General features: G+C 28.4%; 58 protein-coding genes and 1 riboswitch (1 of these 59 running past the window's edge). Of the genes, 17 read left to right on the forward strand and 41 right to left on the reverse strand.

Features of this window, described 5'->3' with window-relative positions; genetic code table 11:
• Positions 1-132: 132 nt before the first annotated feature.
• Positions 133-606 (reverse strand): pyridoxamine 5'-phosphate oxidase family protein, encoded by a 474-nt coding sequence (locus J2Z71_RS04335; RefSeq protein ID WP_210060635.1) that lies wholly within the window; start codon positions 604-606, stop codon positions 133-135.
• Positions 607-731: 125 nt separating this feature from the next.
• Complete coding sequence (locus J2Z71_RS04340; protein WP_210060636.1) at positions 732-1,988, reverse strand: S-layer homology domain-containing protein; 1,257 nt, start codon at positions 1,986-1,988, stop codon at positions 732-734.
• A 156-nt stretch (positions 1,989-2,144) separates the two neighbouring features.
• On the opposite strand from J2Z71_RS04340, the gene J2Z71_RS04345 reads away from it, so the two are divergent.
• On the forward strand, positions 2,145-3,146 hold the full coding sequence (locus J2Z71_RS04345; protein ID WP_210060637.1) for an MBL fold metallo-hydrolase: 1,002 nt from the start codon (positions 2,145-2,147) through the stop codon (positions 3,144-3,146).
• Positions 3,147-3,242: 96 nt separating this feature from the next.
• Positions 3,243-4,214: a phosphate acetyltransferase gene (gene pta / locus J2Z71_RS04350; protein WP_210060638.1), complete on the forward strand. Its 972-nt coding sequence runs from the start codon at positions 3,243-3,245 to the stop codon at positions 4,212-4,214.
• Between the two features lie 21 nt (positions 4,215-4,235).
• On the opposite strand, the gene pdxR is transcribed toward pta, so the two are convergent.
• Entirely contained in the window at positions 4,236-5,648 is a 1,413-nt protein-coding gene (gene pdxR, locus J2Z71_RS04355; RefSeq protein WP_210060639.1) for a MocR-like pyridoxine biosynthesis transcription factor PdxR, read from the reverse strand.
• Between the two features lie 133 nt (positions 5,649-5,781).
• Here pdxR and pdxS point away from each other — a divergent pair, with 133 nt between their 5' ends.
• Positions 5,782-6,648, forward strand: coding sequence for a pyridoxal 5'-phosphate synthase lyase subunit PdxS (gene pdxS, locus J2Z71_RS04360; protein ID WP_210060640.1), 867 nt, complete (start codon positions 5,782-5,784; stop codon positions 6,646-6,648).
• A gap of 61 nt (positions 6,649-6,709) precedes the next feature.
• Here the strand turns inward: pdxS and J2Z71_RS04365 are convergent, their stop codons facing one another.
• Together J2Z71_RS04365 and hpf are read right to left on the reverse strand one after the other, a co-directional pair.
• A complete protein-coding gene (locus J2Z71_RS04365) occupies positions 6,710-7,126 on the reverse strand; it encodes a hypothetical protein (protein WP_210060641.1) in 417 nt (138 codons plus the stop codon).
• Positions 7,127-7,237: 111 nt separating this feature from the next.
• Positions 7,238-7,771 carry a ribosome hibernation-promoting factor, HPF/YfiA family gene (gene hpf / locus J2Z71_RS04370; protein WP_210060642.1) on the reverse strand — a complete coding sequence of 178 codons (534 nt, stop codon included), beginning with the start codon at positions 7,769-7,771 and terminating at the stop codon, positions 7,238-7,240.
• 257 nt (positions 7,772-8,028) lie between these two features.
• On the opposite strand from hpf, the gene J2Z71_RS04375 reads away from it, so the two are divergent.
• Together J2Z71_RS04375 and J2Z71_RS04380 are read left to right on the forward strand one after the other, a co-directional pair.
• Positions 8,029-8,973: an FUSC family protein gene (locus tag J2Z71_RS04375; protein ID WP_210060643.1), complete on the forward strand. Its 945-nt coding sequence runs from the start codon at positions 8,029-8,031 to the stop codon at positions 8,971-8,973.
• Positions 8,930-10,639 carry a hypothetical protein gene (locus tag J2Z71_RS04380; RefSeq protein WP_210060644.1) on the forward strand — a complete coding sequence of 570 codons (1,710 nt, stop codon included), beginning with the start codon at positions 8,930-8,932 and terminating at the stop codon, positions 10,637-10,639. The genes J2Z71_RS04375 and J2Z71_RS04380 overlap by 44 nt, the downstream gene beginning before the upstream one ends.
• Positions 10,640-10,652: 13 nt before the next feature.
• On the opposite strand, the gene J2Z71_RS04385 is transcribed toward J2Z71_RS04380, so the two are convergent.
• Both J2Z71_RS04385 and J2Z71_RS04390 read right to left on the reverse strand, forming a co-directional pair.
• On the reverse strand, positions 10,653-11,864 hold the full coding sequence (locus J2Z71_RS04385; protein ID WP_245311179.1) for a sensor histidine kinase: 1,212 nt from the start codon (positions 11,862-11,864) through the stop codon (positions 10,653-10,655).
• Positions 11,864-12,556, reverse strand: coding sequence for a response regulator transcription factor (locus J2Z71_RS04390; RefSeq protein ID WP_210060645.1), 693 nt, complete (start codon positions 12,554-12,556; stop codon positions 11,864-11,866). The genes J2Z71_RS04385 and J2Z71_RS04390 overlap by 1 nt, the downstream gene beginning before the upstream one ends.
• An 85-nt stretch (positions 12,557-12,641) precedes the next feature.
• On the opposite strand from J2Z71_RS04390, the gene J2Z71_RS04395 reads away from it, so the two are divergent.
• Positions 12,642-13,562, forward strand: a complete 921-nt coding sequence (locus J2Z71_RS04395) for a YihY/virulence factor BrkB family protein (RefSeq protein WP_210060646.1) — start codon at positions 12,642-12,644, stop codon at positions 13,560-13,562.
• Here J2Z71_RS04395 and J2Z71_RS04400 read toward each other — a convergent pair.
• The 16 genes from J2Z71_RS04400 to J2Z71_RS04475 form a co-directional block, all read right to left on the reverse strand.
• Positions 13,559-14,182, reverse strand: a complete 624-nt coding sequence (locus J2Z71_RS04400) for a ComF family protein (RefSeq protein ID WP_210060647.1) — start codon at positions 14,180-14,182, stop codon at positions 13,559-13,561. The two genes, J2Z71_RS04395 and J2Z71_RS04400, sit on opposite strands and share 4 nt — an antisense overlap.
• Complete coding sequence (gene recD2 / locus J2Z71_RS04405) at positions 14,175-16,364, reverse strand: SF1B family DNA helicase RecD2 (RefSeq protein WP_210060648.1); 2,190 nt, start codon at positions 16,362-16,364, stop codon at positions 14,175-14,177. Before recD2 ends, J2Z71_RS04400 begins: the two co-directional genes overlap by 8 nt.
• Before the next feature lie 77 nt (positions 16,365-16,441).
• Positions 16,442-17,611 carry a methionine adenosyltransferase gene (metK, locus tag J2Z71_RS04410; protein WP_210060649.1) on the reverse strand — a complete coding sequence of 390 codons (1,170 nt, stop codon included), beginning with the start codon at positions 17,609-17,611 and terminating at the stop codon, positions 16,442-16,444.
• Positions 17,612-17,669: 58 nt separating this feature from the next.
• Positions 17,670-17,763: riboswitch (SAM riboswitch) on the reverse strand.
• 57 nt (positions 17,764-17,820) lie between these two features.
• Positions 17,821-18,756, reverse strand: coding sequence for an AEC family transporter (locus tag J2Z71_RS04415; RefSeq protein WP_210060650.1), 936 nt, complete (start codon positions 18,754-18,756; stop codon positions 17,821-17,823).
• A 101-nt stretch (positions 18,757-18,857) separates the two neighbouring features.
• A complete protein-coding gene (locus tag J2Z71_RS04420) occupies positions 18,858-19,940 on the reverse strand; it encodes an NAD(P)-dependent oxidoreductase (protein ID WP_210060651.1) in 1,083 nt (360 codons plus the stop codon).
• Between the two features lie 81 nt (positions 19,941-20,021).
• Positions 20,022-21,377 (reverse strand): sodium/glutamate symporter, encoded by a 1,356-nt coding sequence (locus J2Z71_RS04425; protein ID WP_210060652.1) that lies wholly within the window; start codon positions 21,375-21,377, stop codon positions 20,022-20,024.
• 363 nt (positions 21,378-21,740) lie between these two features.
• Entirely contained in the window at positions 21,741-22,364 is a 624-nt protein-coding gene (locus J2Z71_RS04430) for a TetR/AcrR family transcriptional regulator (RefSeq protein WP_210060653.1), read from the reverse strand.
• 92 nt (positions 22,365-22,456) lie between these two features.
• A complete protein-coding gene (locus tag J2Z71_RS04435) occupies positions 22,457-23,599 on the reverse strand; it encodes a 2-hydroxyacyl-CoA dehydratase subunit D (protein WP_210060654.1) in 1,143 nt (380 codons plus the stop codon).
• Positions 23,599-24,885, reverse strand: a complete 1,287-nt coding sequence (locus tag J2Z71_RS04440) for a 2-hydroxyacyl-CoA dehydratase subunit D (protein WP_210060655.1) — start codon at positions 24,883-24,885, stop codon at positions 23,599-23,601. The genes J2Z71_RS04435 and J2Z71_RS04440 overlap by 1 nt, the downstream gene beginning before the upstream one ends.
• 27 nt (positions 24,886-24,912) lie before the next feature.
• Positions 24,913-25,710: a (R)-2-hydroxyglutaryl-CoA dehydratase activase HgdC gene (gene hgdC, locus J2Z71_RS04445; RefSeq protein WP_245311180.1), complete on the reverse strand. Its 798-nt coding sequence runs from the start codon at positions 25,708-25,710 to the stop codon at positions 24,913-24,915.
• A gap of 243 nt (positions 25,711-25,953) precedes the next feature.
• The gene (locus tag J2Z71_RS04450; RefSeq protein WP_210060656.1) at positions 25,954-27,714 is read right to left on the reverse strand and encodes an acyl-CoA carboxylase subunit beta; all 1,761 of its coding nucleotides are present in this window, start codon (positions 27,712-27,714) and stop codon (positions 25,954-25,956) included.
• A gap of 30 nt (positions 27,715-27,744) precedes the next feature.
• On the reverse strand, positions 27,745-28,539 hold the full coding sequence (gctB, locus tag J2Z71_RS04455; protein ID WP_210060657.1) for a glutaconate CoA-transferase subunit B: 795 nt from the start codon (positions 28,537-28,539) through the stop codon (positions 27,745-27,747).
• Position 28,540: 1 nt separating this feature from the next.
• Positions 28,541-29,503 (reverse strand): glutaconate CoA-transferase subunit A, encoded by a 963-nt coding sequence (gene gctA, locus J2Z71_RS04460; protein ID WP_210060658.1) that lies wholly within the window; start codon positions 29,501-29,503, stop codon positions 28,541-28,543.
• Positions 29,504-29,637: 134 nt separating this feature from the next.
• Positions 29,638-30,714, reverse strand: coding sequence for a sodium ion-translocating decarboxylase subunit beta (locus tag J2Z71_RS04465; RefSeq protein ID WP_210060735.1), 1,077 nt, complete (start codon positions 30,712-30,714; stop codon positions 29,638-29,640).
• A 100-nt stretch (positions 30,715-30,814) separates the two neighbouring features.
• Positions 30,815-31,195 (reverse strand): biotin/lipoyl-containing protein, encoded by a 381-nt coding sequence (locus tag J2Z71_RS04470; protein WP_210060659.1) that lies wholly within the window; start codon positions 31,193-31,195, stop codon positions 30,815-30,817.
• Positions 31,196-31,229: 34 nt separating this feature from the next.
• Positions 31,230-31,532, reverse strand: coding sequence for an OadG family protein (locus tag J2Z71_RS04475; RefSeq protein WP_210060660.1), 303 nt, complete (start codon positions 31,530-31,532; stop codon positions 31,230-31,232).
• Between the two features lie 426 nt (positions 31,533-31,958).
• Here J2Z71_RS04475 and J2Z71_RS04480 point away from each other — a divergent pair, with 426 nt between their 5' ends.
• From J2Z71_RS04480 to J2Z71_RS04515, 8 genes are all read left to right on the forward strand, one after another.
• Entirely contained in the window at positions 31,959-32,999 is a 1,041-nt protein-coding gene (locus J2Z71_RS04480) for a phosphate/phosphite/phosphonate ABC transporter substrate-binding protein (RefSeq protein ID WP_245311181.1), read from the forward strand.
• Between the two features lie 80 nt (positions 33,000-33,079).
• Entirely contained in the window at positions 33,080-33,847 is a 768-nt protein-coding gene (gene phnC / locus J2Z71_RS04485; RefSeq protein ID WP_210060661.1) for a phosphonate ABC transporter ATP-binding protein, read from the forward strand.
• A gap of 1 nt (position 33,848) precedes the next feature.
• Positions 33,849-34,670 (forward strand): phosphonate ABC transporter, permease protein PhnE, encoded by an 822-nt coding sequence (gene phnE, locus J2Z71_RS04490; RefSeq protein ID WP_210060662.1) that lies wholly within the window; start codon positions 33,849-33,851, stop codon positions 34,668-34,670.
• A gap of 9 nt (positions 34,671-34,679) precedes the next feature.
• A complete protein-coding gene (gene phnE, locus J2Z71_RS04495) occupies positions 34,680-35,492 on the forward strand; it encodes a phosphonate ABC transporter, permease protein PhnE (protein ID WP_210060663.1) in 813 nt (270 codons plus the stop codon).
• Between the two features lie 2 nt (positions 35,493-35,494).
• Positions 35,495-36,943, forward strand: a complete 1,449-nt coding sequence (locus J2Z71_RS04500) for a bifunctional metallophosphatase/5'-nucleotidase (RefSeq protein ID WP_210060664.1) — start codon at positions 35,495-35,497, stop codon at positions 36,941-36,943.
• Positions 36,944-37,001: 58 nt separating this feature from the next.
• Complete coding sequence (locus tag J2Z71_RS04505; protein WP_210060665.1) at positions 37,002-37,937, forward strand: stalk domain-containing protein; 936 nt, start codon at positions 37,002-37,004, stop codon at positions 37,935-37,937.
• Positions 37,938-37,952: 15 nt separating this feature from the next.
• Positions 37,953-38,153, forward strand: a complete 201-nt coding sequence (locus J2Z71_RS04510; protein ID WP_210060666.1) for a DUF1858 domain-containing protein — start codon at positions 37,953-37,955, stop codon at positions 38,151-38,153.
• 165 nt (positions 38,154-38,318) lie between these two features.
• A complete protein-coding gene (locus J2Z71_RS04515; RefSeq protein ID WP_210060667.1) occupies positions 38,319-39,737 on the forward strand; it encodes a carbon starvation CstA family protein in 1,419 nt (472 codons plus the stop codon).
• Positions 39,738-39,785: 48 nt separating this feature from the next.
• Here J2Z71_RS04515 and J2Z71_RS04520 read toward each other — a convergent pair whose 3' ends face one another.
• The 13 genes from J2Z71_RS04520 to J2Z71_RS04580 all read right to left on the reverse strand — a co-directional run bounded on the left by J2Z71_RS04520 (position 39,786) and on the right by J2Z71_RS04580 (position 51,670).
• The gene (locus J2Z71_RS04520) at positions 39,786-40,211 is read right to left on the reverse strand and encodes a hypothetical protein (protein ID WP_210060668.1); all 426 of its coding nucleotides are present in this window, start codon (positions 40,209-40,211) and stop codon (positions 39,786-39,788) included.
• A 95-nt stretch (positions 40,212-40,306) separates the two neighbouring features.
• Positions 40,307-41,458 carry an iron-containing alcohol dehydrogenase gene (locus tag J2Z71_RS04525; RefSeq protein ID WP_210060669.1) on the reverse strand — a complete coding sequence of 384 codons (1,152 nt, stop codon included), beginning with the start codon at positions 41,456-41,458 and terminating at the stop codon, positions 40,307-40,309.
• Positions 41,459-41,527: 69 nt separating this feature from the next.
• Positions 41,528-42,217 carry a V-type ATP synthase subunit D gene (locus J2Z71_RS04530; protein ID WP_210060670.1) on the reverse strand — a complete coding sequence of 230 codons (690 nt, stop codon included), beginning with the start codon at positions 42,215-42,217 and terminating at the stop codon, positions 41,528-41,530.
• The gene (locus tag J2Z71_RS04535) at positions 42,217-43,608 is read right to left on the reverse strand and encodes a V-type ATP synthase subunit B (protein WP_210060671.1); all 1,392 of its coding nucleotides are present in this window, start codon (positions 43,606-43,608) and stop codon (positions 42,217-42,219) included. Before J2Z71_RS04535 ends, J2Z71_RS04530 begins: the two co-directional genes overlap by 1 nt.
• The gene (locus J2Z71_RS04540; RefSeq protein ID WP_210060672.1) at positions 43,601-45,373 is read right to left on the reverse strand and encodes a V-type ATP synthase subunit A; all 1,773 of its coding nucleotides are present in this window, start codon (positions 45,371-45,373) and stop codon (positions 43,601-43,603) included. The genes J2Z71_RS04535 and J2Z71_RS04540 overlap by 8 nt, the downstream gene beginning before the upstream one ends.
• Before the next feature lie 14 nt (positions 45,374-45,387).
• A complete protein-coding gene (locus J2Z71_RS04545; RefSeq protein ID WP_210060673.1) occupies positions 45,388-45,696 on the reverse strand; it encodes a V-type ATP synthase subunit F in 309 nt (102 codons plus the stop codon).
• On the reverse strand, positions 45,689-46,690 hold the full coding sequence (locus tag J2Z71_RS04550; protein ID WP_210060674.1) for a V-type ATP synthase subunit C: 1,002 nt from the start codon (positions 46,688-46,690) through the stop codon (positions 45,689-45,691). Before J2Z71_RS04550 ends, J2Z71_RS04545 begins: the two co-directional genes overlap by 8 nt.
• A gap of 9 nt (positions 46,691-46,699) precedes the next feature.
• The gene (locus tag J2Z71_RS04555; protein WP_210060675.1) at positions 46,700-47,251 is read right to left on the reverse strand and encodes a V-type ATP synthase subunit E; all 552 of its coding nucleotides are present in this window, start codon (positions 47,249-47,251) and stop codon (positions 46,700-46,702) included.
• Positions 47,252-47,263: 12 nt separating this feature from the next.
• Positions 47,264-47,737 carry a V-type ATP synthase subunit K gene (locus J2Z71_RS04560; protein WP_210060676.1) on the reverse strand — a complete coding sequence of 158 codons (474 nt, stop codon included), beginning with the start codon at positions 47,735-47,737 and terminating at the stop codon, positions 47,264-47,266.
• A gap of 3 nt (positions 47,738-47,740) precedes the next feature.
• On the reverse strand, positions 47,741-49,690 hold the full coding sequence (locus J2Z71_RS04565; protein ID WP_210060677.1) for a V-type ATP synthase subunit I: 1,950 nt from the start codon (positions 49,688-49,690) through the stop codon (positions 47,741-47,743).
• Positions 49,677-50,003, reverse strand: a complete 327-nt coding sequence (locus J2Z71_RS04570; protein ID WP_210060678.1) for a F0F1 ATP synthase subunit B family protein — start codon at positions 50,001-50,003, stop codon at positions 49,677-49,679. Before J2Z71_RS04570 ends, J2Z71_RS04565 begins: the two co-directional genes overlap by 14 nt.
• Before the next feature lie 339 nt (positions 50,004-50,342).
• Positions 50,343-51,404: an LCP family protein gene (locus tag J2Z71_RS04575; RefSeq protein ID WP_210060679.1), complete on the reverse strand. Its 1,062-nt coding sequence runs from the start codon at positions 51,402-51,404 to the stop codon at positions 50,343-50,345.
• 20 nt (positions 51,405-51,424) lie between these two features.
• A complete protein-coding gene (locus J2Z71_RS04580; protein WP_210060680.1) occupies positions 51,425-51,670 on the reverse strand; it encodes a pro-sigmaK processing inhibitor BofA family protein in 246 nt (81 codons plus the stop codon).
• An 83-nt stretch (positions 51,671-51,753) separates the two neighbouring features.
• On the opposite strand from J2Z71_RS04580, the gene J2Z71_RS04585 reads away from it, so the two are divergent.
• Both J2Z71_RS04585 and J2Z71_RS04590 read left to right on the forward strand, forming a co-directional pair.
• On the forward strand, positions 51,754-52,191 hold the full coding sequence (locus J2Z71_RS04585; RefSeq protein WP_210060681.1) for a DUF188 domain-containing protein: 438 nt from the start codon (positions 51,754-51,756) through the stop codon (positions 52,189-52,191).
• On the forward strand, positions 52,188-52,463 hold the full coding sequence (locus tag J2Z71_RS04590; protein WP_210060682.1) for a glutaredoxin domain-containing protein: 276 nt from the start codon (positions 52,188-52,190) through the stop codon (positions 52,461-52,463). Before J2Z71_RS04585 ends, J2Z71_RS04590 begins: the two co-directional genes overlap by 4 nt.
• A 26-nt stretch (positions 52,464-52,489) precedes the next feature.
• Here the strand turns inward: J2Z71_RS04590 and J2Z71_RS04595 are convergent, their stop codons facing one another.
• From J2Z71_RS04595 to J2Z71_RS04610, 4 genes are all read right to left on the reverse strand, one after another.
• Positions 52,490-53,128, reverse strand: a complete 639-nt coding sequence (locus J2Z71_RS04595) for a cytidylate kinase-like family protein (RefSeq protein ID WP_210060683.1) — start codon at positions 53,126-53,128, stop codon at positions 52,490-52,492.
• 108 nt (positions 53,129-53,236) lie between these two features.
• Positions 53,237-54,580 carry an aldehyde dehydrogenase family protein gene (locus J2Z71_RS04600; RefSeq protein WP_210060684.1) on the reverse strand — a complete coding sequence of 448 codons (1,344 nt, stop codon included), beginning with the start codon at positions 54,578-54,580 and terminating at the stop codon, positions 53,237-53,239.
• Entirely contained in the window at positions 54,580-55,515 is a 936-nt protein-coding gene (locus J2Z71_RS04605; protein ID WP_210060685.1) for a magnesium transporter CorA family protein, read from the reverse strand. The genes J2Z71_RS04600 and J2Z71_RS04605 overlap by 1 nt, the downstream gene beginning before the upstream one ends.
• A complete protein-coding gene (locus J2Z71_RS04610; RefSeq protein WP_210060686.1) occupies positions 55,512-56,411 on the reverse strand; it encodes a DMT family transporter in 900 nt (299 codons plus the stop codon). The genes J2Z71_RS04605 and J2Z71_RS04610 overlap by 4 nt, the downstream gene beginning before the upstream one ends.
• Before the next feature lie 109 nt (positions 56,412-56,520).
• Here J2Z71_RS04610 and J2Z71_RS04615 point away from each other — a divergent pair, with 109 nt between their 5' ends.
• Entirely contained in the window at positions 56,521-56,817 is a 297-nt protein-coding gene (locus J2Z71_RS04615) for a hypothetical protein (RefSeq protein WP_342590798.1), read from the forward strand.
• A 34-nt stretch (positions 56,818-56,851) separates the two neighbouring features.
• Here J2Z71_RS04615 and J2Z71_RS04620 read toward each other — a convergent pair whose 3' ends face one another.
• On the reverse strand, positions 56,852-57,671 hold the 3' portion of the coding sequence (locus J2Z71_RS04620) for a DMT family transporter (protein WP_210060688.1). Its footprint extends 74 nt past the window's final position; only the last 820 of its 894 coding nucleotides appear in the window; its start codon lies off the right edge, out of view; its stop codon occupies positions 56,852-56,854.

Raw genomic sequence — 57,671 nt, forward strand, 5'->3', positions numbered from 1 at the left:
TTATTTTATCACTAGAGGTTTTTTAATTTTTAGAGAATTAACGCTAAAGCTTTACGGAACCCCCAGTCTAACTGGGGGTTTTCTATTTACAAAAAAAGGGCTTTTAAGCCCTTATTTTTAATATTATGTAATTTAATTATAATATTTTCCAGTTATTTCATCTATTTCAATTTCTATTACACCCGTTCCCTTTATCATATTTTCAGGAATTTCTTTATCTGCTAAATGAGGTGTATATTTTTCTACTATTTTCTTTAATACAGATTTTTTAAGTTCTAAATTCTCAATTATCTTTGCATCTCCATTTAAAACTACACTTTTATATTCCGTATTAGTATCACAAGGTTTTTCATCTTTATCTAATAAAAATCCTTGAACTTCATAGGCAGTAAAACCAACTTTACTATTTCTTTTTATATTGTCAATTTTTTCTCCTTTAGGAAGTCCATGTATATATATTTTATTGTCCATATATACAAAGTGTACTGCAAGCACATAGGGAATATTATTTTCATTTAATGTTGCAATACTTCCTGTTTGTACTTTTAATAGTAATTCTTTTATCTCTTCATCTTTTAAAGGATGCGTCTTCATTCTATTTTGCATATATACCTCCATTAATATAAAAATAATACATCTTCTTAAATTAAAGTATATATTAGCTATACTTATCTTACAACTTTTATCTAATTAAATAATAAAAAACCTTAGAAATTAATCTAAGGTCAATTTTATTTATATATAACTTTTGCATAAGTATCTTCACTTATTAAAAAGATAAACTCATCTCCAATTACTCTTTTTTCACGATTATTTATCATAAATTTATCTATTTCTTTTTCCCTTGGAATATCAAATTTAATAGTTACCCTTTCATTTTTCTTGAAAGTATTTCCATTATCTGTATATAGTCCCTCTGATAAAGTTAATTTAAATAAATCATTATCTTCATCTTCTAATATTATATTAATTTCTTTTTCTTCATCATCTACTATTACATAAGTTTGATAATCTTTTTTTCCTTTTGCAGATATTATGACAAAATATCTTCCTGGTTCTATTTTATCCCCATTTATAAATTCTCTATTATTAATTAAAATATTTGCATCTATCTTTTCATTATCTTCATCTCTTATATTAAATATAAGTTTTGGATTTTCTTCAATATATTTTAATCTTCTTATAGCTTCTTCTATCTCCTCAATACTTCTATTTAATTCAATATAATCGCTATTTTCTCTTAATACTCTTTCTGCATTAAATATTTTAGCATTTAAATTAGAAATACTTTCTTGAGAATATCTTTTTTTGTCAATATTTTTTGCCTCTTCTATTAAATCTTTAAGTTTTTCTTTAGACTCTTTTTCTTCATCTGAGTCTTTGTCTTTTTCAATGTCTTTTTCAGGAAGTTTTAACTCTTGTTGAGATATAGAAATAATCTTAGAAAATTCAGCTCTTGTTAATTTTCCATAAGGTCTAAAATTATTTTTGTATCCCATTACTATTTTATTTTCTACAAGTGATGAAATTGCATTTTTTTCACTTAAACTTAAAGAGTCACAATCATTAAAATAATCTAAATTATTATTCGTACTATTTAAATTATAAATTTTTGAAATTATTTTAGATATTTCAAGTCTTGAAATCGCCTCTATTTTAAAATCACTATTTATATTTACATATCCTGCAGCTTGTGCTTTTTTTAAGTCTTCATAATACCATTTTGCAGTTTTTTCATCTTTTAAGTTTATTTCTTCCTCTTGATTAAAATCTGCAATTTTATTAATTATTGAATAAACTTCTACATTTAGAATTTCATTGTCTGGTTTAAAAGTATTATTTTCATAACCTTTTATTAACTGATTTTCATTTAAATCTTCTATGTATTCTCTTGCCCAATGATCTTTCGTATCTACAAAGTCCACCTTGGCTTCTACACTAGAAAATAAAAACAAAAAAGTTAATAATAACAAAGTTTTCTTTTTCATAATTTTATCCTTTCACTTCCTAAATAAGCTACTTCTATAATTATATAATAACCTTTTCAATAAAATAAATCAATTTATGTTTAAATTCCTTAAATAATGGTATTTAGTATCTTGTAGGCTTAAATTTCGTTAAATTATATAACTAGGAGGTAAAAAATGTTAGATTACATCAGAAAATTACAGGATAATATTTATTTGGCAGAAATCCCACTAAAAGGTAACCCTTTAAAGGCTATTAATATCTACATTATTAAAACAGATGATAAAAATATGATCATAGATACTGGATTTAATACTGAAGAAATATTAGATTATACTAAGGCATTTATTAAAGATCTAGATCTAGATTTAGATAAAACAGAACTTTTTTTAACACATCTACATTCAGATCATACAGGACTTGCAAACTTCTATGATGATTTAGGCGTTAAAATTCGTGTTAGCTCTGTTGATGAACAAATACTTGAAGAAAGTATGGAAAAAGAAGATCCACATTGGGTTTTAACTCAAGAATTAGGACATATGCAAGGTCTTGATATTGATGGATTAGATATTGAAGATCACCCTGGATTTAAATTTAGACCTAGAAAGAAATTTAACTTTACACCAGCAAACCCAGGAGATCATATACAAGTTGGAGATTTCAACTTTGAAGTTGTAGATCTTTCAGGACATACACCAGGAATGGTTGGACTTTATGATAAAGAAAAGTCAACTCTATTTTGTGGAGACCATATTCTTGGAAAAATTACACCTAATATTCAATTTTGGAATTATGAAGTAGGCGATAGTTTAGGTACTTATTTAAAAAATTTAGAAAAAGTACGTGATTTAAATATTAAACACCTATACAGTTCTCATAGATTTTTAATTGATGATGTAGCAGAAAGAGTTGAAGAACTTAAAGCACATCACCAAAAAAGACTTGATGAGGCAGTAAATGCAATGACTAAAAAAGACTGTACAGTAAGAGATATTACTAAATCACTACAATGGGATATTTCAGCTAAAAACTGGGATGAGTTTCCAAAATCTCAAAAATGGTTTGCAGCAGGAGAAGCTCATGCACATGTTGAGCATTTAAGAGCTCTTGGCATTTGCGATTTTTATAAAGATGATGATGGTGTTTTATACTATTATTTAACAGATAAAAAATAGTTATTTTAAAAATCTTGAAATATGTTATATAATAAAGTTTAAGTTAAATTCCAAAAGGGAATTTTAAAATTTGTATACTTAAACGGAGGGAATAAAATGTCTTTAATTGAAGAATTAAAAGCACAAGTAAAAGAAAAAATGCCAGTAATTGTTTTTCCAGAAGGGGAAGACGAAAGAATCTTAGCAGCAGCTGTTAGACTAAATAACGATAAGGTTTTAAAACCTATTGTTCTTGGTAATCTAGCTGAAATTGAAGAAACAGCTAAATCAGAAAATATTAATATTGAAGGACTTGAAATTATTGAACCTGTTAAATACGAAGGTTTTGATGAATTAGTTCAAAAATTTGTTGAAAGAAGAAAAGGAAAAGTAGACGAAGCAGGAGCTAAAGATATTCTTAAAGATCCTAACTACTTTGGAACTATGCTTGTTTATACAGGAAAAGCTCATGGAATGGTTTCAGGTGCAAACCATACAACAGGAGAAACTGTAAGACCAGCTCTACAAATTATTAAAACTAAACCTGGATTTAATAGAACAAGTGGATCTTTCGTTATGTTAAGAGGCGATGAAAAATATTTAATGGCTGATTGTGCTATTAATATTGAACTTGATGAAGATGGCCTTGCTGAAGTAGCTGTTATTTCAGAAGAAACTGCAAGACTTTTCGGTATTGATCCAAAAGTTGCTATGCTTTCATTCTCAACAAGAGGCTCTGCTTCTCATGACTTAGTTACAAAAGTAGCTAATGCAACAGAAAAAGCAAAAAAACTAAACCCTAATATGGCTATAGATGGAGAACTTCAATTTGACGCTGCTTTTGTTCCAGAAGTTGGAAATAAAAAAGCTCCTGGCTCAGAAGTTGCAGGACATGCAAATGTATTTATATTCCCAAGTCTTGAAGCTGGAAATATTGGATACAAAATAGCTCAAAGATTTGGTGGATTTGAAGCAATAGGACCTATCTTACAAGGACTTAATAGCCCAGTAAATGACTTATCACGTGGATGTAACACTGAAGAAGTTTATTCACTTGCTATTATTACTGCAGCTCAAGCTGTATTATAATTGAAATTTAAAAGAGACACATTAATGTGTCTCTTTTTTTATATATTTTTCTAAAGATTTAATTAAAATATTTAATGCATATTCAATATCTTCATTCTTCATATTTCCAAATCCAATTATTATTTTTGGTTTCTCATAATTTTTTATTCCATTTACATAATATTTACTTAATCCCTCAATATAAATATCATTTTCAGATGCAATTCCAACAAGCTCCTCCTCTGATAAATCTGTATTAAGCTCTATTATAAAATGAAGCCCTGCTTTAGAATCTATTATTTTAAATTCTTTATGTTTTTTAAATACATCTATTGCAACTTTTCTCTTTTCTTTATAAATATTTCTCATTCTATTTAAATGTCTTTCAAAATATCCCTCTTCCATAAATTTTGCAAGACTTAATTGCACATGACTTGCAACAGGGCAATTCATAAAGGGAACTCTATCATAATATATTTTTAAAAGTTCATCAGGGAGCACCATATAACTTACCCTTAAAAGCGGAGAGATAGCCTTAGAGAAATTTCCTATGTAAATTACATTATCTTGCCTATCTAAACTTTTAAGCGCTGGTATTGGCTTTCCATAGTATTTAAACTCACTATCATAATCATCTTCTATAATATAATTTCTTTTATTTTTATCAGCCCAGTTTAAAAGCTTAATTCTTCTATTAATTTGCATAATCTCCCCTGTTGGAAATTGATGAGATGGAGTTACTAAAACTATATTTGCAGGACTATTTTTAAGCTCTTTATAATTCATTCCATTTTTATCTATAGAAATAGGAGTATATCCTACATTATTTATCTCAAAAATTGCATTTAATACTCTATATCCTGGATTTTCAACAGCAAATACAGAGTCCTTTGGCAAAATATATAAAAGAATTTGCATTAAATATTCCGTTCCAGAACTTATTATAATATTTTCTGCATTTGTCTTAACTCCTCTAGATTGATTTAAATACTCTTTTATATTATTCCTAAGTATGTATAAACCTTGTGGATCTCTACTTTTAAGCCAAGTATCCTCATAGTCATTTATTATTTCAGAATTTAATTTTCTAAAAGTGTATTTCGGGAAATTATCTGTATCAATATTATTTATTTTAAAATTATATTTATATTTCTTCTTTTTCTTTTTATTTATTTTAGATTTTTTTGTATCAATTTCTAAGCTAAGTAAATTATCTATATTTGAAACAAAATATCCCTTTCTTTCAACTGAATATAAATACCCCTCATCTATTAAAATTTCATAGGCTTTAGTCACTGTATTAATACTTATGTCTAAGTGATTTGAAAGGTTTCGCTTAGATGGCAAAGCTTGATCACTTTTTAAATGAGTAAGTCTTATTTCATCTTTTATATATTCATAAAGCTGTTCATATAATGGTTTTTCAATATTTTCTACTAAATTTGGACTTAACATATTTCACCTCTGGTACCTATTATTTAAAGCGTTTTGATACTTTTCATAATATCAGATAGTGAATATAATGTCATTAAAGAGTTAAAGAAAAAAAGAAATACATAAATAAACTAAAATTTCGGAGGTTAATTAAATGATAAATACAAAATTTGTTGAACTTACTCAGTCCCTTAAAGGTGGCGTTATAATGGATGTTACAAATCCAGAACAAGCTAAAATTGCTGAAGAAGCTGGTGCTTGTGCAGTAATGGCACTTGAAAGAATTCCTGCAGATATTAGAGTTGCTGGTGGAATATCTCGAATGAGTGATCCTAAGATGATTAAAGAAATTATGGACACAGTAAGTATTCCAGTTATGGCAAAAGTTAGAATAGGTCATTTTATGGAAGCAAAAATCCTTGAAGCAATTAATATTGACTATATAGATGAATCAGAAGTACTTAGCCCTGCTGATAATGTATACCATATTAACAAAAAAGAATTTAATGCTCCTTTTGTATGTGGCGCAAGAAATATTGGCGAAGCACTTAGAAGAATTCAAGAAGGTGCTAGTATGATTAGAACTAAAGGCGAACCAGGAACAGGAGATGTTTGCCAAGCTGTTACACATATGAGAGCAATTCACCAAGGAATGAATGAAATAATAAATAAAAGAGAAGATGAACTTTATGTAGTTGCAAAGGAACTTGGTGTTTCTTATGAACTTGTAAAATATGTTTATGACAATAAAAAATTACCAGTAATAAACTTCTCTGCTGGTGGAGTTGCAACACCTGCTGATGCTGCTCTTATGATGGCACTTGGAGCTGAGGGAGTATTTGTAGGATCTGGAATATTCAAATCAAATAATCCAGAAAAAAGAGCTCGTGCAATAGTTGAAGCTGTTAAAAATTATAATAATCCAGAAATAGTAGCTAAAGTTTCAGAAGACCTTGGCGGAGCTATGGTTGGTATAAATGAAGATGAAATTGAAATAATAATGTCTGAAAGAGGAATCTAAAAAAACTAATTAAATCCTAATTAAATTAACTAATAAAAAAACTGCCCATTATGGGCAGTTTTTATGCTGTTCTTAATAATTCATCATATATTTCACAAATTTCTTCAGGAATTCTAAAATTATATAAATCCCCACCATTTTCAGTAAATAAAAATATAAGTCCAAGTCTTGAAAATTTCTTTAGATTTATGTAAATATTCTCATCTGAATAATCTACCATTCCTCTATAAAGTTCATTAAAAGACTTATGTTCTACTTCATTAAAATCCATTATATTCTTTTTAAAATCTAATATAATTTTTTTATTTAATAATTCAATTAATTGATTTCTATTATGATCTTCTACATCCATAGAATAGTTTTTAGCTATAATCTCTAAATAATTATCTTGTATTATTTCTAAAATATCTTTTAAATCATCAACTAAGGGATGTTCTATTGTCTCTTCTTTAAAAAACTCATATACAAAGTTACTCATTTTATCTCTCCTATTTATGATATACTTCTATTTTAATAGAAAAATAAAATAAATCAAAAGTTTTCCACAAAAAAAGAAGAGGTTTCCCTCTTCTTATGTTCCCCTATTGCATTAATCAACTTGAATAATACCGTAGTTTTTATCTTTTCTTCTGTATAATACTTCTACTAATTCTGTTTCAGCATTTAAAAATATAAAGAAATTATGATTTAAAAGCTCCATTTGAAGAATAGCTTCTTCTTCATGCATAGGTCTTAGATCAAATTTTTTACGTCTTACAATTTTTCCAGCTTCTTCTTTTTCTTCAGCTTTTAATTCTTCAATATTTTCAAATCTAATTGTCTTTTCAGAATTTTGATATCTATTTTTAAGTCTTGTTTTATATTTTCTAATTTGTCTTGCAAGTGAATCTACTACTTTATCCATGGAAGCATATAAATCTGTTGTTGATTCTTCTGCTCTTAAGATAGTACCTGGTAAAGAAATTGTAACTTCAACCTTTTGATTTATTTTTTGAGTAGATAAAACAACCCTTGCTTGAACTTCTTCATCAAAATATTTGTCTAATTTAGCAAATTTTCTTTCTGCTTGTTCCTTTATAGCATCTGTTAATTCTATGTTTTTTCCAACTAAATTTAATTTCATAAAAACACTCCTTCCGAAATAACTTTGTTGTTATTTATGTTGTTATATTTAATATACCCTATTTAAACAATTTTAAAATATTTTATTTTTCCCCTTAAAATAAAGTTGTGGATAATGTTGATAACTTTGTTAATATTGTCTATTACTAGTCTTTATATGTGTATTATTTGTTAATAAGCTGTTGATTATAAAGAAATGTCTAATTGTGATAAATATAAACATTTTTTTGGTATAATTAGACTAATGGAGGAATATTTATGAAAATTAAAAATATTCAATTCAAACAAACTATTGGAATGAGAGTTATAAAAACAGCTCTTGCTGTTACAATTGGGCTTTATCTATCTATGTTATTTAATTTAAACTCACCAATATTTACATCAATTGCATCTATTACATCTATGAAACCTTCCTTTGCAGAAAGTTTTAAAGATGTTAAGAAAAGAATGTTTTCATCAATCTTTGGTGTATCTCTTGGTTTTATTTTAAGTAATGTTCCTGTAGATGATTATATTAAGCCCTTTATTGCAGGATTTGGAATAATACTTGTAATATATATACTTCAAGTATTTCACATGAAGGAAATGTCTCTTTTATCATCTATTGTTTTTACAGCATCTTTTCTATCTAAATCTGACAAACTAATATATGGAGTTAATAGAATTATTGGAACTTTTCTTGGAATTATTATTGGAGTTACTATTAATTATTTAATATCTTCTCCAAATATATACGAAGATTTTTTAAATTCCGCAAGAAAAACAACAGACATTTGTCTAAAAACCTGTGAACAACTATTCTTATCCACAAAAGATTTTGATTTTTATGAATTTGAAAGAGCATATACACACACAGAGGAAATCTACGAACTACTACTTTTAGAAATAGACACTCCCTTTCATGGCGAAATAAACTTAAAACTTTCAACAGATATTATAAAACTACTAACAGAAATCTATTTAAGACTTCATCTTATTAACAATATTAGTAAAGAGCCTGATATAAATGAGGATAATAGACAACATATTTCTGATTTATATAAATATACTATTTTATATTCAGGTAATCTTTCTGGAGACTTAAATACTGTTTATAATTATCATATAAATATTATATTTAAAAATATAAATGAATTACAAAAACTTATAGGAGTAAATAATGGAAAAAGACGTAAACAAGTTAATAGCACAAAGAAAATTTAATATAGCAATTAACTTTATTGACAAACTTGATATATTAATGGCCCTTCAAGATAAAAGTGAAGATAATGAAGAATCTAAACTTATTAATTTTACTAGAAATAGCAAAGACTTAAAGGTTCATTTTTTACTAGATAATAATAATTATAGAATTTCTTCTGAAAAAGTTTTTGACAATTTCTTTAATACTTTTACTAATATTAATGACGATTTAAAAATAGAAATAAAGGAATCTCTATATCTTAGTCACTCAAGTCTATATAAGGTTAAAAAAATTGAAGATGACTATATAATCCTCTTTGATCTACTTTTATATAAAGAGGAAAAAGTATCAAAAGACTTACTTGAAAATGTTGAATTAAATGACTATCTATTTGCAAGAATTGCACAATTTAATAATTATAATTATATAATCCATATTTTGAATATATTAAATAAAGAAATTGGAGAAATTTTTTATAGTATGATTTTAGAATTTTTAGCAAGTAGCTTTAATAAAAATATAAAAGAAAATAGAAAAATTTTATTTTTAAAGGAAAACTTAATCGATATATTTATTATCTTTGGTGTTGCAATTAAATCCTATGAAGAAATCAACTCTGAACTTGAAGATATTGCAGAAAAAGAGAGAATAAAAAAGTATTTTTTTAAGGAAAAAGACTCCTATTTATTTGATCTGTATATTTCTTATATTTTAGCAAATACAAATTTTGAAGAAGATGATATATATTATTTATTAGATCTTATGTATCGTGAATATTTAGAAGATTTAGGAGAAAATTATTCTACTTTTGAAAACTTTTCTTTTATAGATATGTATAAATCACTATCTGAAAATGGAATATTTCTAACAAATAGCGAATTTTATAATAGTATTTATATCCTTAAAAAATTATATTATTTTTTAGAAAAACATAAAATTAATACTTCAAAGGCAATTAAAGAACTTAATTATATTTCAAATAATATTTTTATATTCCAAAATATGTTAAAAAATTCAATTAATGGATTTTATTTTGATGAAAATCTATTAGATATTATTCCCTATGATATTGAATGTGAGTTTTTAAAAGATTTTGAAGATTTCTTAAAATATATTGAACTTTTAAATGTTCTAAAAAGTGAAACTAAAGATATGATAATACCAACTCATGTTAAAAAGCTAAGTGATGAACTTAATTTAAAACCAATTAAGTCTGTTAAAAATATAAACCAAAATCACTTTCCACTTATAAATCTATTTTATAATTTTGCAAAAACTAAATCTCTTATTGAGATAGAGCGAATTTATGTACTTCCCTCTTTAGAGATAGAAAAATATTTATATTTAACTAATCAGGAAAAATATTCTTTATTTATTTATTATATTTTAAAAGAAGAATTTTTAAAGACATTTTTAAGTGATCAAAGATATAAAAGTTTAATTAATACATCAAAACTAATTGTTGAAACTATTATAGAAAATAAATTTATAAGTTTAGTTAGTTTAAATCTTAAAAAAGATAAAAGATATATTTTAGATATTCTTAAAAGACTTAATCTAATTAATATTGATATGTCAAATATTATAAATATTACACCTCTTGGTGAAGATATTTATAATTTCTATATTGGAAAAAATAAAAATAATAAAATAATACAATTAAAAGATTACAAAAAAGACCTTTAAAAAAGGTCTTTTTTTAATTATCTCTATCTAGTTCTAAATATACTTTAAATAAGTCTGCTTCTATTTCAATTGAAAATTTACCACCTAAAATCTCAACTAAATTTCTAGTTATATATAGTCCAAGACCTGATCCCTCTGTGGTTCTTGATTTTTCAGTCTTTACCATTTCTTCCATTAGTTCATCTACTGTAAAATCATCAAGATCTAGTTTTTTATCAGATAAATTTGCAATTGTAAAATAAATCTTATCAAGAGTTGAAACTGTATTTGCATAAATTTTTGTTCCAGGCATTGAGTATTTATAAGTATTTGATACAAGATTTTGAATTATTCTAGATAAAATATTTCCATCTGTATAGAGTTTTATATCTTCATTGTCAAAGGTATATACAAATTCCAAGTCCTTTTTTTGAAAAGAAGCATCAAAATCTCCATATATTTGAGATACAAGTTCATTAAAATCTATAAAGCTTTTTTCAACCTTTACATTTCCAGCACCTGTTTTAGATGCATATATTAAATCCGTTATAAGACTCATTAATCTCTCTGAATTTCTTCCAAGTATTTCAATATACTTCTTAGCCTCATCATCCATTATGTCTTTCTTAGACAATATATCTGTATAGCTTATTATAGATGTAAGAGGAGTTTTTAAGTCATGAGAAATATTTGTAATCAGCTCTGTTTTTAGCTTTTCTGTTTCAACTTTTTTCTCAACTGCTACTTTTACATCTTCTTTAATTAATTGTAAAAACTCTAGACTTTCAATCGTCTTTTTGTCTGCAAGTTTTGAAATCCTCTTAAGCTCACCTTCACTATACATATCTTCAATTGTATTGTATAAAATATAATTTTGAACATATATATTTTCTGTTGCAAAAATAATTCTAAATACAATTATTGCAACAAATGTATGAAATCTTCTTACATCTAGCTGAACTAATGCAAGGGCTAAAATTATATTTATTATTCCAAACATTAAAAATCTGTAATTTTCCTTATGTTGTTCTAATAAATTTAATGTAAAAGTTGAATCTTTAAATCCTTTTTTTCTGTACTTTAAAAACATAACTGGCAAAAAGAAAATAAATCCAATTAAATATCCAGATTTTCCTAATAATAGTGAGAAAAATATAAGACAATCTAATAAAATCCACTCTAAATAAACTTCATCCATTAAATAATAATATATTCTTCTAAGTATTCTTTTAAAAGTAAAAATCATTATTTATCCTCTATTTTATATCCCATTCCATAAACTGACTTTATTAAATCAGGTTTTCTTGGATTAATTTCAATTTTATCTCTTAAATGAGAAATGTGAACAGAAATTACTTTTTTTACATCATGAGCTTCTTCTTCCCATACATTTTCATATATTTCATCTGAAGAAAATACTCTACCTTTATTTCTAATTAGAAGTAGTAAAATTTTATATTCATAAGGTGTTAAGCTCACTGCAACACTATCTACTAATACTTCCTTTGCTGTATCATTTACAACAACTCTACCTACTGCATATTGATTTTTGTCTATATCTGCACTTCCAAGACTCATATATCTTCTAAGTGTAGAATTAACTCTAGCAACAAGTTCTATTGCATTAAATGGCTTTACAATATAATCATCAGCTCCAATATTTAGTCCTATTATCTTATCTGTTATTTCAGATTTTGCAGATAGGATTATTATTGGAATATTTTTATCTTCTCTGATTTTTAATATTGTTGATATTCCATCCATATTTGGCATCATTAGATCCATAAGAACTAGGTGAATTTCTTCTTTATCTAAGATTTCTAACGCTTCTAGTCCATCATATGCTTTAAAAACATTATATCCCTCTGCCACTAAATATATTTCAATAGCTGATACAATATCTTTTTCATCATCACATACTAATATATTATATTTCATAGAAACCTCCTATTATAATGATATTCTATCACAATATATACATTTTTTTAATATATGGTATAATTTTATTTGAGGTGTTAGCCTATTGAAAAAAATAAAAAATTTTTTAAATCAAAATAAAAATAATAAATTAATTGTCTTTTTTGACAAATTACTATATAGATTTACAGATCATCAACTTATTAGTGTAAGTGGAAGCCTTGTGTATTTTATAATACTTTCAGTATTTCCCTTCCTAATAGCTTTATTAAATATTTTAAATTTTACAGATGTTTTAAGTTCAGAGTCAATTATGGAACTCATTGTATTTTTACCTAATGAAATCTCTACAATTGTAACTAATTTTTTAAATGAAATTTCTCTTACATCATCTGGAGAATTATTATCTTTTTCTGTTATTTTAGGTTTTTGGTCTGCTTCTAAGGGAATAAAACAATTAATAAGAAATATAAATCGTGCCTATGGCTTTGAAGAAAAAAGAGGATATATTAAAATAAGTTTAATTTCACTTGGTTTTACTATCTCTCTTGCATTTATGATTATCCTTCTTCTTTTGACACAGGTCTTTGGAAAGCTAATTCTAAAAACTCTAGTTTATTACATAGGTTTTGAAGAAAAAACACAATCTCTTTTTAGAATTTTAAACTTTGCAGTTCCAATATCCTATATGATTGTAACTTTTGCACTTTTATACAAATATAGCCCTAGTTATAATTATAGAAATAAACTAAAACTTAAGACAATAATCCCAGGAGCACTTTTTGCAACTATTGGAACTATTGTTGTAACTAAGCTTTTTTCTTTTTATGTAGGGAATTTTGGAAACTACTCTGTAACATATGGATCTATTGGAGGTATGATTATTCTTCTTGTTTGGTTATGGCTTATGAGCTTAATAATACTTCTTGGTGGAGAAGTAAATGCAATTATATTTTCTATGGAAATGACTAAAAATAACAATTATTGGCCTCGTGAAGAATCTATAATCAAAAAAATCTTAAATTAATTTTTAGCTGCTACTATGGCAGCTACTTTTTTTGCTCCTTTTTCCTTAAGAGCCTTTGCTGCAAAATCTAATGTATAACCTGTAGTAATTACATCATCTACTACTAATATACTTTTGTCTTTTAAACTAGAATTTGCTACAAATATATCTTTAACATTTTCATATCTTTCTTTTCTACTTAGATTTGCCTGTCTTTTATTATTTCTATTTTTATATAAAATATCCCTAAATTCCATCAATGTATTATCACATATATATTCAGCCATTAGCCTTGATTGATTATATCCTCTTTCCTTTAAAGTCAAAGTACTTAAGGGAATAAATGTTATAAAATCATACTTTTTATTTAATCTATATTTAAAAATCTCACTTATTAAAATCTCCCCAAAAAATTCATACAAATAAGTCTTTTCCCTATATTTATAATCCCAAATTTCAGACTTTAAAAATTTATTATAATTAAGAACAATATATAATTCATCTAAATATTTAAAATCATAGTGATATCCCTCTTTAAAGGACAAATTATCATAACAATCTCTACATATTTTAAATTTATAAATCTCTTTATTATTACAGATTAAACACTTCTTTTCATAAATATTAATATCTCTAAACATTGTCCTCCCTTAGCTTTTCACATAAATTAGAATACCTTTTAGAAATCCTATTATTTTTAATCATAATATCTAAATACCTATACTCTCCAACTAGTACTACAAGCTCCTTAGCACGAGTTATAGCAGTGTAAATTAGATTTCTAGTAAGAAGTATATAAGGAGCATAAGTAATTGGAATTAAAACTACCTTAAACTCTGATCCTTGAGATTTATGAATAGTTGATGCATAAGAAAGTGTAAGCTCATCTAAATCTTCATATTTGTACTTTACTTTTTTCACATCATCATAAAGAACAACTAATTCTCTTTCCTCTTCATCAACTTCAATAATATATCCAATATCTCCATTGAAAACTCCCTCTCCCTCTTCCTTATAGAATTCATTTTCAATTTTATATTCTAAATTATAATTATTTTTAATTTGCATTACTTTATCATTTAATCTAAATATAGTATCGGCAACTTTTATCTCTCTATTTTTAGGATTTAATTTCTTTTGCAGGTTTTTATTTAAATTATTTACTCCAACTACTCCTCTTCTCATAGGAGAAAGCACTTGAATATCCTTTGGCGAAAAACCATAATATCCAGGAAGTCGTCTATTTACAAGATCAGTTATTATTTCTAAAGTTTTAGCCTCATTACTTTCTGTAATAAAGAAAAAATCACTATCCTTTACAAATTCTGGCCTTTGTCCTTTATTTATTAAATGGGCATTTTTAATAATCATAGAAGAATCAGATTGTCTAAATATTTCATCTAAATTTACAGTTTTAATTCTTTTAGACTCTATTAAATCAGACAATACATTTCCTGCACCAACAGAAGGAAGCTGATCCTTATCTCCAACTAAAATAAGTCTTGTACCACGCTTTATAGATCTAAGTAATGTCTCCATTAAAATTAAATCTACCATACTCATCTCATCTACAATTAAAATATCACAATCAAGAACAGACTCCTCTTCATAGCCATAATTAATTCTCTCATCATCAGAAAAGGATAAATCTAGTAATTTATGAATTGTAGAAGCATCTCTTCCCGTTGCCTCTTTCATTCTCTTAGCAGCACGACCTGTTGGAGCTGCAAGATAAATTTTCTTTTCAAGCTTTTCAAATACATCAATTATAGCCTTTAAAGTTGTAGTCTTACCAGTTCCTGGACCTCCAGTAATAATAAGACAGGCATTATTTAAAGATTCACTAACTGCAAGTCTTTGATTTTTTGCAAATTTTATATCTTGTTTATTTTCAATTTCATCTAAATATTTTTCCACATCAATATTTTCACTATAAGTAATTTTAGAAGCTTCCTTTAATTTTCCTGCTATATAATTTTCAGCTCTTAAAAGTGGTGCATAATAACAATTTATCTCATCATTTTTCTTTTCAATATAAAACTTATCATCAATAGAAAGACTTAATATTTCAGGCTCAAGTTCCTCTTCATTAATATTAATAAGCATCTTAGTCTTTTTTATAAGCTCATCCTTAGGCAAAAAACTATGCCCTTCCCCAGCAGCTGAGGACAAAGTATATTTAAGAGCAGATTGCTTTCTAAAACTTGAATTAAAATCAAGCCCCATCATTGAAGCTATTTGATCTGCTTTTTTAAATCCTATTCCCTGTATATCTTCAGCAAGTTTATAGGGATTCTTCGTAATTATATCTATGGAATTATTTTCATACTCCTTATAGATTTTAAGTGCAAGATTAGTTCCAAGGTCATATTTATTTAAAAATACCATTAAATCACGAAGCTCTTTTCCATCAGCTAAGGACTCTTTGATTTTCTTAAGTTTTCCCTTTCCAATACCCTCTATTCTTAAAAGTTTATCTGTATCTTCTTCAATGATTTTTAAAGTATCTTCCTTAAATTCATCTACAATTTTTTTTGCAGTTTTTTCTCCAATAAAAGGAATTATTCCACTAGATAAATATTTAATAATCCCCTCTTCAGATTTTGGAAGAATTTTTTCAATTTCTAAAAATTCAAATTGTTCCCCAAATTTTTTATGAAAGGTAAAATCTCCACTAAGTTCATAGTCCATAGAAGTTTTAAGTTCAAGACAATTTCCAACAATAGTTAAATCATCGCCATCAGAAATAAACTTTGCAACAGTATATCCATTTTCATCATTTCTAAATATAATTTTATCTACAACACCAGTTATTTTTATCATAATTACTCCTTATGGATATTTTATCATAAGTATATACAAAAATAAAAAGCCCCTTTAAATTAAGGGACTTTCTTATATTATAAATATTTTTTTAAATCATTAGCCTTATTAGTTTCTTCCCATTTTAGATTTAGATCATCTCTACCAAAATGTCCATAACTTGCAGTTTGTTTAAATACTGGTTTTCTAAGATCTAATTCTTTAATAATTGCAGCTGGTCTTGCATCAAACTCTTTCATTACTATTTCTTCAATTTCATTGTCTGATAACTTTCCAGTTCCAAAAGTTTCTACATATACAGAAGTAGGTCTTGCAACTCCAATTGCATAGGCAAGTCCAATTTCACATTTGTCTGCAATTCCTGCAGCTACTAAGTTTTTAGCAATATATCTTGCATAATAAGCAGCAGATCTATCTACCTTTGTAGCATCTTTTCCAGAAAAAGCTCCTCCACCATGTCTTGCATATCCACCATAAGTATCTACTATGATTTTTCTACCAGTAAGACCTGCATCTGCCATAGGTCCTCCCATAACAAATCTACCAGTTGGATTTACATAATACTTTGTGTTTTCATCAATCATATTTTGTGGAACTATTTTTTCTATAACTTCTTGAATAATATCTTTTCTAATTGTCTCAATATCTATATCCTCATCATGTTGAGTTGATACAACTACATTTTCAATTCTAGATGGAACTCCATCTACATATTCAACAGTTACTTGAGTCTTGCCATCAGGACGAAGATAATCATAACCTTCATACTTTCTTATATCACTAAGTCTTTTTGACATCTTATGTGCAAGTGATATTGGAAGTGGCATTAACTCCTTAGTTTCATTACAAGCATATCCAAACATCATACCTTGGTCTCCAGCACCAAAAGCATCATATTCATCAATACCTTCTTCTTTATATCTATCAACGCCCATTGCAATATCAGGGCTTTGTTCTTTAATTGCACTTAATACAGAGCAAGTTTCACAGTCAAAACCATATTTAGCTCTATCATATCCAATTTCTCTAAGAGTTTCTCTTACAATATGTGTGAAATCAACATAAGCATTTGTTGATATTTCTCCTGTAATTAAAATAAGTCCAGTAGTTGCAAGTGTTTCACAAGCAACTCTTGCATTTTCATCTTTTTCTAAAATCGCATCTAAAATCGCATCTGAGATTTGATCACATACCTTGTCAGGGTGACCTTCAGTTACTGATTCTGATGTAAATAACCATTTGTTCATCTTTTACCTCCTAAAATAAAAAAAACCTCATCTAGAGGAATAAGGTAATAAAAAAAGGACCTCATCTTCCAGATTTACTCTGTGGGATTTGGCACCACTTAAAGGTTGCCGGGTTTCATCGTGCCCATTCACTCCACCACTCTTAATAAGGTTAAATATTAAATTGTGCATTTAGTATATCATTAAGAACTTAAAAAGTAAAGGAATCTTTATAATATCCCTCTACTTTTCAAAAGGCTAATTCCAATAGAATAAGTAATAATACTTAGCGCAAAACTCATAGTTACTATCTTTGATGTAAGCTTTGCATCTGAGCCCATTTGTTTTCCCATTATAAAACAATTTACAGCACAAGGACTTGCAAAAAATACAAAAGCAACTACTAATTGAGAAGAAGTAAAATCAAGCATAACTCCAATAGGAATTGCAATTAATGCAATTAGTGCATCTTTTATAATAGAAGATGTTAAAACAATACCTAAATCTTCTCTTCCAGCTGAAAAATCTAGTGATCCCCCAATTAAAATAAGTGAAAGTGGAGTACATAATTTAGAAAGCATAATTGCACCATCTTCAATACCTGAATATATAGGAAGATTTATAAACTTAGCAAAAAGTCCAAGTAAAGTTCCAATTATCATTGGATTTTTTAAAACTTTTATTATAAAACTTGAAATACTTAACTTTCCATCTCCATAATATGTAAGTATAAATGTAGCTAATATATTATAAAGTGTAGGTCCAAAAATCATAGCTGCTATTACAGAATCCATTGGAAGATTTCCCATTATTGCCTCTATTACAGGAATTCCTATAAATACAAAATTCGATCTAAAAGAACAATGCACAAAAGCAGATAATTTAGTGTTTTCCTTAATCAAAATCCTTCCTAATGCCCATGATAAAAAAAACGCAACTAATATTACTACTAATAAATAAATTACATATTTAAAATCAAATCCCCTTGACTCTGAATTTTTAATATCAAAAAATAATTTAATAGGAAGAACTATATAAAACACAAATTTCGTACTTGTCGCAATAAAAGAATCATCTATAATATTTATTTTCTTTAAAATATATGCAAGTATTATTATAAAAAATACAGGAAATATCAAATTAAAACCCATTATTAAATTTTCCAATATATTACCTCCTCAATAGATAATATATATTGTATAATATAAAATCCATAAATAAAATAAAAAAATCTCTTTAATATTAAAGAGATTTTTTTATTAATTAATTATCCTTCATAATAAGGTAGTTGTTCTGCAAATCCTTTTTTATTATTAGAATACCAATAAGCAACATGCATCATAGCTTCATGCGCTTTATCTACAGCTGCACAATCAGAGTTAAATCCTTGATGTGCTTGTACATAAAAGTTTTCGCTTTTATCTATTGAACATTCTATTATTTCTTTACTAGCTAAGATATCTTTATTTTCACATCCAGTGAAATCATTTTTTCTTAGATAGTCAGTTAAAATTGCTTCATTACTAAATACATCTAGACCAATTCCTCTAATTTTTCCAGATTTATATAAGTCTAAAATTACTGCTTCAGGAGCTATTTCACCTCTAGTTACATTGATGAACATTATTCCTTCTTTTGCTTTTGATAAATATTCTTCATTGAAATAGTTCATATTATAAAATCTACTATCCTCAATCTTAGTTAAGTTCATAACATTTACAAGAATATCACTATTTTTTATAGCTTCTTCTTTAGATATAAATGTTACATTCTTATATTCATCAAGCTCTTTTAATTCTTCTGCACGTATATCTACAGCTTGTGTTGTTAGACCATTAGCTTGTAATAAGTCATAAGTTCTTTTACCTATTTTTCCAACGCCATAAACTGTTGCCACTCTATTTTCATTAAGCTCCATAAATGATGAAGTCTTATTTCTTTCAAATACAGCAGTATTTCTGATATATTCGTTAAATTCACCACAAGTAGCATATACAAATTTAATTGCTGTTTGAGCTACTGCATTTATACAGTATTCTCTAAGAGATGCTATATTTACTTTATCTGCTAAATCTTCGTAATGATCATATCCAGCACTTCTTGTTATAACACTTTTTTTATTACCTGAATTTATATAGTCTTCTGGTAATCTTGAATGTGTTTTTGTACTTATAATATCTGGAAGTTCAATATCTTTATTTTCTTCTAAATATTCTTGAACTGTTAAAGGTGTTATAACATATTTTATATCTTTATCTAACTTTCCTGCCTCAATTAGTTTATTTGTTTCTTCCTCTAAATGAGTTGATTCTGCTCCAAGTGCTTCAAAGTGCATTACATCGTATTTCATGCTTATCTTCCTTTCTACTTCCCTAATAATTTAATCTTTTAATTCTTATTATTATTTAATAATTTGTTATTATAACTTATTCTATTTTTTTTGATTACCTTGCATTTTACCTGGTGTCCACCATTTAAATACAAGTGCTAGTATTGTAAGAACTATAAATGCTGCACACATTGCAAGTGTTGTATATAGAGGATATCTTCCTCCCATTCCTATAAATAGTGGGGGTAACACTTGTAAAGCGATTGCAATTGGTCTATTCATAAGGTCTGTTATACCAGTATCTTCAAGTCCTCTTGATTTTTGATCAGGATCAACTACACGGTTTAATAAAACTCCTGTAGCTACAACACCATTTGAACGTCCAAAGTTCATAATTCCTCTTTCAAACCAATCTTTAGATGAAGAATATTTACTTACTAATAAGAACCAACCAACATTTAATGCAAATCCTAATACAAATGTGATTGCAAGAGGTGCAAAATTATCTTTTATAACTCCTAGATTTAAAGAAGCTATTGCTGATATAACAAGTAAATCGGTTGCAGATCCACTTATTCTTTGCATCGTTTGTCTGTCTACATATTGATCAGTTTTAGTTTTTCTTAAAATAAATTGAATTACATATCCAAATGCAAGTGCTAAAACAAACACTGGAATTTGTAACCAACTAATTTTACTATTTATAAATTTAGATGCTAGTTTACCTGCATAAGCTGCTATTAATGCAATTGATAAATGGAAAACTAGTGGGTCTATTGTCATATTTGAAACTGTAATTTTTCCAGCTGGTTTTTGTTTTTCTTTTGGAATAATACCTTTTTTAATTTCTTCTGGCAGTTCTTCAGGTGAACTTACATAGTTTGTATATTTTTTACGAGTTCCCCAGTTTATTATTGCAATTCCAATAAGTATTCCACCAATAAGTCCAATAGTAGCAGAAGTATTTCCTAGGTCAAAAAATTCATTATAACCCATATCTTTAAACATATCTCCTACTGCAACAGCTGTACCATGTCCTCCATAATATCCTGTCGCAAGTATAAGACCAAAAGAATCATGTAAATCCCAAAATTTATTTAAAAGTCCTAAAGATAACACCATTCCAAATGCATATTGAAGAATTAATATTCCTGTATTTTGGTAGAAAAATCCACCTATTCCCTTCATTTCTTCTTTAGTTATAGGATCGTCTCCTATTGGCGTACAAGCAAAAACTATCGCTATTAATATTCCAGCATATGCAGGAAGTTGACTAGAAAAAGGTAAAATATTTAATACACTTGGTCCTAAAATAAGCCCTAAAAATCCACCTATCAAAGACGCTGGCATAAGTAAGTTTTGTAATAACTTTACTTTTGCTCTTAAAAATTGACCAATTATCATTAAAAATCCTAAAATCGCAATATCTTGTAAGATATCCCATAATGTAAATTGCATAATCCATCTCCTTAATTTATTTAGTTTTGAACTTAAAAAATATAACTGACCCCCTTTCAGTTTTATATGTAACGTTTTCAAGTTCCACAATCCAAAATAATAGAATCGATTCTACTATTTGGAATCTGTTATTATCTTACTATTTATCACACTAAAAGTCAATATTAATAAAGTAGTCTATTATACAATTTTTTTATAATTATTATTTATATATAAACGATTTCAATACTTCTAAAATCTCATTTTTCTTATTCAAAGGTTCTATTATTTAAAAAATAAAAAAAACACCTTTTAGGTGTTTATAATTATATTTTTTTGTTTTCCGAAAAATTTTAAAACAAAAAATCCCAAGGATCCTTGGGATTAACTTAAAATTTTTTTAATACATTTAAAAAGTATCGGTTTCATTTCATCTATACTACAAGGTTCATTAATAATAATAGAGTTATAACAAACTGCTCCAACCATCTCAAGAATTATAAATAAAGTTTGTTTGGATTCACTAGGGTCTATTGCATGTTTAAATGAACTTCCAAATTCTTCAACTATTTTATCTACTGATTGTCTTTCTTGTTCATAACCTTCCTGATTTAATATTGTATTAAAAATACCCTTTGATAAATTTTTGTAAATAGTCTTTAACATTTGAGTATTTTTTTCTAAGTAATTAATTATTTCATTTAAAAAGTAAATGAATTCTTCAGTTTTATCTTCTATGTTTTTTTCTCTACTTATTTTTAAACTTTGTTGTATTACTCCATAACTTTTATATAAAGTAACTACATTTTGAATTTGTGTTTTGTCTTTAAAGTATAAATAAAACGTTCCCTTTGCTACTCCTGCACCTTCTGTAATATCACCTATAGTTGTCTTTTCAAAACCTTTTTCTAAAAAACAATTATAAGCACTTTCAATTAGTCTTTTTCTCTTCTTTATTTTGTTTATTTCCTTTTTTGAAAGGTTTTCATAATCAATAGATTTATTCATAATAACTCCCTATTTTATCCTTATATACTTAGTACAAAAAGCACTTCCCTTTAAGGAGTGCTTTTCATAACTAAATACAATAGTCTCAAATATTATAAACTCATTACATCAGTAAATGCTTGTATTTGAGTTTCAGCTTGACCAAAGTCAACCATTTGTTGATCATATCCTAGTTTGATACTTGGGATACTCTCATTATCTAATGCTTCTTTTAAATGTGGGTATTCAACTTCTTCAGGGTCACAGAATTGCATCATTACAATTACTGCTCCATCTGCTCCAGATTCCTTAGCAAGTTTAGCTACATTTCTTGGTCTACTATAAATTGTAGGATCATATAAAAGTACATCATCATCACAATTTGCAAACCAAGTAGCAAGGCCTTCCATAGGGTTTTTCTTAGCAATTTCCATGTCAATATCCACTTTAATAGTTCTTGACTCATGAGCAACATCATCTGCTACTATTGCAACTTTATTATCGTCAAATATTTTTAGAAGTTTTCTTGAATCACATAGAATTCCTGAAGTCATAACTTTAGTTCCTGTCCATTCAACAACTTCTAATTTTTCAAGTTCATTATTTAGTTCTTTTAATAAAGCAGTATGCTCTTCTTTTTCCATAAAGTAAGAACTTTTAAATACTGCACTTCTAAGTGTAGCAGAAATTACTTCAGGATGTAAAGCAGCAAGTTTTGAGAATCTTCTTTTTTCTTGTCTATTTGCATTATAAATTTCAAATGCTTTTAAAAGATCTTCTTCAGTTGCTTTTTTGCCTGATATTTCTTCAAGTTCATTTAATACTCTTGTAAATACTTGTTCTGAGTATTTTATACCAAATTCTTTTTTTCTATTTTGTGGATGTGCTAAATAGATAAATGGAATTTGTGGAACTCCTACTCTAAAGTTTTGAGATAGTGGTCTTAATGTATCACACATTGTAGTTACAATAACTCCACTAAGTCTATCAAGTGTTCCATTAAGTCCAAGTTCTAAATTCATTTGAGCAATTGTACAATAATAACTTGCAAAATATTCTTTTGCTTTATTAATTTCTTTTGCTCCTCCCCAAACTCCCATTGGAACCATTCCACAAGCAACAACTAATTCTTCAGGAACATAATAAGGGAATACTCCTATTACTTTTTTTCCTTCTTCTATGAATTTGTCTAACTGCTCTTTAGGATTTTGGGAAATGTGATCTAATTGTTCTAATATTTCATTAATTCTACTCATTAGTTAGCACCATCCTTTGCAGCTTCTTTTCTAAGTCTTTCTTCTTCCATGATTTCAAATAATCCATCTACTCTAGTTCTGTATTGTTCTTCTGAGAAGTTTCTTGGGTCAGCTTGATCTCCATCAAAGGATACCACTGGAATTCCAAGGTTTTTTCTCCAACGTCTTTCCATTTCAGGCATATATCCTGACCATGGTTTACATGATCTATTGTAATGAACTAAGATACCATCTACTTGGTTTTCACGGCAAAGGTCTTCTCTCCATTTTACTCCTGTTTCAAGACAAACTGAGTTTGGAGCTTTACAATATGCTCTAGCCATTTCATCGATATTGTTGTAAACAAATCCAAATGCTGGACCATAAACAACAGCAACAGTATTCATTCCACGAGCTTTTAGTGGCTCAAATAGTGTACGAAGTACTGGCCAACATGGAATACCTTCAAACATAATTCTATAGTTTTCATCATATGACCATGTTGAAGTTCCGTCTTTAACTTGTTGTTCAAGTTCTTCTGCAAGTTCTTCAAAAGCAATTCCTGTTTCAGGTTTACATCTTGCAGTTACAATATCTGCCATATGGTTGAACATATCAAATCCAGCCATTGGTGATGGTTTGTATTGTAAGTATGAACAAACCTTTAACCAACCTTTAGCTGATCTATTTGCATTAGCACATGCTTGGTCAAATTTCTCTTGATCAAATTTCTTTCCAGAAATTTCTTCAAGTTGTGAAATTGCATCCCAGAATTGTGCTTTCATATAATCTACTTGTTCTTGTGTAGTTTCTTCTGTGTTGTTAAATGGAACATCTATCATAACTAATGGAATATCATGCATTCTTGCAATATTTTGATACCATACAGTCATAGTATTACAAATGTTGTTACAACATAACATGAAATCTGGTTGTGGCATAGGTTTTTCATCAGAATCTGCACCATCTGCATAAGCTAATGAAATTCTCTCATATCCACATATATCATTGTCATATCCTAATCCTTCAGCATGTTCACAAAGTCTTTGTCCACCTTTTTTAGCTGCAATTGCTGCTGCTTGATTTTCAGGATAAACTACTCTTAAATCAAAAGTTTCAGCAAGTTCCATTGGGAATTTTGATGATGACCAACCTACTGGTTCACCTTTTTCTTTTGCTTCCCAAGCTTGTCTATAAACCATATCTACAACTGCTCTAAGTTTCTTTTTAGCTTCTTGTACTTTAGGTTTTTTCTCTTCTCTTTTTTCTGCAACTGGAAGTTCAGTTACTATTTTTTCTTCACTCATTTGGCTCCCCTTTCACAAATATACCACTTATTTATTATTTTTACTATATTTTTGATATGCAAATATTGCAGCACCTAATGCTCCATTATATTGAGCAAGAGGACTAGTTAAAACCTTATGTCCAAGTTCTTTTTCAAGAGAATCAACTATTCCTGCATTTTGCGCAACTCCACCAGTCATTACAATATCATCTACAAGTCCAATTCTCTTAGCAAGGCCTCCAGCACGAGCTGCTACAGCTCTGTGAATACCATTGATAATATCTCTTTTATCAGTACTTTGAGCAAGTTGAGACACAACCTCAGACTCTGCAAATACTGTACATGTTGAAGAAATATTTATTTTTTTAGTAGATTCAAAATGAAGTTTTCCAAGATCATCTACTTCAACCTCAAGCACTCTAGACATTACATCTAAAAATCTTCCTGTACCTGCTGCACATTTATCATTCATTACAAAGTTTTCTAAGATACCATTAGTACCTATTTTTAAAACTTTCGCATCTTGTCCACCTATATCTATTACTGTATGAACATTTGGAAACAAGAAATAAGCTCCCTTTGCATGACATGATAATTCTGACATTTGGAAGTTTGCTCTTTCCATAGAGTTTCTACCATATCCAGTTGCCAGTGTATAGTTAATATCATCTTCAGTTAGATTAGCATCTTTCATTACTGCTTCAATTGCTCTTTTCGGACCAGTTGTACCTGCTCCTACTTCTACTACTGCTTTTCCAACTATATCTTTTCCATCTTTTAAAATGACACATTTAGAAGCTGTTGAACCTATATCAATTCCTAATGTGTACACAGAATCACCCATGTTTTCTCCTCTTCTATACATATTTTATCTAATATTCTAAATCCAATTTTATTGTACTCTTTATTATATTTTTTGTCAAAATGTAAAAGTCCCTAATCTCTTGCTATTATCAGATATAGCGTTAATTTACTTAAATGGTAAATTTACTTATAAACAACTAATTATTTATAATAAATACTTTTATTTTTCTTAAAAATCCTTATAAAAAGGAGCAGTTTTTTCTGCCCCTTTATCTAATAGTTTTTATTTATTATATAGATTATCATAATCTCTAATACATCTTGGTAAAAGCATTTGATGTACTGGGCAAATTGATTTAGGATTTTGATAAGCACTATCTGCAAATGCAACTATATAATGTCTTAACATATTCATATTTACAATTTCATCTACAAGTCCATGAACAGCACAATATATTGGTTTTGATTTTTCAACATATTCATTTATAAGTTTATTCATTTTATCAATTGTAGGTTGAAGATCTGCTCCTGATTTTTTGTCTTTTGCAAGTCTTCTTGAGTACATTGCATTAGCAGCAGTTTCTCCATTCATTACATTAATTTCAGTTGCAGCTGTTCCTACAGAAAATACATTTGTATCATTTCCTTGAGGTCCACCAAGTACATAGTGAGCAGCAGCTGTTCCTTTTCTTAGTGTAATTTCAAATTGTGGAAGATCTGATTTTTGAATTGAATATATAAGTGATTGTCCAAGACCTAGAAGTTCAGCTCTTTCTGCTTCATCTCCTACATCAATACCTGTTGTATCTTGAATCCAAATAATTGGAAGTCTATCTCTTGAACAAAGTGTTACAAATTCATTCATTTTAATTAAACCTTGTCTATATAGTTTTCCACCTATACCAACACTTTTTTCTTTATATTCAGGATAATTTAAAAGTAGTCCTTGAGTATTAGCTACAACTCCTACTGGAAGTCCATCAACTTTAGCAATTCCTGCTACAATTTCAGGTCCATATCCTTTTTTATATTCCATAAATTCTGAACCATCAAAAAGTCTTGAAATAACATCATAAATGTCATAAGTTTTTTTAGGATTCATTGGAACTATTGAATACATATCATTTTGGTCATATGCTGGCATTTTTGGATCATCTACTCTAAAGAAGTCAAGATCATAACTTGGAAGCATATCAACATATTTTTTAATACCTTCAATTACGCCTTCTTCTTCAACATAAACTTCTCTCATAAATCCAGTTTGTGCAAAGTGAACTCCAACTGATCCTGGAGCTGCAACTTTCTTTTGATTCATAGTCATATCAGCAATTTGATTAGCTGATTCATCATCTATAAATCCTTTTGGATTCATACCACCTAAGATTCCTGCTCCACCTACTGCCATATTTGCATCTTTATGAGCAATTAAAACAGTTGGTGAAATTGAGTGATATCCACCACCAGCAGGGTTAGTTCCATAAATTCCTACTACTACTGGAACTCCAAGTTGGTTAAGTTGTGCATTTCTATAAAATGGAGTACCTCCTCCACGTCTATTTGCATATACTTTTTCTTGTTCATCAAGTTTTACACCTGAACAGTTTAGAATATATACAAGAGGTATTCCAAGTCTTTTTGCAGTATCTGATCCTCTTAAAAGATCATCAGCTTGTCCTGCAATCCAAGCACCAGCAAGTTTTTTGTTATCAGATGCAATAATCATTGTCCACTTGCCATTTACTCTTCCAAGTCCCTTTACAATACCAGTAGATCCATGTTTATTTCCTTCTGGATTATAAATAGTATTTAATGGACACCATGTTCCCTCATCAATAAGTTCAGCTATTCTTTGAAGAGCAGTCATCTCTCCTTTAGCATTTATAGCATCATCAGCTTTTCCTGCTTGAAGAACCTCTTCTACATGTTTCATTATTTCTTCTTCAACTTCTCTAACTGCCTTAAAGTTTTCTTGATCAGTAGCCTTTAAAGGACTACCTATTTGACCCATATTTTTAAAATATGAGTTCATTGAATATAGACCCATAATATTATTTCTCCTTATTTATATCTAAAATTAATCTCTTGGCACTTTAATAAATGCTTCACCTGGATCAATTTCTTCACGAATCATTTTAATTACCATTTCATCAGGTTCTTCAAGAAGTACTGCTCTTGAAACATCTAGATCAAATCCAGTATTTTCTAGAACATCTTCTGGTGATGATGATGGATAATATCCAGCAAGATACATTTTTTTAGTATCTTCATCGAATTTTAAAATACCTCTATCAGTTACTACCATTTGTGGTCCAACATTTTCTGGAATACCTGCTTTAGTACGTCCTCCAGGTCCGTCCATCCATCCTGGTGATGTAATGTAGTCAACTTGTTCCATAAATCTTCTTTTTTCATGTTGCATCATAATAATAGTATTTACATAAGAAGCAATACCATTTGCTCCACCTGATCCTGTAAATCTTGTCTTTGGATTATTATAATCTCCAATTACAGTTGAGTTTACATTTCCGTATGGATCGATTTGAGCTCCACCAATAAATGCGATCATTCTTTCTTTATTGTGTAACCATTCACATGCTTCAAAACCAATAAATCTAATATTTGGCCATTGTACAGCACAGTGAGCCATAAATCTATTATCTCCAACTGATCTTGGAACTTCTATTGGATCACAATCCATAAGTCCACTTTCAACTATTAGATTACAATCTGGTGCAAAGTGTTTTTTTGCAAGAGATGCACCTATTAGAGGAAGACCTGTTCCTACTATTACTATATTGTCATCTTTAATTTGTTTTGCAATTGTTACTGCTTGCATTTCTTTATTTGTATAATTATCATATCTAGCCATATTATTTAACCTCCTTAAGGACATTTGTTGCATATCCAAATCCTGGTACTGATTTTAGGTTAATTAATCTCATTGCTCCAAGTTTATTTAAATATTCTTCATGATCCGCAATGTCATAAACCCATTCTTTCATAAATGCATTGTAGTCTTCATCTGCTTTAGATTCTACATTATACATTTTATAAAATGCTGAATCATAATCATAATAGTCATAACATTGTGATGGATGAGCTCCATATGGTGCATGAACTACTGCATCAACACAAAATCCTGGAATTGAGTTTTGAGTAGGATCAAGTCTAATTTCTTCATTACTTACAAGTTCTTCACAAGTAACAATAACTTTTCTAGCTGCTACTGCAATATCAACATCATGGAATTCATCTCCAATAATTCTACAAGTTCCATCAGGTGATGCCACTTGAACGTGAATTATTGCTGTATCTAATACAGGAACTGGACAAGCTATTACTTTATCTCCAGGTACAAATGGGTTTTCCATTTCAACAAATTTGTCATTTGGAAGTTTATCTATTTTTTGTCTTTCTTCTTTAGAAATTCCCCAGAAATCTGTAAGTCCTGTTCCCATCATTAATTTTACTGGTAAAAATGGAAGTCCTAGTGATGCTGCATGAAGTCTTAGCATTTCAACATCTTGTGAATAATCTTCATATAGAAGTTCTCCAGCTTCAATTGATTTTCTAAATCTTCTTGATACATTTGTGAATCCTGAGTTTGCTGTATAACAGTTAATGTAAGCTTTAACTCTGTTTTCGCCTATCATCATATCCCAATCTCCACCAGCTGGTCCTGCTTCTGCTATAAAGTCTTTTTTGCCTTGACGAATAATTTCGTAAACTGCTGCATAAGGTTTTCTATTTGTTGTAAATCCACCAAAGGATATAGTATCGCCGTCTTCTACAAATTTTGCAACAGCATCTTTAAGATTATAAATTTTACTCAATGTAAAATACCTCCTCGTTTTTAATAAAACATTTTATAATTTCTTAATTAAAACTTTTCTATATTATATACTAAAATATTAATTAACTTTTTAAATATAGATAAGGAACAACCAAACTAGTTGCTCCTACTACACTAAGCTCCAAAAACTAGTAAGAATACTCCAGCTGCTACTGCAGATCCTATAACACCTGCAACGTTTGGTCCCATTGCATGCATTAATAAAAAGTTTGTTGGATTATATTTTCTACCTTCTACTTGAGATACACGAGCTGCCATTGGTACAGCTGAAACTCCTGCAGATCCTATTAGAGGGTTTATTTTTCCACCTGTTAAGTAGTATAAAATTTTACCAAATATAACTCCACCTGTTGTTGCCATTGTAAAAGCAAATAGTCCAAGTGCAATAATTGCAATTGTTTGAACTCTTAAGAAGATTTCTCCATTTGCTGTTGCTCCAACAGTTGTTCCAAGCATAATTGTAATAATATTCATTAGTGCATTTTGAGCTGTATCTGTAAGTCTTTCTACTACGCCTGATTCTTTAAATAAGTTTCCTAGCATAAGCATTCCTAGAAGAGGTGCTACTGATGGTAATAGTAATGCTACAAAAAGTGTAACAACTATTGGGAATACTATTTTTTCTACTTTTGAAACTTTTCTTAGAGGAACCATTACAGTTTCTCTTTCTTTTTTAGTTGTAAGAGCTTTCATAATTGGTGGTTGTATCATTGGAATTAACGCCATATATGAATAAGCTGCTACTGCTATTGGTGCTACTAAATCTTTAGCTAATGTATTTGCTACATAAATTGCTGTAGGTCCATCAGCTCCACCAATAATACCGATTGCCGCACATTCTCCTGGAGTAAATAGTCCTGTTGCATTAGCAACTAAAAATGCTACATATATTCCAAGTTGTGCTGCTGATCCAAGTAATAGTGAAATTGGATTTGCTATTAAAGGTGAAAAGTCAGTCATTGTTCCTACACCCATAAATATTAAACATGGGAATAGATTTGATTTAACTCCACCATATATTATTCTTAAAACACCTTGTGTATACCAAGGTTCTCCTGGTGCTGCTTCTGCCATAAGTCCAGCCATTGGTAAGTTAGCAAGTAACATACCAAATGCAATTGGTAGAAGAAGTAGTGGTTCAAATTGCTTTTTAATCGCTAAATATATAAGTATAAAAGAAATTAAAAACATTACACAATTTTCCCAACCCAGGTTTGCGAAGCCTGATTCGGCTAAAATTCCTGATATTGTTGAAAATATATTCAAAATAATGCCTCCTAAAAATTCTTAACTATTTAATTTCTGCTAAAAGTTGGTCAGTATCTACTGTATCTCCTGCTTTAACTTTTACTGAAACAGTTCCTGCACATGATGCTACAATTTCGTTTTCCATCTTCATAGCTTCAAGAATTAAAATTACATCTCCTGCATTTACTTGTTGTCCTTCAGAAACATTAACTTTTAATATATTTCCTGGCATTGGTGACATAACTTGTTCTCCACCTGTTGATGCTGCTGGTGCTGCTTGTTGAACTGGAGCTTGTTGTACTGGTTGAACTGGTTGTGCTGGTGCCATTCCAAAATCTGACATTGATAATGATTTATGTGCTGCTCCTACTTTTTCTACTTCTACTTCATAAACTTTTCCATCTACTGTAACTTGATATTTCATTTAAATCTCATCCCTTCTTTATTTTACCTATTTTTTAGTTTTTTTCCTTAATAGATACTATTTTAAATTTATCTACTGGAAGTTTCATTTCTTCACTTACTGCTGCAATAATAGCTGCTATTACTGCTGCATCTTTCTTATTCTCTACTCTTGGTGCTGCTGCTTGTTGCGGAGATTTTTGTGTTACTTCCTTATCACCTTTAGTAATTGAATTTACTACTACTGAAGTAAGTTTAATCATAATTGCTATTACTATTAGTGTTAAAAAGACAATACATAAACCTGTTAAAGAAATCATAAGTGCTTCCTTATTTGTCATAACTTCTTTTCCAAACATAAAATACACCCCTCCTTTTATGTATATTCCATTATATGAAATCAATTCCATCAATTAAGTTTATTATAACAAATATATTTTACAATATCAATAATGGAATAGGAAATTATTCAGTTTTTTAAATGATTTTTCATATAAATTTCATAGAAAAAATCAATACTTACACTTAACTAACTAAAGTTAAATAAATTAGTGTAATTTAAATAACTATTTAACTTAAATACTTTTTTGTTTTTTAAATACCTACTTCTTTTCAATTCACTTATATAATCCAGCGTTTAATTTCTACTTTTTATTTATCTTCTATTATATATGTTTAAATTTATGTAATTTACCAAAGTTTTTCCCTGTTTTTTCCATATTATTATAGGTTTTTAGTCTTTTTGTATGTATAATGTAGATGAATATATATTTATGGAGGTATTTATGAAAAAGACAACTTTTCTACTAGCTTGCGTTTTAGCATTAGCTACACTTGTAGGCTGTGGAAACAACAAAGATGTAAGCAGTGCTGAAGGAGATAATACTATTGAAACTTTAAAAGTACAATTTGTTCCTTCAAGAGACCCTAAAGAAATAACTACTCAAACAGAACCACTTAAAGAAATTCTTAAAAAAGAATTATCTAATGAAGGTTTTGAAGTAAATAATATTGATATTTCAGTAGGAACTAGTTTTGAATCAACTGGAGAAGCTTTAGCAGCAGGAACTGTTGATGTTGGATTTATTCCTGGAAGTACTTATGTGCTTTATGATGATGGAGCTGATGTAATTCTTACAGCTACAAGAAATGCTCTATCAACTGACAATGATGATCCAAAATTCTGGAACGAAAACAAACCATCTAAATTTATTGAAGATCAAACAACATATTACAGAACTTTAATAATTGCAGGACCTTCTGAAAAAGGCCAAGAACTTTCAGCTAAAGTAAACAATGGCGAAAAACTTACTTGGGAAGATTTAAATTCTGCTAAATGGTCTGTAATGGGATCATCATCACCAGCTGGATATATTTATCCATATATATGGTTACAAAATAACTTTGACAAGGGAATAACTGATCTTGCTACTACTGTACAATCTGATTCTTATGCATCAGCTGCAGCTAGACTTGCATCAGGTCAAGTTGATATTGTAGTTGGATATTCTGATCTTCGTCTTGACTATGAAGACCAATGGAAAAATGAATTTGGAAGAAATGCATCTATTTGGGATGAAACAAATGTAATTGGCGTATCAGATAAAATCTACAATGATACAATTTCAGTTTCTAAAAACTCAAAAATCATGAATGATGACTTCAAAAAAGCTCTTTCAAATGCATTTATAAATATTGGTAATTCTGAAGAAGGAAAAGAAATCATAGCCATTTATAACCACAATGGATATAAAGAAGCAGATTCTGCTGATTACGATTCAGAAAGAGAAGCACAAAAATTATTAAAAGAACTTAAAAATAATTAATTAAAATTTAAAAATGACATTAATTAAGCTAAGATTAGGTTTTCCTTTCTTAGCTTAATTAATATGTAGGAAGGAAAACAATGATAGAATTTAAAAATGTTGACAAAGTTTATCCCGGAGGATTCAAAGCTCTTAATGATATAAACTTAACTATTAACGATGGCGAATTTGTTGCCATAATAGGAAGATCTGGCGCTGGTAAATCCACACTTATTAGAACTATAAATAAAATGCACGATATAAACTCAGGAACTCTTCTTGTAGATGGAGTTAATGTTTCTGATTTAAAAGGTAAAGATTTAAGACAATTTAGAAGAAAAGTTGGAATGATATTTCAATCCTTTAATCTTGTAGATAGAACTACTGTTATTAAAAATGTTCTTGCGGCTTTTGTTCCTGAACTAAGCACTATAAGATCTATTTTTGGATTATTTCCTGAAGAATATAAATTAAAAGCACTTGATTCACTAGAACAAGTAGATATTTTAGACAAAGCCTATGTAAGAGCAGATCAACTATCAGGTGGTCAACAGCAAAGAGTTGCCCTTGCAAGAACTCTTTCTCAAAATCCAAGTATTATTCTTGCAGATGAACCTGTTGCAAGTCTTGATCCTGTTACAGCAAAACAAGTAATGGACTATTTCAAAAAAATAAACCAAAAGAAAAATATAGCTATTTTAATTAATATACATCATGTTGATTTAGCACTTGAGTATGCAGATCGTGTAATAGGAATTAAAGATGGAAGTATAGTTTATGATGGACCATCTTCTCAAGTTGATGATGCTGTTCTTACTAAAATATATGGTGAAAAACTAGAAGACCTTACATTTAATGAGGAGGAATAATATGAGTCTTTTCGATAAAATATTCCCACCAAAAAAGCATAAGCTTTCAAGTGGAAGCATTGTATATGAAAAAAGAACTAGAAATATTATAATAATTCCATTAATCCTTATTATGTTTTTTGTATCCATTAAAATTACAGGATTTAACTTTACAATGCTAATAGAAAATGGAAAAAACTTCTTTACTATATTAAAAGACATTTTTAGACCAAATATGTCCTATTTAAAAAATGTTATTAATCCCTTAATAGATACTATTAAAATGAGTTTTTTAGGATCTTTCTTAGGAGCTATACTTTCAGTACCCTTTGCTTTTTTAGCTTCTACAAATATGGTTAATAACAAATTTATAAATTGGATTGTAAGAATATTATTTTCTATAATGAGAACTATTCCAACTCTTGTAAATGCACTTATTGCAACTTATATATTTGGACTTGGAACTTTTGCAGGTACTGTTGCTATATTTATATTTTCTTTTTCATATGTTGGAAAATTAACTTATGAACAAATAGAAACTGTAAATATGGGTGCCTTTGAAGCAATGATTTCAATGGGATATACAAAATCCATGGCATTTATTAAGGGAATTATTCCACAAATACTGCCTGTATATTTATCTACTGCCCTTTATAACTTTGAAGGTAATGTAAGATATGCAGCAATTCTAGGATATGTAGGAGCTGGTGGACTTGGACTTCTTCTAAACGAAAATGTAGCTTGGAGAGAATACCAAAACACAGGTACAATACTATTATGCCTACTTGCAACAGTATTTGTTATTGAAACTATTACTTCTCATTTCAGAAGAAAATTAAATTAGAGGTGGATTATGTCAGAAAAAGTAAAAAAGAAATTAAATGAAGAACCCAACTCTAGAGCTTATATTATAGTATCAAGTCTTATAATTCTTGCAATGTTAATTTGGTCATTATCAGCTGTTCAAGGAAGAGATACAACAGGAACAGGTGGACTTACAATTGCAAAAAATATAATTCGTGGAATTTTCAATCCAGATACTGCACTACTATTGAACTTTACAAAACAAGGTGTAATATATATGCTTCTTGAAACTATATGTATTGCCTTTTTAGGAACTATTATTGGAGCGATAATTTCAATACCACTTAGCTTTTTAGCATCATCAAATATAGTTCCAGTTCCAGTAAGTTTAGCTACTAGATTTTTAATAATGATGATTAGAACAATTCCATCACTTATATATGGACTAATGTTTATAAAAGTAACAGGACCTGGACCATTTGCAGGACTTCTTACAATGAGTTTTACATCTATTGGAATGCTTACTAAATTATTTTCAGATACAATTGCAGATTTAAATAAATCAATTTTAGAATCCCTTGCAGCACTTGGATGTAATACTTTTGAAAAAATAAGATATGGAGTAATTCCTCAACTTAAACCAAACTTTTTATCAACTACTATTTATAGATTTGATATGAACTTAAGAGATGCAACAACACTTGGTCTTGTTGGAGCTGGAGGTATTGGTTCTCCACTTATATTTGCAATGAACTCATATAGATGGAATCAAGTAGGAGCTATATTACTTGGACTTATAATACTTGTTTTATTAATTGAATTTTTCTCAACAAAAATCAGAACAAAACTTGTTAGAGGGTAGCTATGAAAATATACTATACATCAGATGTTCATGGATACTTTTATCCAACAGATTATTTAGATAAAGACTTTAAAAGTACAGGTCTATTATGTTGTGCAAATAATTATAAAAAAGATGAAAACACATTAATAATTGATGGTGGAGATATTCTTCAAGGCTCCGCTTTTGATTATTATTTAAGCAAAAATAAAGGATCTAAGCATATTGCAGAAATAATGTCTATGGTTGGAGTAGATTATTTTACACTGGGAAATCATGATTTTAATTATGGATATGACTATTTAAAAGAATATTTACTAAATCATTCTGGAAAATGTATCTGCGCAAATGTAGTAGATAAGAAAAATATTCTTCCAATATATGACCATGAGATTATTGAAATAGACGGCAAAAAAATTGGAATAATCGGAGTAGTAACAGATTGGATTAATCTTTGGGAAAAAGAAGAAAATCTTATTAACTTTGAAATTAAAAATAGTTTTGAATCTGCAAAAATCGCCTTTGAAAAAATAAAAGATACAGACTATAAAATTTGCATCTATCATGGTGGATATGAAATAGATCTTGATACACTTAATAAAAATTCAAATACAGATGAAAATGTAGGTGCAAAAATAGCAAAAGAAATGGACATTGATCTACTTCTTACAGGACATCAACATATGAGTGTAGAAAATAAAAATATTTATAATACACATACATTACAACCACCTTCAAATGCAAGTGAATATATGCAAATTAATATTGATCTTAATAATAATACAACTACTTCTAAACTTGAAAAACCAAATGAAAAACCAAGAAAAGATATATATGATAAATTCTTATATATTGAAGAAGAAGTACAAAAATATCTTGATACAACTATTGCAACACTTGATAAAGACTATCTTCCAAGTGAGAAATTAGATATGGCAATAAATGGATCAGAACTTGCTGATTTTATAAATAAAATACAATTATCTGTATCAAAAGCTGATATATCAATTACATCTTTCGCAAATGAAATAAAAGGATTTACAAAAAATATTACAGTAAGAGATGTTCTTACAACTTATAGATTTCCAAATACATTAACTGTACTTGAAATAAATGGCAAAAATTTAAGACTTGCCCTTGAGAAGAACTATTCTTATATTGAATTTGAAAATAATGAGTTTAAAATTTCTGATAAATATTTACATCCAAAAGTTGAACACTATAACTTTGATTTCTTCTATAATTTAGACTTTGAAATAGATCTAAAAAAAGAAATAGGTAATAGAATTGGAAAAATAAACTTTAAAAATAAAGAAATAAAAGATGATGATAAATTATCAATTGTAATGAACAACTATCGCTCAAGTGGTGCTGGAGACTTCCCTATGTATAAGGAATCAAAAGTTCTACAAATGATAAATATGGAAGTTTCTGAGATAATAATTGACTATTTAGAAAGTCATTATAATTAGGTTTCTTTACATCTTGTGAAAAACTTTATATAATCATATAAAAAGGAGGATTTTTTATATGAAAAAAAGCATTATACTATCTATACTTTTAACATTTATTTTAACAACTTCAGTTTTTGCTGGAGCAAATATTACAGATCAAGATGTAACTCTTGATGGAGAAAAGGTTGAAATTGCAGGATATAATATCAATGGAAATAATTATTTTAAACTAAGAGATATTGCAGCACTACTATCAGGTACAGAAGCAGAGTTTGATGTATCTTATAATAGTATGAAAAATTCAGTTGAAATAACTAGAAATGCACATTATGAAAAACTACCTACTGATTTAACTAAGGTGGATACAACTGAAATAAATAGTAAAAAATCATCTCAAAAAGTTTATCTTGATAATGAACATGTAGTATTTAGTTCCTACTCAATAAATAATAATAATTATTTTAAATTAAGAGATTTAGGAAAAACAATTGGTTTTTATGTTGACTTTGATGAAAAAAGTAATACAATAATTGTGAAATCAGAAAAAACTACACCTAAAGATCTTATAGAAACAGAAACTGTTTCCTTTAAAAGTTTTGCAACAGATGTTGGAAATAATATAACAAAATATGAATTTGACAAAAAAGAAATATTAACACCTGATGATTTTATAAAACAAATGCAAAGAATTGTGTTATTATCTAAAGATGAAAGACAATTCTCAGGAAAAGCAGAATATAATGAATCAAATAATACTGTTGAGTTCTCTGCACTTGGAACTAAAATAAAAGGTAAAATTTATTTTGATCCAAAAATTAAAGTAGAACAAGGTAATAAAAAAGATTTCTTTGACTTTAATAAAAGTATAAATGTTAATGAACTTATTAAAGATTTTTCTAAAGATGAAAATTTAACTATTACTATGGGATATTACTTAGGTGATGAAAAACCTGAGAATTTCAGAAGTATTTCAACTATCGAGTTTACAAATACCCCTATGGGTATAGAATAATGGGAGGTAATAAAGATGAATGTTAATAAAGATACAGTTATAGGTGATATTTTAATGACTAAACCAGAAGCTATTGGAACACTAATGAGCTTTGGTATGGGATGTGTAATGTGTCCTGCAAGTCAAACTGAAACTCTTGAAGAAGCTTGCCTTGTTCATGGAATGCAAGTTGAACCACTTGTTGAAGCTATTAATAATATCAAAAAAGAAGACTAATTAAAGGCCTGTTTAAAGGCCTTTTTTTATTTTACATATCTAATCAAACTACATTAAAATAATGTATCAAATATTTTTATAATTCTATCACCATAAAATTTAGCATAGTAATATAATTAAGTTAAGAAAGCGTTACCTTGAAAATTATAGAAAGAAGGGATTTAAATGGTAACTTTTTTTATTGCACTTATTTTATTAATTGTAGGTTACTTTACCTATGGTAAATTTGTAGAAAAAGTATTTGGACCTACAGACGAAGCTACTCCCGCAATAACAAGTGAAGATGGAGTTGACTATGTGCCAATGGATACTAAAAAAGTATTCTTAATCCAACTACTTAATATTGCAGGACTTGGACCAATATTTGGAGCACTTGCAGGAGCACAATGGGGCCCTGTAGTATTCTTATGGATAGTCTTTGGTACTATATTTGCAGGTGGAGTTCACGACTTCTTAACAGGTATGATTTCCCTAAGACATAATGGAGCATCTGTTTCAGAACTTACAGGAATATATCTTGGTAAAACTATGAAAAATATAATGAGAGTATTCTCTGTTATTTTGCTTATTTTAGTAGGAACTGTTTTTGCAACTGGTCCTGCCAAATTACTATCAATGCTAACTAATATGAATGCTGGAGTTTGGCTTGGAATAGTTCTTGTATATTATTTTCTTGCAACACTTCTACCAATTGACAAAATAATTGGAAAAATCTATCCATTTTTTGGAATGTGTCTAATTATAATATGTATTGGTGTAGCTGGTGGAATTATTGTAAAGGGATATAAAATTCCAGAAATGACTCTTGCAAATCTACATCCAGATAATACTCCTATTTGGCCATTTATGTTTATAACAGTTGCCTGTGGAGCAATATCAGGATTTCATGCCACCCAATCCCCTATGATGGCAAGATGTATTAAAACGGAAAAAGACGGCAGAAAAGTATTTTATGGAGCTATGGTTGCAGAAGGTGTAATCGCACTTATTTGGGCAGCAGCAGGCGTTGCATTCTATGGTTCAACAGGTGGACTATCTAATGCTATTAATGCACAAACTCAAAATGGTGTAGTATATGAAATATGTAAGACACTTCTTGGACCAGTTGGATCAGTTCTTGCAATGATAGGTGTAATAGCTTGTCCTATTACATCTGGAGATACAGCCTTTAGATCTGCTCGTTTAACTATTGCAGACTGGTTTAAAGTTGATCAAAAAGATGGAAAGAAAAGATTATATTTAACAGCTCCCCTTTTAGTTATTGGAGCACTTCTTTCTCAAATTGATTTTAATATAATTTGGAGATACTTCTCTTGGTCAAACCAAACTTTAGCTATGATTGCACTTTGGACTGCTAGTGCTTATTTATTTAAAAATAATAAAAACTATATTATGACAGTTATTCCAGCTACATTTATGTCTGCTGTAACATCAACTTATATCTTAATGGCTGATGAAGGATTTAAACTATCTAAAAATATTTCCTATATTGCAGGAATAATATTTGCAATAATTTGTTTAGGACTATTTATTAGATATATTAAACATAATGAAGCTACAAATCTAAGTGAAAAAAATGCTTAAATTTTATTAATTTTATTTTAAAATATTTAAACAATAAAAAAAGAGTTATTAATTTAACTCTTTTTTTATATTTATAACTTCACTTCTAACTTTTTCTATATCTCTTTTTAGAAATTTCAACTTATCTAAATTATCATTAATATTTTTTTGTGTAATAAAATCAGAAAATATATTGTCAAAGACTATATCTAAAAATGTATTAAGACTTGATAAATTATCATATTTTACAAAATCAATATTAATATCTGAAAGTTCTTTTTGAAGAACTACAAGTTGATTGTTTATTTTATTAAATATTTTTGATGCATCATTTATTTTTCCATGCTTTATCAAACTTGAAAAAAGTCCTCCATCAAAAAAAGTGTCATATATTCCCCAACCTCTTGCACTACCTAATTTTTTCATTCCACTATTAATTAAATCTATCGTATCATCACAGGCTCTTATAGCTTCATTTATCTCTTTAATATCCATAGCTACCTCCTATTATATTTATATCCAAAAAATTAGTTTTTATGTAAAAAATGCCAGCTTAAAAAAAGCTGACATTTAAATTTTATTTTATTTAATTAGAAATCTACTTTTTCACCATAATAAGCGCATTTGTAGATTTTTTTAATATCTTCTGGAGATGTTTCTCTTGGGTTTGTTAATGTACAAGCATCTTCAAAAGCATTTTTACTCATAGTATCTAATACTTTTACAAAAGCATCTTCTTCTATTATCGTATTTTTTCCAGCTTTTATGCTTTCTGCAATACCAATTTTTTTATTTAGTTCCCAAATTGCCTTTTCAATATTTTCAATACCAAGTCTTTCTTCAAGCTCTTTGTATTTGTCAGTTGATTTTTTATTATATTGAATAATATATGGTAACATTATTGCATTTGCTTCTCCATGAGTTAGATGGAATATTCCTCCAATTTTATGAGCCATTGAATGAACTATTCCCAGTGAAACATTAGAAAATGCCATTCCTGCAATTGTTGATGCAGTGTGCATTTTAGCTCTTACGTCTAAATCATCTGGATTTTCTACTGCTTTTTGTAAATATTCAAATACAATTTCAACTGCTCTTATTGCATATGGATCTGTAAAGTCATTAGCATTTGTTGAAACAAAAGCTTCTATTGCATGTGTCATTACATCCATTCCTGTTTGAGCTGTAATTTTAGCTGGCATCTTTGATGGAATTCTATTATCAAGAATTGCTACATCTGGAATTAAATCTGGTGATACTAATGGATATTTTATATCATTTTCTACATCTGTTATTACTGAGAAAGCTGTAATTTCTGATGCAGTTCCACTAGTTGATGGAATTCCTATTAATTTTGCCTTTGTTCTTAATTTTGGAAAATTAAATTTAACAAGTTCATAAAAATCATAATCTGGATATTCATAGAAAACCCACATTATTTTAGCAGCGTCCATTGCTGAACCTCCGCCAAGAGCAATAATCCAGTCTGGATTAAATTCAGCCATTTTCTTTCCACCATTAATACAAGTTTCAATTGATGGATCTGGTTCAACACCATCTATAATTTGAACTTCCATTCCTGCTTTTTCAAGCTCTTTAGTAGCTTCATCTAAAAAGCCAAATCTTCTCATTGAACTTCCACCAGTTACAATAGATGCTTTCTTTCCTTCAAGAGATGCAAGATATTCTAATGCATTATCCCCTTGAATTATTTCCTTTGGTACTGAAAAAACATTATACATTTGATTCACCTCATAATTTAATATTAAACTAATAGTTTTTTATTTAACAAACTTTCTATATCTAGTTTATCACAATATTAAATTATTTACATCTGGCATTTCAGATTTTGGTTTTTTTATTTCATCTTTAGAAATTATATCCTTAACCTTCATAAGTCTTGTAATATTAGCTCTTTCATTCTCATCAAGTTTACCTACTATATACTTTATAGTATCTTTTAAATCTGGAATTGTCTTATATTCAAGAGCATTTACTCTTCTTCTTGTCTTTTCTATTTCATCAGCCATAAGTTGAGCAGACTTTTCAATTTGAGCAAGTTTTAGAAGTTTATCCATTACATTATTTAACTTAAGAATAGCTTCATCTAAATCTGCAGTAGTCTGTGCATATCCATAGGGATATATACTTCCTGATTCAGATAATTTTTCTGTTTTAAATTCCATTATTGGAATCTCAACACTCATTATATTCTTTTTAGTTATTTCAACAGTTGTCTTTTGAGTGGGAAGTGCTACTGCTTCTTCTAGCATTTCAGGACTCATAATAGCAGATGCAAGTAAAAAGTCTTTAAAAGAAGAACCTAGTTCTTCTTCTACTTCTTCTCTTAAAGCTTTATTTTCTTTAATAATTTCAATAAATCTTCTCATAAGCTCATCTTGTTTATCTTTTAAAAGCTTATGTCCTCTTGTTGAAGTTTCAAGTCTCTTCTTTAGAGTTGAAAGATTCATCCTTGTAGGATTGACATTTAGTCTTGCCATTATTCATCAGCTCCAACATCTCTTTTTCCTAAATATTTATCGATATAATCATCACGAATTCTCTTAAGCTCTGCTCTTGGAATCATTGAAAGTAAATCCCAACCAGTATCTAATGTATCTTCTATAGATCTATTTGTATAATATCCTTGATTTACATATTTTGCTTCAAATTCAGTTGCAAATTTAGCAAAGGCCTTATCTGCATTAGAAAGTGCTGAATCTCCAAGAATTACTGCAAGTTCTTTTGCCTCTTTACCTGAAGTATAACCTGCATAGATTTGGTTCATTGTATCAGCATGGTCTTCTCTAGTTTTACCTTCTCCAATACCTTTATCCTTAAGTCTTGAAAGTGAAGGTATTGCATTTATAGGTGGCTCTATACCTTGTTTGTAAAGTTCTCTTGATAAGATAATTTGACCTTCTGTAATATATCCTGTTAAGTCTGGAATTGGATGAGTTATATCATCTTCTGGCATTGTTAATATTGGAATTTGAGTAATAGATCCATCTCTTCCCTTAATTCTTCCTGCCCTTTCATATATTCCTGCAAGGTCTGTATATAAATAACCTGGATATCCACGTCTTCCTGGTACTTCCTTACGAGCTGCAGATACTTCACGAAGTGCCTCTGCATAATTTGTCATATCAGTCATTATAACAAGTACATGCATTCCCAGTTCAAAAGCTAAATACTCAGCACAAGTAAGTGCCATTTTTGGAGTTGCAAGTCTTTCAATAGCAGGGTCATCAGCAAGGTTCATAAATAAAACAGCTCTATCTATTGCTCCTGTTTCTGTAAAGTCATCAATAAAATATTGAGCCTCTTCAAAAGTAATTCCCATTGCAGTAAATACAACAGCAAACTTTTCTCCAGTTCCAAGAACCTTAGCTTGTCTTGCAATTTGTGCAGCTACATTATTATGAGGAAGTCCTGCTCCTGAAAATATTGGAAGCTTTTGTCCTCTTACTAATGTATTAAGTCCATCAATTGTAGAAATTCCAGTTTGAATAAATTCAGATGGATAATCACGACTTACTGGATTTATTGCAGTACCATTAATATCTATTTTTTTCTTTGGCATTATTTTAGGACCATCATCTATTGGATTTCCTAGTCCATCAAATACACGACCTATCATATCAGGGCTTACTCCAAGCTCAAGAGGTCTTCCTAAAAATCTAACACTAGTATTTTTAAGATTTATTCCTGCAGTTCCTTCAAAAACTTGAACCATAGCCTTGTCATTTTCAATTTCAATAACACGACCACGTCGTCTTTCGCCATCTTGAAGTTCAATATCTACAAGCTCTTCATAAGATACTCCCTCAACGCCTTCTACCATCATTAGAGGTCCTACTACTTCTGTAACTGATTTATATTCCTTAAGCATTTATAGTACCTCCTTTAGTTAATTTTTCCATTTCTTTTTCTAAATTCTCACTTAATTCATCTAATAAAAATAATTTATCTTCTGGAGTATTTTTAGATCTTGCTATATCTTCACGAATTGGCATAACTTCTATCTCAGATAAATAAGCTCCCTTATCAATAGCCTTTAATGCCTCATCATAGAATTTTAACATTATATCAAGCATTTTATATTGTTTCTCTAAAGAACAATAAGTATCTATTTCATGAAAGGCATTTTGTTGTAAAAAGTCTTCACGAATTGATTTTGTAACCTCAAGTTTTAGTTGGTCTTGTTCTGAAAGTGAATCACGACCTACAAGTCTTACTATTTCTTGAAGTGCTTTTTCTTCTTGTAAAAGTGCCATTGCACGAACTCTATTTTTAGAGAAATTACTATTAACTTGCTCATCTAAATATTTATCTATCTTAGTTTGATAAAGTGAATAGGAATCTAGCCAATTTATTGCTGGGAAATGTCGTCTATAAGATAAATCATAATCAAGTTTCCAGAATATTTTTACAATTCTTAAAGTTGATTGAGTAACTGGTTCTGAAACATCTCCTCCTGGAGGTGATACTGCTCCAATTACAGAAAGTGCCCCTTCACGTTTATCATCTCCAAGACAAACAACTCTTCCTGCTCTTTCATAGAACTGTGCAATTCTTGATGCAAGATATGCAGGATAACCCTCATCACCAGGCATCTCTTCAAGACGACCACTCATCTCACGAAGAGCCTCAGCCCATCTTGATGTAGAATCTGCCATCATAGCTACAGAATAACCCATATCTCTATAGTATTCTGAGATAGTAATACCTGTATATATAGAAGCTTCACGAGCTGCTACTGGCATATTTGAAGTATTTGCAATTAAAACTGTACGCTTCATAATTGATTCCCCAGTTTTTTGATCTATTAGTTCTGGGAATTCCATTAGTACATCAGTCATCTCATTTCCACGTTCTCCACAACCAACATACACTACAATTTGAGCATCTGCCCATTTTGCAAGTTGATGTTGCACAACTGTTTTTCCACTACCAAAAGGTCCAGGAATTGCAGCTGTTCCTCCCTTTGTAATTGGGAAGAATGTATCTATAACTCTTTGTCCTGTAACAAGTGGAGTATTTGGGTCTATTTTTTTACTATATTTACGTCCACGTCTTACTGGCCATTTTTGTATCATATTAAATTCTTTTTCTTCACCATTTTCAAGTTCTAATACATAGACAGTTTCATCTATTGTATGATCTCCTTCAAAAATTTTCTTTATAGTTCCACTTTCTCCATAAGGAACCATTATTTTGTGAAGAACAACTGGAGTTTCTTGCACAACTCCTATAATATCTCCTTCTGAAACCTTGTCGCCAACTTTTTTCTCAGCTTTAAAGTTCCAGATTTTTTCTCTATTTAATTTAGGTACAATTGCACCTTTAATTAAAAAATCTCCTGCTTCGTCTTTAAGTGCTTGAAGAGGTCTTTGAATTCCATCAAACATTTGCTCAATAAGTCCAGGTCCTAGCTCTACTGATAGAGGGGATCCTGTTGTGAATACTTCGTCTCCAGGACCTATTCCTGTTGTTTCCTCGTATACTTGAATTGAAGCTTCATCAGCTCTCATTTCAATGATTTCACCAATCAATCTATCTTTTGATACTTCAACAACATCATATACATTGGCATTTTCCATACCACCGGCTATAACTAGAGGTCCGGAAACTTTAATTACTTTTCCTGATTTCAAAAAAGCTCCTCCTTTTATAAAATATTAGATCCAACTGCTTTTTCAACATTCTTATTAATATTATTCATTCCAATATTTAAAGTTCCCTGATTAGATGGAATTAAAATTACAGCTGGTATTGTTTCATTGTTATATCTTTCAATTGTTTCTGGTACTAAGGCTGCAAGTTGTTCTGTAATAAAGATTACTCCATATCCATCTCTTGCAAGTGTATCTATTTTTCTTCTACACTCCATTGCTTCATAGGCAATATGAACATCTACACCTAAAGCTTTAAAAGCAAGTACTGAATCCTTATCTCCAATTACTGCTATTTTATACATAAGTTTCACGCAACCTTTCCCTAATGAAAGAAGATGATAGACCATTTAATTTAGAAACTAAAATTATTCTTATATTTTTAATCTCTATTTCCTTTGCAATAATATATGCAAGTACTACCTCTGGTCCATAGGTAATTTTTTTAACTTCTTTTATTTGTTCTATAAAATAGTTATCTCTTTCACGTTCAAATTTTGCAAGTGAGCCAGTCTCATTAAAGTACTCCACTCCAACTTTTGCAGCTTTATAAATCTTTTCATATTTAAATAATGTACTTTCAGCTTCAATTTTTGAATTTAAATAGTCCTCATATTTTTCAGCTGGAATATTTCCACCATCAATGATTACCTTTCTTAAAAATTCAATATCACGGCCTTGAGCTTGGCATCTTAAAATAGTCTTTAAATTTGTAAAATCTATTAAATCATTTATATATCTACTTACAAAATCTAAATCCATTTCATATGCAATTTCTTTTATCTTTTTAAAATAAGCCTTATCTACATTTATATCTATAATCTGAGCATCATGAGTCTGTTCATATAGATTATAAGTTTCCATTACAACATCATAATAGTTGTCATCATCAGAAATTCTCTTTCCAATACTTATTTCTTCTCTTAATCTTGGAAGATTAAAATCTCCAAATTCAATTATTATATGACTTAAATCCTCTCCTGATATTTGTTCTTTAACTATAACTTTAATATTATGATAATAATATTTTAAAGCTACTAAATCTACAATTTTTCTATCAGGTGAATGAGAATAAATTTCTTCTAAAAATATTAATTTTTCATTTTTAAGTGCTCTTTCATAATCTTGAGGTTTCTCTAGCTTTGCAATTTCCCTTTGATATACTGAATCACTTAAAAATCTTAAAGCTTCTTCAAGATCTCTTGCTTCTACTAATCTTTCCAAGTCCGCTTTATTAAGAAGCTTTTTTTCTAAAACTCTTATTGTAGCAGATAATTGGATAAATTTATTTCTATCCATAACTACCTCCTAATTAAATAGCTTCTCAACAACTTCAAATTCTAAATCGCCCTTATTTGCATTTACAAGACTTGAAAACTCATTATTATACATTACTTTTCCACTTAATATAGAAAAACCACTTTCTACTGTTTCATCAGATACTTTAATATTAAGATTTTCACTAAGAACTGCATCTTTGTATTTTTCAGGTACAAATAAAACAGCATCATCTTTTATATTTATATTTTTAAGTTTTTCTTTTAAATACTTTATATAATCCTCTGTACTTAAATTTTCAAGTTCTTTAATAGCTAGAGAAAATACTCTATCTACTACTTTTTCTTTAGCATCTAAAACTATATCTCTAGCTTCTAAATTTGCAGAAGACAGTGTCTTTTCAATAACATCCTTAGCTTCAATAGATGCCTTATTTAATAACTTTTCAGCTTTTTTATTTGCCTCAAGTTCCTCTTTTTCTATAATAGTTTTTGCCTTTTCTTCAGCATTTTTTACTAATTCAACAGATTCTTTTTCAGCATCATTTATTATTTTTTCAGTAATATTTTCTAAATTAGACACCTTATCAACCCCTTACTTAACACTTGTCATCATTAAGAATGAAATAGCAAATGCAAGTATAGCGTACATCTCAACCATTACAGCAAATATAATACCTTTTGCTTGGTGTTCTTCATTTTTAGCTAAAATATTAATACCTGCAACTGCAACTCTAGCTTGAGCTATTGCTGAGTGATATCCTGCAATACCTATTGGAAGAGATGCACAAAATAATGCAAATCCATCAACTAAAGGCATTCCTGCTTTTAATTTAAATAACATAAGCATACCAATTACAAATCCATAAAGTCCTTGTGTACCTGGAAGTAATTGTAAAATAAGTGACTTACCAAATTTTTCTGGTTCTTCTATTACTACTCCTGCTGCTGCCTCACCTACTGTACCTACACCCTTAGCTGATCCTACTCCTGCAAGAAGTGCTGCAAGTGCTACTCCAAGTCCTCCAAACATAATTCCGCCATTTTGAATAAAAAATTCTGTAAACATTATTTATTCCTCCTCAATATTAAAATATTTTGCTTTTTCAATCATTTCTCTAAAAGGGATTCCTCCACCTTCATAGAATTTATTAAACATCTCTACATATATAAGTCTTGCAGAGTGAACATATGCTGATAAATATGATAAAAACATATTAAATAATTGGAATATTAAAAATACTAATACTCCCACAATTATTCCCACAATGCCTTTTTCCATTAAAATTCTAACTATTATATTAACTGCAATTGCAATAAATGAACCTGATAATGCAAGAGCCATAAGACGTAAATAAGAAACAAAATCTCCGAAATAAGATGTAATTCCATATAGAGAATAAATTCCCCAACCAATCTTACCTCCTATTGATTTTTCTTCACGTCCTCCAGTTAAGACTATTCCAAGCATACCAAGAATCATTACAATCTTTGAAATCCTTACAACTAGTGGATTTATACCAACACTTGCATTTACAATTAAAACTATTACACCAACAAGTGCCATATACCAAAATCCAACATCATATAATGCATCAAGTGGTTTTTTGTCACGAATATCCATATATGCCTTTATTCCAAGAGCAAAGAATATGTGAATTCCACCAAATATAAGAGACATAAGTATCATTTCAATATAATCTGTTGCTGGATCTATAATATTTTTCAAAGGAATTATATCTCCAAAGAAAGAACCAAATATTAGTCCCCACATAATTGTAGATATTCCCAAATAATTAAAAAATGTTATAAACTTTCTTTTCTTTTCATCTAGATTAAATTTCTTTAGAGCAAAAAGTGTTCCAAAGAAAAGTAATAATCCATATCCTAAATCTCCAACCATAATTCCTGCAAATATACAATAAAATGGTGCAAAAAGTGGTGTTGGATCTATTTCATTATATCTAGGCATAGAATACATTTCTGTAAGTGATTCAAAAGCTCCTGCAAACTTCTTATTTTTAAGCATTATTGGTACCTTTGGATCATCAATATCTGCTTCATTTAATTCTATATAATAATTATTCTGAAGTATTTCATCTAATAAACTTAAAAATTCTTTTTCTCTATCTAAAGGGATATATCCCTCAATAAGATCAACCTGTTCAGTCTTTAAAAAGTTTTCACTAGCTGCATATCTAAGTTTAGCATTTCTTAGATACTCATAATAAATTCTAAAGTTTTCTAATTGATCAAATCTCTTAAAAATACAATCATCAATTTCAACAATTTTTGTTTTTCTAAGACGTTTTTCTTCCTCTAAGAAGACAATTTTATCCTTAACTAATTTATCAACCTTTAAAATACTTTGTGAAAAACCATTTTTTCTCATTGCATCTTCAAGCTCATCACTTTCATCAATAGATGCAATAATAGCTAAATAAGTCATTTTTAAAGCTTTACTAATTTCAACAACCTCAGTTAACTCTAAATCTTTAATATCACTATAAAAATCAGGAAGATATTTACTTGGAATTGTTCCAATACTTATCTTCGTATTTTTAAAATTATCCATTTCAGATAACTGAACTGGAAGTGCCTCCCATGGTTTAAGTTCAGAAATTTGTGCATCTAAAGACTGTATTTCTTGCTCGAAAGAAACTCTTTTTTCACTTAATTCATAAAGCTCATCATAGTATTTATTAAAATCAAATGCCTCTGCTTTTTCTGTAAGTTCTAAAAGAGTATAGGATTTATTTCCTTCTTTTAAATTTTGTATTGCACCTTTTTTTGCTTCAAACCTTCTTAAAAGATTAATCGCCCAAGTTGCCTTTGCAATATCCTCATCAATCTTTAGAAGCTTATCTGGTATTTCTACCTCTTCTAAAAACTCGATTTCGTCCTCACTTTTTTCTAGATCATTAAAATGTACATACTTGAATTTTTGAAGAGCCTTTAATAGATATTCTCGATTTGAGTCAAAAGAATATAAGTTGAATTTATTCATTTTAACTATTGCCATTATCTATCACAACCCTTTTTATGACTAAGTTTACAATTTCCGATAAATTTTCATCAGATATTTTAGAAATTTTCTCTGCATCTTCTTTTGATTTCTTAATTATTGGTTCTGCAGATAAGTTCCCCTCTTCTTTTGCTTTTTCAAGAATTTCACTTCTCTTTTCATAAGCATTTTCTAAAATTTTATTTGCCTTTTCTTTTGCTGTCACATTAGCAACGCCAAGAATTTTTTCCACATCATCTTTTGCTAAAGATAATTTATTACGAGCAAAATCCTCAGCCTCTTTTACTTTTACTATCGCTTCAACTGACACCTAATCACCTCCCAAAACTAAATTATGAATAAATTTTGTTTTCGCCTAAAAAACAATTATAAAATTCATTACATAATAATTACCCAATTTACTCTAATAACCTATACAATTTAAGAAAACTACTATAATTTTTTTTAAAAATAACGTTTTTTTGAGAATTTTTTATTAAATAGTATTTATTTTAATATTTAATTTAATACTTTAATTAATTATCCATAGATATAACAATATACTTGTTTATGAATTATATTCATAATTCTATCTCTTTAGTTATTTATTAAGAAAGAAGTTTTTGATATATTATTTTTTTGCAATAAAAAAAGATGTCTAAGACATCTTTTATTTTTTATTTATCTTTTTAATTTCAGTTTCTTTTACATCTTCAGTAATATCTTTAGCTTCAGAATTTTCTTCTTCTATTACATTTTCAGGAAATCCATGTACAATTTCTCTTGCCTTAATTGGATCTACTATATAGAAGGATAAATCATATTTACCTTGTTTCATCATCTTTGCATATCCATCAACTGTTGCTGTGTGAATATCTTCTCTATTTAAAGATAAACCATAATATGCAAGTTTTGAAATTTCTCCATAATTTAAATCTGTCTCTACATATTTATCTACAATATCTAATAGTTTTGGAACTTTTAATATTATAGCTGGAGTTTTTAATTTATCAAATAATTTTAAAAGAAAATCTTGTTGAGCACCTATTCTTCCTATATCTTGATTTGAATAAGCCTTTCTAGTTCTTAAATAGGCAACAGCTCCTGCTCCATCTAAGTGATTTTCTCCTCTTTTAAGATCTACTACAAGAGGTGGCACAACCCAATTATCTTCATAATGATAATCATCATGTTCCCAATTTATATCTATTCCACCTACTGCATCTACAACACCAACTACTGCCTTATAATCAACTATTCCATAGTGATCAATCTTCACATCAAAGAAATCTTCTATTGTCTTTACTGTAAGACCTATTCCTCCACCTGGATAGACTTTGTCATTAAAAGCAGAGTTTACTTTATTTTTATCAAATCCATGTATTCTAATATAAGAATCTCTTGGTATTGACACTATTTGAGCCTTATCATTTTTTGGATCAAGTGTTACAAGCATCATAGTATCTGTTCTCATTCCATTTTCTTCTTCTGATGCATCAAGTGTTGCAGATTTATCTACTCCTAAAACTAAAATTCTAAGAGGATTATCTCCATCAAAAACTTTTACATTTTCATTTACTTTATTAACATTTTTTGCCTGTTCTTCACTTTCATTTACTACTTTATCTAATCCCTTATTGCCACTACTTGGCTTAATTGCATGTGTAAATACAACAAGACCACTTAAGCAGGCAACACTTAGAATAATAAAGATTCTGTATATATGTTTCAAAATACCACCTCAAATATGTATTATAGAAATAACTTTAAAATTACTAAGGCAATTACTCCTGGAAGTCCAAAAAATCCAACTAAAAATGATGTTATTGGATTAATTATAATAGTAAGTCCAAAACCTGAAAAAATTAGATTAAAAATATATAATGCTATTACACCTACTAAAATATTTATAAGTAATTTTACAATGATCTTAACTGATTTTAAAAAAATTCCTGCTAGAAATATAGCAGTTATTGCACCTAAAATTAAGGCTATCATATTTTCACCTCATAACTAATAAATTATATCATTATTTAAATTAATTTTAAACTCTTTATAGTATAATTGAAGTGGTGATTAAAATGAAGATATTTTTAGATGCAGATGCATCTCCTGTTACAGAAGATGTAATTCATATTGCATCAAATAAAAACATACCACTAACTATAGTAAAGAATTATTCACAAAATATTTCATCAGATTATCCTGAGATAATAAGTGTGGATATTGACAAGGAGTCTGCTGATTTATATATTGTAAATCACTTAAACAAAAATGACTTAGTAATAACCCAAGACAGAGGTCTTTCTGCACTTTGCATTGGAAAGGGATCCTATGTTATGGATTTTTTTGGAAACCTTGTAAATAATGATAATATTGATGTATATCTTGGCATTCGCCATGTGAATACAGTTCTAAGAAAACAGGGTATATATTCTAAGAATAAAAAAAGAAATAAAAAAGATAATCTTTTATTTAAACAAAATTTAATTGATTTCTTGGAGGAAAAAAACTTATGATAACACTATTTATATCAGATAAATGTTCTAATAGTAAAAAAGCTATTGAAGCTTTTCAAAATTCAAACTTAAATTACGAAACAATTAATATAACTGAGAATATGGATAATTTAAGATACTTCTTACACTTTAGAGATAGTTCAAAATTCTTTAAAACTACAAGAAGACAAAACAAAGTTGGTATTCCAACAATTATGATTAATAATGGTGAACATTTTATTGAATTTAATGATAGTATTAATTTAGATAATCTTGAAAAATTTAATAAATAAAAAGAAATAAATGGTGAATTCACCATTTATTTTTTTAATTTAGCAGATTCTAATATAATATTTACAATATCTTCAAAGGAATATTTAGAAGAATTTATAATTAAATCATATTCATCTCCCATTCCCCATTCTCCATTTGTAAATCTATTATAGTGATTTTTTCTTCTTAAATCTTTTTTTCTCATTTTATATATAGCTTTTTCATCAGTTGAATCATAAAACTCCATTAATCTATTAATTCTAAACTCTTCATCTGCCGATATAAAAACATTAAATATATTGTCATATTCTCTTAAAACATAATTTGAGCATTTTCCCATAATTATACAAGAACCACTTTTTGCAAAATCTCTTATAGTCTTTGAATTTGCAAGAAAAGCAGCATCTACATTTGTTATATCTTCTTGTGAATAAGAATAGTTTTCTCTATATAAATCATAAATAGTTCCTTGTAAAAAGGAATCTTCCTTAGAAATATTATCAGGATTTACCTTACCTTCTAGGGTTTTAAGCTCTATTAAATTCTCATCATATAGAGGTATATTTAATTTTTTACTTAATAAATTTGCTATTTCATATCCACCACTGCCATGTTGTCTGTCAATAGTATATATTGTATTTTTATTTTTTGGATTACCTCTTATTAAATCTTCTAAAAAACCCATAGTCATTCCCCTCTTTCTTCTTACATTATGCCATAAAGAATAAACTTTTATGTATAATCTATTTGAAAAAAGTCAAAGATACATTTAAGAATTAATTAAATTAGAATATTACTTCATTAATTTTCTAATTATACTCACTTTATCCTTCTTTGGCGGATATCTAAGCATAATTTCTGGAAAATAATTTTTATCTAAAATACTCTTACTTCTAGAAAAAGTATAAAAGCTATATTTACCATGATATTTTCCAAAACCACTTTCTCCATTTCCTCCAAAGGGAAGATTTGGATTTGAAAGATGCACTATCGTATCATTAACACAGCCTCCACCAAAGGAGATATTCTTCATTACTTTATTTACAAAATTTTTATTCTTTGAAAAAACATATAATGCAAGAGATACATCTTTTTTATTTAGTTCTTCAATTACATCATCTATATCATCATATAAAATAATTGGAAGTATTGGCCCAAAAATTTCCTCTTTCATAGAAGGACTATCAAAGGATGCTAAAAATATATGAGGAGCTATTTTTAAATCTTCACGACTACAAATAAGCTCTTGTTTTTCCTTAATTAAAATATTAATTAATCTATTATATTCCTTAACATTTACTATCTTGCCATAGTCCTTAGAATTCATTATGTCTTTTCCATAAAATTCCTCTAAAGCCCTTAATAATTCTTTATATAACTCTTGATAAATACTCCTTTTACATAAAATATAATCAACAGCTACACAGGTTTGTCCACAATTTAAAAACTTACCCCAAACAATTCTATTTGCAGCAACTTTTAAATCAATATTATCATCTACAATACAAGGACTTTTTCCACCAAGTTCAAGAACTATTGGAGTTAAATCTAAAGCAGCTTTTTCATAGACTTTTTTACCAGTTACTTTTCCACCTGTAAAAAATATAAAATCATACTTTTCATTCATTACTCTTTCATTTACGCCAATATCACCTTTTTCAACCTTTACAAAATCTTCACTAAATATATTAAGAATAATTTCTTCTATAATTAAAGATGTGTATTTACTTGATGAAGATGTCTTAATAACTGCAACATTTCCTGCTGCAATTGCTCCAGCAAGAGGAACAATAGAAAGATTAAAAGGATAATTCCAAGGACTTATTATTAAAACTAGTCCATGAGGTTCATATTTTATATAACTTTTTGATCTAAAATTAATAATAGATGTAGATACATTTTTATTCTTCATTAATTTTTTTAAATTTTTAATCAAATAATTAATTTCAATTAAGCTAAAAGAAACCTCACTTATTTCCGATTCAAAATCACTTTTCCCAAGATCTTTATATAGTGCTTCATTAATTTTATCTCTGTATTTTATTATTTCATCTCTTAACTTTTTTAAGGCCTCTATTCTAAATTCATAGTCCCTTGTAATATTACTTTTATAAAATTCTCTTAAATTATCATACATTATAAAAAGTCTCTTTTCTTTAGTGCATATATTATAATAAAACTAATTAAAGCAGATAGTCCCAATAAATAGAAAAATGCATATTCCTCATTTGAAAAAGGAAGAGGCGTATTCATTCCCCAAAGACCTCCTACAATAGTAGGAACTGTAAGTACAATAGTAATAGATGTAAGTATTTTCATAACATCATTTAAATTATTTGAAATTACATTAGAATATAAATCAGATAAATGTTCTAGCATAGTTGATGATTTTTCAACCATAACTTGAGCTTGTTTATTCTCCACTTGCAAATCACGAATTAAATCTTCTCTATACTCAGCTGAAAACAATCTATCTGATGCAAACATAGAATCAATAATAGGTCCATTTTCTCTAGTAGCCATTTGAAAAGATATAAGTGATTTTTGAATATTTATCATCTTATATAAAAGTTCATTTTTTGTAGAAACTCTCATCTCTTTTTCTAATAAAGTGATTTTTTCTTCTAAATCTCTTACAGCAAGTATAAAAAATTGAGAAATCCTCCAGGCAATTTCAAGTACAAAATCTTCCCTACTTTGAGTTTTAACAAAACTTTTAAATTTATTTTCCTTTAATACCTCTAATATATTAGACTCTAAAGCAGTTGCTGTAATTATTACACCATCTGTTAAAATAACACTTATAGGTCTTGTTGCATAATATCCATCTGTTATTTTTAAAGGATATAAAAGCATTATTAACTTTGATTTACCCTCATCATTTATTCCCTCTATTCTTGAAATCTCCTGAGGATCACGAACATCATATATATAATCTCTTGGAAGAGAATATTTATTTACAATTTCTTCTATTTCTTTTTCTGTTGGAGACTGCATGTCTATCCAAAACAAGTCAAGTCCTTCAACGTATTCTACAATTTTTTCATCTTTTATTGAATAGTAATTTATCATTTTATCTCCTTTCTACTTGGTATTTGTGCAATTATAGTAGATGCAAACATAATTAAACAACCAATAGCCTCTCTACTACTAAGAAGTTGTCCAAGTATTAACCATCCACCTAATACTGCAAAAATAGACTCTAAGCTATTTAATAAAGAAGCAATAGTTGCATCAATATGTCTTAATGCTATTATCTGAAGAGTATATGCAACTCCACTAGATAATATACCAACATATAAAATCGAACTTAATGCCATCATTAAATTATCTAATGAAATATTTTCTTTTGCAACAAAAGCTGCCACTAAACTTATTAATCCACATACTAAAAATTGAAACATATTAAGTCTAAGACCATCAGTCCTAGTAGAATAATAAGACAATATCAAAGTGTGAAAAGAATAAAATATCGCAGAAATAAACACAATAATATCTCCAATACTTACTACGAAATTTTCCTTAACTGATAAAAAATACATTCCTATCATTGCAAATATTACGCAAAATAAAATCTTTTTTTCAATTTTTTCGCCCATTACTCTTCTAATTATTGGAATAATAACAATATATAAAGTCGTAATAAATCCAGCCTTTCCTGGAGTTGTATATTTTAATCCAATTTGTTGAGCATTCATTGCAAAAAAAAGAATAATTCCACAAATAATACCAGCCTTTAAATCTATACTATTGTCAAAATAAGATTCAACCCTTTCCTTCTCAAACTTAATAAATTTAGGAGAAAATAAAGTAATTAAAAACATAAATCCTCCACCTACAAAAGATCTTGCCATTGTAAAAGTGTAAGGTCCTATATATTTCATTCCCGTTGACTGAGCTACAAAAGCAAGCCCCCAAATAAGGGCAACTAATATTAATGCAATACTCGATACAATTTTTTTATTCATAATTTACCTCTTTATTAATTTATCTATATATAAAATACTATCAGATTAAATCCACATTTCATAGTTATATCCTCTTAATTAATATCTTTTATTTGGAAATTTTAAAATTATATATTGTTTTAAAAAATCTGGTAGTGGTAAAGCTATGGCACTTATGCCTTTATTAATTCCTCTTGGAGATTTAATTGGACTTACTAGACAAACTACAATACTTGCTTACCAATTTGGTGATGGTATATCTAATATGATATGGTTCACATATGGAACTCTTTTAATATTCCTTAACTATGGAAAAGTTCCTCTTCAAAAATGGTACAAATTTGTTTGGCCTTTAATTGTTACATTATTTGTTGTAGCTGTATTTTTCTTAATGCTTGCTACAAAAATCAATTATGGTCCATTTTAATAAAAATAAAAAATCACTCCTAGGAGTGATTTTTTTATTGTTCTTTTTTATTTGGCATTTGAGCTAATATAGTTGCTATAAAAAGTATAATACATCCAAGTATTTCTCTACTATTTAATACTTGATTTAATATTAAATATCCTCCTAATGCTGCAAATATTGATTCTAAACTATTTATTAAAGCTGCTATTGCAGGATCTATTTCTCTTAGCGCTATTATTTGAAGTGTAAAGGCAATTCCACTTGATAGTATTCCCATATATAAAATTGCAATTCTTGATATATACGCATATTCTAAAGAAATATTTTCTTTAAATATATTTGCAAATATAAAACTTAAAAATGCTGCTACTAAAAACTGCATTAAGTTTAATTTTAATACATTTATTTTTGTGGAAAATTTAGATAACATTATTGTGTGAATTGCATAAAATATTGCTGATAGAAATATTATTATATCTCCAATATTTATTGAAAAGTTTTCTTTTACAGATAAAAAATACATTCCTACTAAGGCTATTAATAGACATATTATTATTCTCTTTTCTACTTTTTTACCAAAAATTCTTTCTATTATTGGAATTATTATAATATATAATGTTGCAATAAACCCTGCTTTTCCTGGTGTTGTATGTAATAGTCCTAGTTGCTGAGCATTCATTGCCAAAAATAAAAATATTCCACAAAATAGTCCTGATATTAATGTAGTATTTTTACTATATTCTTTTTCTAAATCCTTATTTAATATTTTATTTAAACTTTTAATATTTAATAAAATAATCATTGATATAGCTCCTATTATTGAACTATACATTGTAAATCCATAAGGTCCTAGATAGTCCATTCCCTTACTT

The sequence above is a fragment of the Peptoniphilus stercorisuis genome (genome assembly GCF_017874395.1).
In the GTDB taxonomy this organism is placed as follows: domain Bacteria; phylum Bacillota; class Clostridia; order Tissierellales; family Peptoniphilaceae; genus Anaerosphaera; species Anaerosphaera stercorisuis.

Bases quoted from the DNA above. Each gene is read 5' to 3' on its own strand.
- J2Z71_RS04335 (WP_210060635.1), bottom strand. From the start codon at position 606: ATGCAAAATAGAATGAAGACGCATCCTTTAAAAGATGAAGAGATAAAA.
- J2Z71_RS04340 (WP_210060636.1), bottom strand. From the start codon at position 1,988: ATGAAAAAGAAAACTTTGTTATTATTAACTTTTTTGTTTTTATTTTCT.
- J2Z71_RS04345 (WP_210060637.1), top strand. From the start codon at position 2,145: ATGTTAGATTACATCAGAAAATTACAGGATAATATTTATTTGGCAGAA.
- pta (WP_210060638.1), top strand. From the start codon at position 3,243: ATGTCTTTAATTGAAGAATTAAAAGCACAAGTAAAAGAAAAAATGCCA.
- pdxR (WP_210060639.1), bottom strand. From the start codon at position 5,648: ATGTTAAGTCCAAATTTAGTAGAAAATATTGAAAAACCATTATATGAA.
- pdxS (WP_210060640.1), top strand. From the start codon at position 5,782: ATGATAAATACAAAATTTGTTGAACTTACTCAGTCCCTTAAAGGTGGC.
- J2Z71_RS04365 (WP_210060641.1), bottom strand. From the start codon at position 7,126: ATGAGTAACTTTGTATATGAGTTTTTTAAAGAAGAGACAATAGAACAT.
- hpf (WP_210060642.1), bottom strand. From the start codon at position 7,771: ATGAAATTAAATTTAGTTGGAAAAAACATAGAATTAACAGATGCTATA.
- J2Z71_RS04375 (WP_210060643.1), top strand. From the start codon at position 8,029: ATGAAAATTAAAAATATTCAATTCAAACAAACTATTGGAATGAGAGTT.
- J2Z71_RS04380 (WP_210060644.1), top strand. From the start codon at position 8,930: ATGGAAAAAGACGTAAACAAGTTAATAGCACAAAGAAAATTTAATATA.
- J2Z71_RS04385 (WP_245311179.1), bottom strand. From the start codon at position 11,864: ATGATTTTTACTTTTAAAAGAATACTTAGAAGAATATATTATTATTTA.
- J2Z71_RS04390 (WP_210060645.1), bottom strand. From the start codon at position 12,556: ATGAAATATAATATATTAGTATGTGATGATGAAAAAGATATTGTATCA.
- J2Z71_RS04400 (WP_210060647.1), bottom strand. From the start codon at position 14,182: ATGTTTAGAGATATTAATATTTATGAAAAGAAGTGTTTAATCTGTAAT.
- recD2 (WP_210060648.1), bottom strand. From the start codon at position 16,364: ATGATAAAAATAACTGGTGTTGTAGATAAAATTATATTTAGAAATGAT.
- metK (WP_210060649.1), bottom strand. From the start codon at position 17,611: ATGAACAAATGGTTATTTACATCAGAATCAGTAACTGAAGGTCACCCT.
- J2Z71_RS04420 (WP_210060651.1), bottom strand. From the start codon at position 19,940: ATGAAATACGATGTAATGCACTTTGAAGCACTTGGAGCAGAATCAACT.
- J2Z71_RS04425 (WP_210060652.1), bottom strand. From the start codon at position 21,377: ATGCAATTTACATTATGGGATATCTTACAAGATATTGCGATTTTAGGA.
- J2Z71_RS04430 (WP_210060653.1), bottom strand. From the start codon at position 22,364: ATGAATAAATCTATTGATTATGAAAACCTTTCAAAAAAGGAAATAAAC.
- J2Z71_RS04435 (WP_210060654.1), bottom strand. From the start codon at position 23,599: ATGAGTAGAATTAATGAAATATTAGAACAATTAGATCACATTTCCCAA.
- J2Z71_RS04440 (WP_210060655.1), bottom strand. From the start codon at position 24,885: ATGAGTGAAGAAAAAATAGTAACTGAACTTCCAGTTGCAGAAAAAAGA.
- hgdC (WP_245311180.1), bottom strand. From the start codon at position 25,710: ATGGGTGATTCTGTGTACACATTAGGAATTGATATAGGTTCAACAGCT.
- J2Z71_RS04450 (WP_210060656.1), bottom strand. From the start codon at position 27,714: ATGGGTCTATATTCAATGAACTCATATTTTAAAAATATGGGTCAAATA.
- gctB (WP_210060657.1), bottom strand. From the start codon at position 28,539: ATGGCTAGATATGATAATTATACAAATAAAGAAATGCAAGCAGTAACA.
- J2Z71_RS04465 (WP_210060735.1), bottom strand. From the start codon at position 30,714: ATGTTTTTAATTTCTTTTATACTTATATATTTAGCGATTAAAAAGCAA.
- J2Z71_RS04470 (WP_210060659.1), bottom strand. From the start codon at position 31,195: ATGAAATATCAAGTTACAGTAGATGGAAAAGTTTATGAAGTAGAAGTA.
- J2Z71_RS04475 (WP_210060660.1), bottom strand. From the start codon at position 31,532: ATGTTTGGAAAAGAAGTTATGACAAATAAGGAAGCACTTATGATTTCT.
- J2Z71_RS04480 (WP_245311181.1), top strand. From the start codon at position 31,959: ATGAAAAAGACAACTTTTCTACTAGCTTGCGTTTTAGCATTAGCTACA.
- phnC (WP_210060661.1), top strand. From the start codon at position 33,080: ATGATAGAATTTAAAAATGTTGACAAAGTTTATCCCGGAGGATTCAAA.
- phnE (WP_210060662.1), top strand. From the start codon at position 33,849: ATGAGTCTTTTCGATAAAATATTCCCACCAAAAAAGCATAAGCTTTCA.
- phnE (WP_210060663.1), top strand. From the start codon at position 34,680: ATGTCAGAAAAAGTAAAAAAGAAATTAAATGAAGAACCCAACTCTAGA.
- J2Z71_RS04500 (WP_210060664.1), top strand. From the start codon at position 35,495: ATGAAAATATACTATACATCAGATGTTCATGGATACTTTTATCCAACA.
- J2Z71_RS04505 (WP_210060665.1), top strand. From the start codon at position 37,002: ATGAAAAAAAGCATTATACTATCTATACTTTTAACATTTATTTTAACA.
- J2Z71_RS04510 (WP_210060666.1), top strand. From the start codon at position 37,953: ATGAATGTTAATAAAGATACAGTTATAGGTGATATTTTAATGACTAAA.
- J2Z71_RS04515 (WP_210060667.1), top strand. From the start codon at position 38,319: ATGGTAACTTTTTTTATTGCACTTATTTTATTAATTGTAGGTTACTTT.
- J2Z71_RS04520 (WP_210060668.1), bottom strand. From the start codon at position 40,211: ATGGATATTAAAGAGATAAATGAAGCTATAAGAGCCTGTGATGATACG.
- J2Z71_RS04525 (WP_210060669.1), bottom strand. From the start codon at position 41,458: ATGTATAATGTTTTTTCAGTACCAAAGGAAATAATTCAAGGGGATAAT.
- J2Z71_RS04530 (WP_210060670.1), bottom strand. From the start codon at position 42,217: ATGGCAAGACTAAATGTCAATCCTACAAGGATGAATCTTTCAACTCTA.
- J2Z71_RS04535 (WP_210060671.1), bottom strand. From the start codon at position 43,608: ATGCTTAAGGAATATAAATCAGTTACAGAAGTAGTAGGACCTCTAATG.
- J2Z71_RS04545 (WP_210060673.1), bottom strand. From the start codon at position 45,696: ATGTATAAAATAGCAGTAATTGGAGATAAGGATTCAGTACTTGCTTTT.
- J2Z71_RS04550 (WP_210060674.1), bottom strand. From the start codon at position 46,690: ATGGATAGAAATAAATTTATCCAATTATCTGCTACAATAAGAGTTTTA.
- J2Z71_RS04560 (WP_210060676.1), bottom strand. From the start codon at position 47,737: ATGTTTACAGAATTTTTTATTCAAAATGGCGGAATTATGTTTGGAGGA.
- J2Z71_RS04565 (WP_210060677.1), bottom strand. From the start codon at position 49,690: ATGGCAATAGTTAAAATGAATAAATTCAACTTATATTCTTTTGACTCA.
- J2Z71_RS04580 (WP_210060680.1), bottom strand. From the start codon at position 51,670: ATGATAGCCTTAATTTTAGGTGCAATAACTGCTATATTTCTAGCAGGA.
- J2Z71_RS04585 (WP_210060681.1), top strand. From the start codon at position 51,754: ATGAAGATATTTTTAGATGCAGATGCATCTCCTGTTACAGAAGATGTA.
- J2Z71_RS04590 (WP_210060682.1), top strand. From the start codon at position 52,188: ATGATAACACTATTTATATCAGATAAATGTTCTAATAGTAAAAAAGCT.
- J2Z71_RS04595 (WP_210060683.1), bottom strand. From the start codon at position 53,128: ATGGGTTTTTTAGAAGATTTAATAAGAGGTAATCCAAAAAATAAAAAT.
- J2Z71_RS04600 (WP_210060684.1), bottom strand. From the start codon at position 54,580: ATGTATGATAATTTAAGAGAATTTTATAAAAGTAATATTACAAGGGAC.
- J2Z71_RS04605 (WP_210060685.1), bottom strand. From the start codon at position 55,515: ATGATAAATTACTATTCAATAAAAGATGAAAAAATTGTAGAATACGTT.
- J2Z71_RS04610 (WP_210060686.1), bottom strand. From the start codon at position 56,411: ATGAATAAAAAAATTGTATCGAGTATTGCATTAATATTAGTTGCCCTT.